34 protein-coding genes are annotated in these 46,014 nt (G+C 56.6%); 13 read left to right on the top strand and 21 right to left on the bottom strand.

The window, feature by feature from the left end; all coding sequences use genetic code 11:
* A partial coding sequence (locus tag VFU50_10505) for a hypothetical protein (GenBank protein HEU5233283.1) occupies window positions 1-254 on the bottom strand: 254 nt, incomplete at its 3' end.
* 418 nt (window positions 255-672) lie between these two features.
* Between VFU50_10505 and VFU50_10510 the strand changes: the two genes are divergently transcribed.
* The 5 genes from VFU50_10510 to VFU50_10530 all read left to right on the top strand — a co-directional run bounded on the left by VFU50_10510 (window position 673) and on the right by VFU50_10530 (window position 12,520).
* A complete protein-coding gene (locus tag VFU50_10510; protein ID HEU5233284.1) occupies window positions 673-4,194 on the top strand; it encodes a TonB-dependent receptor in 3,522 nt (1,173 codons plus the stop codon).
* A gap of 240 nt (window positions 4,195-4,434) precedes the next feature.
* Window positions 4,435-4,734, top strand: coding sequence for a PTS fructose transporter subunit IIB (locus tag VFU50_10515; protein HEU5233285.1), 300 nt, complete (start codon window positions 4,435-4,437; stop codon window positions 4,732-4,734).
* A 3-nt stretch (window positions 4,735-4,737) separates the two neighbouring features.
* Entirely contained in the window at window positions 4,738-7,278 is a 2,541-nt protein-coding gene (gene ptsP, locus VFU50_10520) for a phosphoenolpyruvate--protein phosphotransferase (GenBank protein ID HEU5233286.1), read from the top strand.
* Between the two features lie 228 nt (window positions 7,279-7,506).
* A complete protein-coding gene (locus tag VFU50_10525) occupies window positions 7,507-11,064 on the top strand; it encodes a glycoside hydrolase family 38 C-terminal domain-containing protein (protein HEU5233287.1) in 3,558 nt (1,185 codons plus the stop codon).
* Window positions 11,065-11,416: 352 nt separating this feature from the next.
* Window positions 11,417-12,520 (top strand): IS110 family transposase, encoded by a 1,104-nt coding sequence (locus VFU50_10530; GenBank protein HEU5233288.1) that lies wholly within the window; start codon window positions 11,417-11,419, stop codon window positions 12,518-12,520.
* Between the two features lie 45 nt (window positions 12,521-12,565).
* Here the strand turns inward: VFU50_10530 and VFU50_10535 are convergent, their stop codons facing one another.
* Together VFU50_10535 and VFU50_10540 are read right to left on the bottom strand one after the other, a co-directional pair.
* Window positions 12,566-12,730, bottom strand: coding sequence for a hypothetical protein (locus VFU50_10535; protein ID HEU5233289.1), 165 nt, complete (start codon window positions 12,728-12,730; stop codon window positions 12,566-12,568).
* Window positions 12,731-12,833: 103 nt separating this feature from the next.
* Entirely contained in the window at window positions 12,834-13,277 is a 444-nt protein-coding gene (locus VFU50_10540) for a GIY-YIG nuclease family protein (GenBank protein ID HEU5233290.1), read from the bottom strand.
* 100 nt (window positions 13,278-13,377) lie between these two features.
* On the opposite strand from VFU50_10540, the gene VFU50_10545 reads away from it, so the two are divergent.
* The 4 genes from VFU50_10545 (at window position 13,378) to rseP (ending at window position 18,122) form a co-directional block, all read left to right on the top strand.
* Window positions 13,378-14,211 carry an isoprenyl transferase gene (locus tag VFU50_10545; protein HEU5233291.1) on the top strand — a complete coding sequence of 278 codons (834 nt, stop codon included), beginning with the start codon at window positions 13,378-13,380 and terminating at the stop codon, window positions 14,209-14,211.
* Between the two features lie 204 nt (window positions 14,212-14,415).
* Entirely contained in the window at window positions 14,416-15,354 is a 939-nt protein-coding gene (locus VFU50_10550) for a phosphatidate cytidylyltransferase (protein HEU5233292.1), read from the top strand.
* 241 nt (window positions 15,355-15,595) lie between these two features.
* Window positions 15,596-16,768, top strand: a complete 1,173-nt coding sequence (gene dxr, locus VFU50_10555) for a 1-deoxy-D-xylulose-5-phosphate reductoisomerase (GenBank protein HEU5233293.1) — start codon at window positions 15,596-15,598, stop codon at window positions 16,766-16,768.
* Window positions 16,769-16,772: 4 nt separating this feature from the next.
* Entirely contained in the window at window positions 16,773-18,122 is a 1,350-nt protein-coding gene (gene rseP / locus VFU50_10560; GenBank protein HEU5233294.1) for an RIP metalloprotease RseP, read from the top strand.
* 46 nt (window positions 18,123-18,168) lie between these two features.
* Here rseP and VFU50_10565 read toward each other — a convergent pair whose 3' ends face one another.
* The 7 genes from VFU50_10565 to VFU50_10595 form a co-directional block, all read right to left on the bottom strand.
* Entirely contained in the window at window positions 18,169-18,375 is a 207-nt protein-coding gene (locus VFU50_10565; protein HEU5233295.1) for a hypothetical protein, read from the bottom strand.
* A 57-nt stretch (window positions 18,376-18,432) separates the two neighbouring features.
* Window positions 18,433-19,824 carry a DUF58 domain-containing protein gene (locus tag VFU50_10570; protein HEU5233296.1) on the bottom strand — a complete coding sequence of 464 codons (1,392 nt, stop codon included), beginning with the start codon at window positions 19,822-19,824 and terminating at the stop codon, window positions 18,433-18,435.
* Window positions 19,814-20,422, bottom strand: coding sequence for a DedA family protein (locus VFU50_10575; protein ID HEU5233297.1), 609 nt, complete (start codon window positions 20,420-20,422; stop codon window positions 19,814-19,816). Before VFU50_10575 ends, VFU50_10570 begins: the two co-directional genes overlap by 11 nt.
* 148 nt (window positions 20,423-20,570) lie before the next feature.
* Complete coding sequence (locus VFU50_10580) at window positions 20,571-21,455, bottom strand: alpha/beta hydrolase (protein ID HEU5233298.1); 885 nt, start codon at window positions 21,453-21,455, stop codon at window positions 20,571-20,573.
* Between the two features lie 158 nt (window positions 21,456-21,613).
* Window positions 21,614-22,948, bottom strand: coding sequence for an SPFH domain-containing protein (locus VFU50_10585; GenBank protein ID HEU5233299.1), 1,335 nt, complete (start codon window positions 22,946-22,948; stop codon window positions 21,614-21,616).
* 215 nt (window positions 22,949-23,163) lie between these two features.
* Window positions 23,164-23,370, bottom strand: a complete 207-nt coding sequence (locus VFU50_10590; protein HEU5233300.1) for a hypothetical protein — start codon at window positions 23,368-23,370, stop codon at window positions 23,164-23,166.
* Window positions 23,371-23,446: 76 nt separating this feature from the next.
* Window positions 23,447-24,049, bottom strand: coding sequence for a L,D-transpeptidase family protein (locus VFU50_10595; GenBank protein ID HEU5233301.1), 603 nt, complete (start codon window positions 24,047-24,049; stop codon window positions 23,447-23,449).
* 287 nt (window positions 24,050-24,336) lie between these two features.
* On the opposite strand from VFU50_10595, the gene VFU50_10600 reads away from it, so the two are divergent.
* On the top strand, window positions 24,337-24,534 hold the full coding sequence (locus tag VFU50_10600; protein ID HEU5233302.1) for a hypothetical protein: 198 nt from the start codon (window positions 24,337-24,339) through the stop codon (window positions 24,532-24,534).
* A gap of 141 nt (window positions 24,535-24,675) precedes the next feature.
* Here the strand turns inward: VFU50_10600 and VFU50_10605 are convergent, their stop codons facing one another.
* Window positions 24,676-25,758: a PP2C family protein-serine/threonine phosphatase gene (locus tag VFU50_10605; GenBank protein HEU5233303.1), complete on the bottom strand. Its 1,083-nt coding sequence runs from the start codon at window positions 25,756-25,758 to the stop codon at window positions 24,676-24,678.
* A 549-nt stretch (window positions 25,759-26,307) separates the two neighbouring features.
* On the opposite strand from VFU50_10605, the gene VFU50_10610 reads away from it, so the two are divergent.
* The gene (locus tag VFU50_10610; GenBank protein ID HEU5233304.1) at window positions 26,308-28,962 is read left to right on the top strand and encodes a DUF5695 domain-containing protein; all 2,655 of its coding nucleotides are present in this window, start codon (window positions 26,308-26,310) and stop codon (window positions 28,960-28,962) included.
* A gap of 16 nt (window positions 28,963-28,978) precedes the next feature.
* On the opposite strand, the gene VFU50_10615 is transcribed toward VFU50_10610, so the two are convergent.
* Window positions 28,979-29,968, bottom strand: a complete 990-nt coding sequence (locus tag VFU50_10615; GenBank protein ID HEU5233305.1) for a LacI family DNA-binding transcriptional regulator — start codon at window positions 29,966-29,968, stop codon at window positions 28,979-28,981.
* A gap of 109 nt (window positions 29,969-30,077) precedes the next feature.
* Complete coding sequence (locus VFU50_10620; protein HEU5233306.1) at window positions 30,078-31,472, bottom strand: sialidase family protein; 1,395 nt, start codon at window positions 31,470-31,472, stop codon at window positions 30,078-30,080.
* 89 nt (window positions 31,473-31,561) lie between these two features.
* Between VFU50_10620 and VFU50_10625 the strand changes: the two genes are divergently transcribed.
* Window positions 31,562-33,778: a TIM-barrel domain-containing protein gene (locus VFU50_10625; GenBank protein ID HEU5233307.1), complete on the top strand. Its 2,217-nt coding sequence runs from the start codon at window positions 31,562-31,564 to the stop codon at window positions 33,776-33,778.
* An 8-nt stretch (window positions 33,779-33,786) separates the two neighbouring features.
* Here the strand turns inward: VFU50_10625 and VFU50_10630 are convergent, their stop codons facing one another.
* Entirely contained in the window at window positions 33,787-34,845 is a 1,059-nt protein-coding gene (locus VFU50_10630) for a redoxin domain-containing protein (GenBank protein ID HEU5233308.1), read from the bottom strand.
* Window positions 34,846-35,052: 207 nt separating this feature from the next.
* Here VFU50_10630 and VFU50_10635 point away from each other — a divergent pair, with 207 nt between their 5' ends.
* Window positions 35,053-37,038: a glycoside hydrolase family 127 protein gene (locus VFU50_10635; GenBank protein HEU5233309.1), complete on the top strand. Its 1,986-nt coding sequence runs from the start codon at window positions 35,053-35,055 to the stop codon at window positions 37,036-37,038.
* A gap of 126 nt (window positions 37,039-37,164) precedes the next feature.
* Here the strand turns inward: VFU50_10635 and VFU50_10640 are convergent, their stop codons facing one another.
* The 7 genes from VFU50_10640 to VFU50_10670 form a co-directional block, all read right to left on the bottom strand.
* The gene (locus tag VFU50_10640; protein ID HEU5233310.1) at window positions 37,165-40,347 is read right to left on the bottom strand and encodes a hypothetical protein; all 3,183 of its coding nucleotides are present in this window, start codon (window positions 40,345-40,347) and stop codon (window positions 37,165-37,167) included.
* A gap of 48 nt (window positions 40,348-40,395) precedes the next feature.
* On the bottom strand, window positions 40,396-41,979 hold the full coding sequence (locus VFU50_10645; protein HEU5233311.1) for an aldehyde dehydrogenase (NADP(+)): 1,584 nt from the start codon (window positions 41,977-41,979) through the stop codon (window positions 40,396-40,398).
* Between the two features lie 11 nt (window positions 41,980-41,990).
* The gene (locus VFU50_10650) at window positions 41,991-42,920 is read right to left on the bottom strand and encodes a dihydrodipicolinate synthase family protein (protein ID HEU5233312.1); all 930 of its coding nucleotides are present in this window, start codon (window positions 42,918-42,920) and stop codon (window positions 41,991-41,993) included.
* A gap of 12 nt (window positions 42,921-42,932) precedes the next feature.
* Window positions 42,933-44,210: an FAD/NAD(P)-binding oxidoreductase gene (locus VFU50_10655; protein ID HEU5233313.1), complete on the bottom strand. Its 1,278-nt coding sequence runs from the start codon at window positions 44,208-44,210 to the stop codon at window positions 42,933-42,935.
* Entirely contained in the window at window positions 44,203-44,451 is a 249-nt protein-coding gene (locus VFU50_10660; GenBank protein HEU5233314.1) for a (2Fe-2S)-binding protein, read from the bottom strand. The genes VFU50_10655 and VFU50_10660 overlap by 8 nt, the downstream gene beginning before the upstream one ends.
* Complete coding sequence (locus VFU50_10665; GenBank protein ID HEU5233315.1) at window positions 44,444-45,568, bottom strand: FAD-dependent oxidoreductase; 1,125 nt, start codon at window positions 45,566-45,568, stop codon at window positions 44,444-44,446. The genes VFU50_10660 and VFU50_10665 overlap by 8 nt, the downstream gene beginning before the upstream one ends.
* Window positions 45,568-46,014: proline racemase family protein (locus VFU50_10670; protein ID HEU5233316.1), on the bottom strand; the 447-nt coding region annotated here is incomplete at its 5' end. The genes VFU50_10665 and VFU50_10670, both read right to left, overlap by 1 nt.

The raw sequence follows: 46,014 nt of genomic DNA on the forward strand, positions 1-46,014 counted from the left end.
GCTTTGCATGCCGGCAGCTCGACATCCGTTCCACTGCCTGGCGCTTCTCTTCTACCGTCCAACGTCGATATCGCCTCATCTACTCTCCATTCGCTGTAGATAGGGATTTTCTCTCCTGTCTCACTTTTGGGGGTCACTCCAAGAACAGCGATTAGTACAGGGATTTGGAGTTCTGCAGACAAAAAATCACTCAATTCTGCCCAGAATTTGAAAAATTTTCCTTGGGGCAGGGAATTAACAGGGATTCGTGTCATTTGCGCCGCAAGCTCTAGATTTCCAGGAGCTTAGGATGGTTTGCGGCAAGAGGTCACAAAAATATCAGGGATCTTGCAAGGATTTTTTCGTTCCAAATCGGAACTCGACCAGGCCGGACTGCGTTCGAGGAATCGGCGGCCAATTCGGGCTGGAGTTCCTGAATTCCAGCCAAAGATGGTCTTGACATGTTGTCTTCGAATATGCCGACGTTAAGAATTGTTACGTTTGTCCAACAAATGTGCGTTGTCTCCTATTTCATCCTGGCAGCTTGCTCGGCGATACTCCCAACCGTAAGCGAATGTAGAACCCGAAGTGTGTCGTGTAGCTGCGCGCACGAATCGGGTCATTAGGCCGGAAGCGGAAGACGAGCTGGCTTCCGGAGTCATACCAGAATTGCCCAACTGAGAGGGAACGAATATGTCAATTCACGTGCGTCGTTTTCTGCGCTTCGTCCTGTGTGTCGGATCGCTAACGTTCTTCAGTCTGCTCACCTTTGCGCAGTCTGACTTGGGAAGAATTTCCGGATTCATAAAAGATCCGTCAGGCGCCACGATTCCCAACGCCAAGGTCACAGTGGCAAACAAAAGCGGTCTGCAGCGCTCGACCGTCACCAACGAGTCGGGGTATTACACGGTTACCAACGTTCCGCCGGGCCTGTACACGGTGACTGCAGAAGCCACCGGGTTCCAGAAATTTCAAAGCGCTGATAACAAACTCGATCCCTCCAGCAACCTCGTAGTCGATGCAACGCTGTCCGTCGGCGCGACCACGCAAACGGTCGAGGTGTCAGCATCAGCGGTGCAACTGCAAACCGAATCGGCAACAGTGCAGAAACTCGTCAACCGTGAGCAGATTGACTCTCTAGAACTCAACGGTCGGAACCCGATTTTTATGGCCAACCTGGTTCCGGGCGTCCGCGGCACCAACATCGTTGGTCTTTCGATCGGTGTCGGAGGTCTTTCGACCAACATTAACGGTGCTCGCACACCTGAGAGTCTGGTCACTTACGATGGCGCACCCGCTATGCGCACGCGTTCCAATGGCGCTATTCTCGGCCAGCCTGATGTGGACTCAGTACAGGAAATTCAGGTCCTCACGGCCGATTATTCGGCAGAATATGGCCGTTCATCCGGCGGACAGATCCGCATTGTTTCTAAGAGCGGTACGCAGACGTTCCACGGCTCGGCCTTCGAATATGTACGTAACACCATCTTCAACGCGAACTCCTGGTCCCGCAATCAGAACCCGCTTACCCAATTCACGGCTCCGGATCATTACAACCAGTTTGGATACAACATCGGTGGGCCGGTCTATATACCGAACCATTTCAATTCCAACAAAGACAAGCTCTTCTTCTACTGGGGGCAGGAGTGGGTAAAACGTGTCTTTACCGACACGAGCTCCCAGACCGTACCAACGCTCGCCATGCGCGAGGGTGATTTCAGAGAACTTCTGACCAACCCCATCTTTGGGTACACAGCGACTACGGGAGTCATTAAGGACCCGACCACCGGTACGCAGTTCGTGGCCTCGTCCAATCCCGCCGACCCGAACTTCAGCCCTGCCTGCACCGGCGCTGCTACTTGTGCGAACGTGATTCCAGCATCGCGCGTCAGCCACAATGGCCTTGGCATTTTGAACTCCTGGCCGGTGCCGAACCTCACGGTACCGATTGGCAACAACAACTGGACTGCTTTCGCGAAGCACCCACAGAATCAACGCAAAGACACTCTTACCCTCGATTGGAATGCAACCGACAAACAGCGCCTCAGCTTCCATCGTTTCAATTATGCGTGGTTTGAGTACCAGCCATTGGACGGCGGAACGAACGAAACTCCGAAGTTCTTCGATCGGCCGAACTACACTTACTCGCTGAACCATACTTGGACAATCAGCCCGACCAAAGTCAATGAAGTCCTGTTGTCCTACAGTCAGGATGTCGTTCACATCCCCATCGATGCCGCGAACTTCCTGGATCGCACCAAGGGCGCAGCTCAGGGCCCGAATCTCTTCGGCGTCAATTACAACTACATCTTTAATGATGGATCGAAGTTGCTGCCGACTCGTATTCCGAGCGTCAATATGTCGAAGTTTTCCACTCTCAACGGCGGACCGTATCCGTCACACTCCGCCGGCCCGGTTGGTGACCTCTCCGACAGCTTTACCTGGGTAAAGGGAAATCACACCTGGAAGTTCGGTGGCTTGTACGAATACTCAGGTGAGAACGACAACGACGAAATCAACGTATCGGCTTGCTCGACCTGCACCAACAACCAGAATGGCCAATTCCAGTTCGTGGACAGCCGCGCAGGCGGAACGGGAGTAGCGGCTGCAAACGCAGCCCTCGGCCTGTTTGATCGCTATTCAGAAATCGGCCACCGCGCCTACACCGTCTTCCGCGGCAGCATGTGGGAAGCTTTCGCACAGGATACCTGGAAGGTCTCGCAGAACCTCACCCTGACTCCGGGCGTCCGCTATTCGGTGATCGTTCCCTACCATACCTGGTGGGGAAATCAGGCGGTGTTCGATCCGCAGTTCTACGACCCATCGCTCGCAGTCACGGTCGATCCCAATACGGGATTGATCCTTGGCACACCAACCCTGCAGCAGCTCTATAACGGGATGGTCATTCCCGGCAGCGGATTCCCCTCTGACGCCAAGAACCACATTCCTGAAGCCAATACCAGCCAGTGGAACTTCTTGTTCCGCGGAGTGTCGGATCACTACTCCGACATTCAATGGAATGACATTCAGCCACGGTTGGGTGCTGCTTACCAGTTGAATAACAAGACCGTTCTGCGTGCTGGAGCGGGCCGTTTCTACACCCGACTGGGAGTTAGTGACTCTATCTTTCTGGGAGGCAATCCGCCATTCCAGCCAATGGCAAGCTTGACGAACGGTCAAGTGGATGCTCTTGGGCCAAGCTCGGCCTCAGCCATTCCGCTCGTGGTTACCACTCAGAGCAAGGAGTTCCAAAATCCCGAAGCCTGGAACTGGAACGCTTCAGTGCAGCGCGAGTTGCCGTGGAACCTGATTGCCAATGTCGCTTATGTGGGCCGTCGCGGCTTGCATCTGCAGCGCGAGGCGAATATCAACCAACCTACGACCGCTACCATCGCAGCAAACCCGGGGGTTAAGAACATCGACGCACTCAGGCCTTACAAGGGCTTTGGATCTATACGCGAGACTGATAACGTCGCTAATTCTAAGTACAACTCCTTGCAGGCGAGTTTGAGCCGTCGTTTCGTGAACGGCCTGATGTTTGGTGTTTCCTACACGCTTTCCAAAAGCATGGACAACGGCTCCAACCAACGCGATGTCGTTCCTGACACCTACAACACGAGCATGATGTGGGGGCCGTCGGAGTTCGATACCCGCAATATCCTGATGATCAATTACCTGTATGAACTGCCGTTCTTCCGCAGCCAGTCCAGCCTCGTTGGGAAAGTACTCGGCGGATGGCAACTTAGCGGTATTACGCAGTTCCAAAGCGGCACGCCCTGCAGCGCTGCACAATCCAAGGACTACGCTGGCGTAGGACTGGATTCCAACTTTGGTTGCGGCGTCAACGGGCAGTATTTCTCGTGGGACGGCAAGCTCAGCACTCCACATACCTTCGGATCCTCCGGCCAATGGATCTGCTGCGCTTCCGACTTCACTGCGCCCGCTCCTGGAACCTTCGTGACGCAACAAGTTCGCGACATCATCTATCAGCCGGGATTCCAGAATTGGAACATGGGCCTGTTCAAGAAGTTCGCAGTGAATGAACGAGTCAACTTCCAATTCCGCGCTGAGGCCTTCAACGTCTGGAACCACCCGAACTGGGGCGGCACCAGCGGTGGCGGGCTACAGCTCGATCCAACCAGCAAGAGTTTCGGACAAGTGCTGACCAAAGGCAGCGAACGCAACCTTCAACTCTCGTTGCGCGCGGAGTTCTAGCGCGGCGGGAAACCTGCTGTCGTCCACCCGCCAGCTTTCATGGCCCTGGCGGGTGGATGCCGGCTCTTTCTTTAAGAACCGGGGCAGCTCTTACCATCAGCAGAATAGAAACTCAGAGGGATTGCGTTTGGTCGGCTTCCTCGAAGCCGGGAGAACGCAAATCACTTACGGCAGAAGTTCGGCTCTTCCCATTTCGGGGACGACTCGGTTCACTGCCGGAAATTCAAAAAGGGCCAAAGTATGAAGATCGTTGCTGTAACCGCGTGTCCTACGGGGATCGCGCACACCTACATGGCGGCCGAGCAGCTCGAGAAGACCGCCAAAACACTCGGGCACCAGATCAAAGTCGAAACCCAGGGCGCAATGGGAATCGAGAACGAACTGAAAGAGAGCGACATTCGCCAGGCGCAGGTCGCGATCTTTGCCGTCGACATCGAGATCGAAAACCGCGAACGCTTTGATCAAATCAAGGTCATTCGCGTTCCGGTGCAGGACGCCATTAAAGACCCGGTTGGTGTCTTTAAAAGAATTCAAGGCTAGTTCATGAGTCAGGGAGTCTGTAATCCGGTGGAGTTCAAGTTCGTTTGTCCGCTGCCGAATGGACTCCATGCCCGTCCGGCAAGCCAGTTGGCGGAATTCGCCGGCGGCTTTGCTTCAGAACTCTCCCTGACAAACTTAAGAACCGGCGCCGGAGCCAATCTCAAAAGCACGCTGGCGATTATCTCCGCCGATGTTCGCAGCGGCGATGAATGCTCGGTGCGCATCGTCGGGACAGATGAAGAATCGGCACGCGCAGCTCTGCGAGCATATATCGATCAGAGTCTTCCGTTCAGCGATCAACCTTTGAGTGCGCCTGATGAGAGCCGCAAACCGATCGCTCTGCCGCGAGCGCTTGCACACCTTACGATTTCTTATCACTCCGGTGTAGCAGTCAGCGCGGGAATCGGAAAAGGCAAAGCTGTCGTGATAGGCGGGATGCATCTTCCCGAAGCGTTGGAAGAAGAGCGCGCCGAAGATCCAAAACGGGAAGAGCGCAAGATCGAGCGTGCGCTGGCTGCGGTTCGCGAGCGCATTAAAGGCATGCTGTCGCGATCGATGTCACCGGCGGAAGCCGGCGTCCTGAAAGCTCATCTGGCGATTCTGGACGACATTTCACTTTCTGACAAGGTGAGCCAACTGATCGCCGAAGGACGCTCTGCAGGACAAGCCCTTATTGAAGCCGCCCAGCATTTCATCTCCACATTGCAGCAATCAACCAGTGCGTATATTCGCGATCGCGCTGTAGATCTTCAGGAGATTTGCCTGCGGGTGCTGGAAGAACTCTATGGTTCGCGGTTCACTGCTCCGGCACTGCAATTGAGCGAACCCAGCGTGGTGGTGGCGGAAACCCTCGCACCGCAACAGTTGCTCAGCTTTGATTCTCGCTGGCTGCACGGCATCGTGTTGGAGTATGCCGGAACCACTTCGCATACGGTGATCCTTGCTCGCTCTCTGGGAATTCCCACGGTCGTCGGCGTGAAGGATGCTCCTGTGCTCTTTTCTCAGGAACACGACGTGGTCGTGGATGCGAACCGCGGCTTGGTGATTCCCAACGGCACCGCTGCCATTCAGCGTTTTTACGATCGGGAGCGCCGCGTGCAAGAGGCGCGCCAGAATGCGCTGCTTCGCGACGGTTATGGTCGCGCCGCCACCCGCGACGGTCAGCGACTCGAGGTGGCGGCAAATGTTTCATCCGGAGAAGAAGCCATCGTCGCGTTCGCGAACGGCGCTGAGTCCATCGGACTGTTTCGCACCGAGATGCTTTTCATCGGCAGAGATGAGGCGCCGGACGAAGAAGAGCAATTCTCGATCTACCGTGAAGTCGCGCGCTCGGCAGGGAAGCGGCCGGTCATCATCCGCACCATCGACATTGGCGGCGACAAGCCTGTTCCAAATCTGAATCTTCCGGCTGAATCGAATCCCTATCTGGGATTCCGCGGCATGCGCATCTATCAGGAGCACCGCGATCTCTTTCGCGCGCAACTCCGCGCCTTGTTGCGCGCCTCGGCTTTCGGGCGAATCCAGATCATGGCGCCGATGGTCTCGACCATTGAGGAAGTGCTTTGGTTGAAGGCGCAGTTTGCCGAGTTGAAACAGGAGCTAAACGAGACGGGAATCTCTTTCGATGAAAACATCCCTTTGGGGATCATGATCGAAGTTCCGTCGATTGCCTTCATTCTCGACCAACTGTGCACCGAGCTTGATTTCTTCAGCATCGGAACCAACGATCTGAACCAATACTTTCTCGCCGTCGATCGCGACAATGCAAAAGTGGCCGCCCTTTCGCGCGTCCACCATCCCAGTTTTTTGCGCTTTTTGCGGCACATCGTCGATGGAGTTCACGAACACGGCAAATGGGTCGGAATGTGCGGCGAGATGGCAGGCGATCCCGCGAACCTGCCGATCCTGATCGGATTGGGACTCGACGAGATCAGCGCCGCCTCGCCGCAAATTCCCATATTGAAACAGAAGATTGCTGAACTCTCGGCTGCCGAATGCCGGCTCATCCTCGATCGCATGACGAGTGCGGCGCAGGTGAAAGACGTGGAGATGTTGCTCGCGGAAGCGCAATCGCAAGTCGTGGAGCAGGCGCTGCTCTCGACTGACCTCGTGATCGTTGGCTCTGACAGCGAAACGAAAGAAGAAGCGATTCGTGAGCTGGTCGACGCCTTGTACATGGCCGGACGCACGCAGGATCCCGATCGGTTGGAAGAAGTTGTCTGGCAGCGCGAGAGCGCGTACTCCACCGGCTTGGGCCATGGCTTCGCGATTCCGCACTGCCGCAGCGACGCAATCAATGCGAACTCGGTCGCCGTCTTGAAACTCAGCAAGCCAGTAGAATGGGCTGCGCTCGACGGCAAGCCGGTGAGCATGGTGATCCTGCTTGCGGTGCGCGAGTCCGATGCGAATAACAGTCACATGCAGGTGCTGGCGAAGCTGGCCAGACGGTTGATGAACGAATCGTTCCGGCAGGAACTCGGAAGATTAGAGCGGCCGCCGGAGATCATGGCGTTTTTGTCGCGCGAGCTGGAGTTGGGGAATTGAGCTCCGCAACGTCAGTACCGTTCGCGGTAGCGGATGGGTTGATCTGCAACGTCAGTACCGTCCGCGGTAGCGGATGGGTTCGTCTGATTTCGAAGAAAGCACCCATTCGCTACCGCGAACGGTACTGACCGATCTTAATCTGGCATTCAAATTATGGAGAAGCGACTAATGCAGACGATACAACGGCGGTGCATGCTGTTGTTCTTGTCAGTAACTTTCTGTTTCAGTATGGCGTTCGCGCAAAACGCCACGAAATCATCTTCAGCTCAGAATCAAAAAAAATCCGCGTCCGCGGCTGCGCCGCAAGTGAAAGCCCTGCCCCCTGCCTCGCCGGTTGATCTGAGTAAGCAACCGACGCTGTACGTCGTCGGCTACGCGCACCTCGATACCGAGTGGCGCTGGCAATATCCGCAGACCATCGATGAGTATCTGAGCAAGACGCTGCGGAATAACTTCTATCTTTCGGACACCTATCCGCACTACATCTTCAACTTTACCGGGGCGAATCGCTATCGCCTGATGAAGGAGTACTACCCGGAAGGCTTCGCGAAGCTGAAGAAGTATGTTGCCGCGGGCCGCTGGTTTCCGGCCGGATCTTCGATGGAAGAAGGCGACGTAAACTCCCCGAACGCCGAGTCGATCTTCCGCCAGATCCTTTATGGGAACAACTTCTTCCGCCGCGAGTTCGGCGAAGCCAGCAACGAGTACATGCTGCCCGACTGCTTCGGCTTCCCGGCTTCGCTGCCCAGCATTCTGCATCACGCGGGAATCAAAGGATTCTCGACCCAGAAGCTCTCAGCGGCATGGCAGCCGGCGCCGCACGTCGGCGGTCCGGACTCGCCGGAGAAGACACCCGAGGGCATTCCGTTTAACGTCGGCATCTGGGAAGGCACGGATGGCAGCACCATCATCGCTGCGCTCAATCCACTGAGCTATGGCAGCCAGGTTACGTACGATTTGAGCAAGACTCCGCCTCCGCCACCTCCTCCGGATCCCAATTTGACAGAGCGGCAAAACGCATTCCGCACGCGTCCGCAGGAAGACTGGGTGAAGCGCATTCAGATCAACGGCGATCTGACGGGCATAAAGGCTGACTACCACTACGTTGGCACCGGCGACATCGGCGGAGCTCCGAATGAGTATTCGGTGAAGCTGATGGAGGGAATTGTCACCAGATCGAAAGCAGTGATTCCCAATCCGCCGGCAAACCCCCGCGAGTGGGAAGCCGAGCAGGAGCCCGGGAAAGCGGAATCGCAGCCGGTGCAGGTGGGCAATGGTCCGATTCACGTCGTCTGGTCGAAGGCCGACCAGATGTTCATGGACATCCTCAAGTGCTGCAAGACCGACAAGATGCCGCGCTACAAAGGCGATCTTGAATTGATCAACCACTCCGCCGGCTCCCTTACATCCGAGGCTTACCAGAAACGCTGGATGCGCAAGAACGAGCTCCTCGGCGATGCCGCCGAGAAGGCTTCTCTCGCCGCAGCATGGCTTGGAGGCAAAGCGTATCCGCAGGATCGGCTCAACGCTGCATGGACGCTGGTGATGGGCGGACAGTTCCACGATCTGCTTCCCGGCACGGCGACTCCGAAAGCATTTGAATTCGCGTGGAACGACGACATCATCGCCATGAACCAGTTCGCCGGCGTGCTCAAGAGCGCGACCGAAACTGTGGCTTCGGCGTTGAATACACAAAGCCAGGGCACACCAGTTGTCGTTTACAACCCGCTCAACATCGAACGTGAGGATGTAGTTGAAGCGCACCTGAACTTCGACGGTGGCGTTCCCAAATCGGTTCGTGTAACCGGTCCCGATGGGAAGGAAACGCCGGCGCAGGTTTCCGAAGACGGCGAGGGTAAGGCCAAAGTCGTGTTCGTCGCGAAGGTCCCGTCAACCGGCTATGCGGTGTTCGACGTTCAGCCCTCCACTGAGGCCGCTCCCAATTCGGAACTGAAGGCTTCGGAATCTTCACTTGAGAACGCGCGCTACGTCGTAAAGCTGAATGGCGATGGCGACGTCTCCAGCGTCTTCGATAAGAAACTGAACAAGGAACTGCTCTCCGCTCCGATTCGTCTCGCGATTTCCACGGATAATCCCGAGCACTGGCCGGCGTGGAACATGGACTTCGAAGACGAGCAGCGCGCGCCGAAGGCGTACGTTGGTGGCTCGCCGAAAGTTACTGTCATCGAAAACGGTCCGGCTCGCGTTGCTCTTCAAATCGAACGCGAAACCGAAGGCTCGAACTTCGTGCAAACGATTCGACTGGCTGCGGGCGATGGCGGCAATCGCATCGAGTTCGCTAACAAAATCAACTGGGACACTAAGGAAGTCAACCTGAAGGCCACGTTCCCGTTCAGCGCCGCCAACAAAATGGCGACCTACAACTGGGATGTCGGCACGATTCAGCGTCCGAACGAGGAGCCCCGCCAATTTGAAGTCGCTTCGCATCAGTGGATCGATCTCACCGATCAGAGCGGCAGCTACGGCGCAACGGTTCTTACGGATTGCAAGAACGGTTCTGATAAGCCGAACGACAACACCATCCGCCTCACGCTCATTCGCACTCCGGGCACGCGCGGCGGATATCACGATCAGGGCACGCAGGACATCGGCCACCACGACATCCTCTTCGGAATCGCCGGACACGATGGCGACTGGCGCTCCAGCCAGACCGATTGGCAGGCGCAGCGCTTGAACGATCCGCTGGTTGCCTTCGAAGCCACCAAGCATCCTGGCTCGCTCGGCAAGCAGTTCTCGCTGGTGAAGGTAAACAACAGCCGCATTCGCGTGCTGGCGCTCAAGAAGGCCGAGCACAGCGACGAGATCGTCCTGCGCGCAGTCGAGCTCGACGGCAAGCCGCAGAACGATGTCCGTTTTACTTTCGCAGCGCCGGTAACTGCAGCGCGCGAAGTCAACGCGCAAGAGCAGCCGCTGGGCGCCGCGCATGTACAAGGCGGAGCACTCGTTACGTCATTTACCGCATACGAGCCGAAAACCTTCGCCCTGCGAATCGGCGCCGCTCCGAAGAAGGTTGCCGCTCCTCAGTTTGCTGCGGTGAAGCTGCCATATCAGGTGTCGGTCGCGACCTACGATCACCAACCCGCTGCCGGATGCTTCGACTGCTCCTACGATCGGCCGACGCAACCGCAAGGCAAAGCGCTGCCCGCGGAAATGCTGCCGGAAAAAATCGACTACGCGGGCGTGACCTTCACACTCGCGCCGTCAGCCAAAGCCGACGCGGTGATCGCCGAAGGCCAGCAGATCAAGCTGCCCGCAGGCAAATACAACCGCCTTTACATTCTCGCTGCCGCTTCGAACGGCGATCACAAAGCGGATTTCAAAGTGGGAGACAAAACCGCCAACCTGAACGTGCAGGAATGGACCGGCTTCGTTGGTCAGTGGGACGACCGCATCTGGAAAGAGGTCATCGAGAATCCGGCAGAGATCGGACCACCGACGTACAACCGTCATCCGCGCGTGGATGAATACGGCGAGATGATTGGGTTGCGTCCGGGCTTCATCAAGCGCGCCGACATCGGCTGGTACGCCTCGCATCGTCATGACGACGCTGCTCGCAACGAGGCGTATCAGTATTCGTATCTGTTCGTTTACCCAATCGATATTCCTGCGGGAGCAACTACGCTAACGCTGCCGCACAACCACAACATCAAAATCCTCGCTGCGACTGCAGTAAACCAGGCGCAACAAGCCTGGCCGGCGCAGCCGCTGTACGACGTGCTGGAAGGCGCAGAAGCGCAGAACCAAAGCCAGACGGCAATGAAGTAAACAGAACCGGCGGCGGTAGCCGCTGGGCCGGAGATGGCCGAATGGCTATCTCCAGGTGCACTTTGCCGCGCGCATTTTCGCAACGCTCGGCAGGTCGATCAGCCTGTCATCCTGAAGCGCGTTTTTTGCGCGAAGGATCTCCCGAGATGCGTCGTTCTGAAATGCCGCCGGTATGGCTCCTCGGCAAAAGTGCAGCTTGGCCGAAGAGCCAAGAAAGTTCACTTTACTTTGAACATTCCCGGAGATCCTTCGCGCAAAAGATGCGCTTTGATTACATAACCACGACGGCTCCAGACGCCAAGTAGACTGAGGTTGCTTAAAGACCAAGTCGCTCGGGCGAAAGGAGCCAGTCATGTGGATTATAGGCTGTGATTTTCATCCGAGTGGTCAGCAAGTGTACGCGGTGAACCAGGAAGGCGGCGAGGTAGTGGAGCAGTGGCTGCAGCATGGAGAGAGTGAGGAGGTGGACAAGTTTTATTCCAGCCTGCCGCCGGGCAGTGAAGTGGGGGTGGAGACGAGTGGGAACATGCGCTGGTTCGAGCGCAAGCTGGCCCAGTACGGGCACAAGCTGCGTATCGGAGACGCGGCCAAGATCCGGGGCAAGGACACGCGCAAGCAGAAACATGATCGGCGCGATGCTGAGCATATCTGCCAGCTGATGCTCAAAGATGATTTTCCGGAGCTGGAATGGGTACCGACGCTGGAAGAGCGCGATCTGCGGCAGTTGCTGCTGCACCGGCACAAGCTGGTGCGGATGCGAGCGCAGGTAAAGAACCAGTTGCAGCATATTGCGCTGAATCAGGGCCGGCAGAAGAAGTGGCAGCTATGGACCAAAACGGGACAAGAGCTGCTCCGGAAGCTGGAGCTGGAGCCATGGACAGCGCGGCGGCGGGACGATCTACTGAAGCTGCTGGAGTCGCTGAACGGATACTGCGAAGGGCTGGATGCGGCCGTAGAGCAGGCGGCCCAGCAACGAGCCGAAGCGCGTCTGCTGAGGACGCATCCGGGAATCGGGCCGGTGATCAGTTTGGCGGCGGTGCTCACGTTGGGCAATGTCGGGGAGCGGTTTGAGACCAGTCGCAAGTTGGTCAGCTACCTGGGATTGAATCCGGCGGAGGATTCCAGCGGCAAGCGCCGGCGGCTGGGCTCGATCAGCAAGCAGGGCAGCAGCTTTATGCGCTTGCTGCTGATCCAGGGAGCGCAGACGGCGGTGCGCGGGGACGCGGAATTAGCCAGGCAGTATCGTCGCCTGGCGGTGAAGAAGAACAAGGGCATCGCCAAGGTGATGGTGGCGCGCAAGCTGGCGGTGCGCGTGTTCTGGATGCTGAAGACGAACAAGACGTATCCGGAACTGGTTCGTATGCGGGGTAGCTCGAGTCATCCTGTGGTCGCAGGCAAAGAGACCGACGCTTTGAGTGAGCGCCCCGCCTCCTCATCAGGCCGAAGCAGAATCTAGGCCGGAGACGGTGAGGAGTTTGCACTAGGAATCATGGTCGGAGTATCAGACCGGATAGATGGTTGGTGGAACCAGACAAGGGTTTCCATCGAGGGATTCAAGCAAAGCACGAGTGACCTGGTCTTGAGCAAAAGCAACAACAAAACCAACGGCAACCCCTTCCTGATAAGGGAAAAGCGCCGGCGCAAAAACAACATCGCTCGTGCTCACGGGAGAGGTGTCGCCCGCAGAGTTCAAAATCAGATCTTGACAGAGCCGTCGTGGTTATAGACAGGATGACAAATCGTGTTTTGTCATCGTTCTGCTACAAGCATCACGATCCACCACTCGCGGCCATTGCCTTGGGGTTGTTCGCGCCGAGCATTTTGCGCAGCGTCTTGGGAATTTCAATCCTCTTGAACTTCGGCGTGGATTTGTTTGTCGCGCGTGGGATAGCAGCTATGAGAATTGCCTCCAATTCCAGCATTTTTGCTCCTGCATTTTTGACCGTCTTTTGAAGAGCGAAAGCCGAGAAATAATCCCAGTGCGGATAGTACCGATCAGTCACTTTATTGGCGTGATCGTGAAGACGCCTAAATAGGTCACCCGCCTTGCCCACGTAGTAAAGTTCGTCGCCTCTATAAAGGATGTACACGCCTGCCACGCGCAGGTCCTGGATACTCTTTATGTGAAGACGGCCACTTTCGTCTTTGAAACGAAAGACCTCACGCGGCCACATTCGGAAAAATTTGAAATCCTTCAACGCTATATTCGACATCCCACCCCTCCGGGCCGCGAATTCTAGCATGACCTCATAGGAACCTTCCCTCTCACTTTGCCACCCACCCTCCGACCGTGTTAACGTACTACTTTGCGGCATGAAGCACTTGCACCAAAACAGTGGCAGGGTTGAGGAGCTGTTAACCAAGGAGCGGGAGATCTACTCGCATCTCGATGCTTCGCGTTTGCCTCGGCATATTGCCATCATCATGGATGGCAACGGGCGATGGGCGAATCGGCGGCATTTGCCGCGGTTTGTGGGGCATCGGTCGGGGGTGCAGACGGTGCGGGGCGTGGTCGAGACGGCGGCTCGCATTGGGCTTCCCTTCCTTACGCTTTATGCGTTTTCGGCGGAGAACTGGAAGAAGCGTCCGGCGGCTGAAGTTGAGTTCCTCATGCAGCTTCTGCGGCAGTACCTGAAGCAGGAGGTGCCGCGGCTGAATCGGAACAATGTTCGGCTCACGTACATTGGGCGCATCTGGGAGCTGCCGGAGAATGTCCAGCAGCGGTTGAAGTGGGCTGAGGAAGAGACCGCCGGCAACACCGGCATGGTGCTCACGCTCGCGCTCAACTACGGCGCGCGCACAGAGCTTGTCGATGCCTTCCGCTCGATCATCGACGCGGCGCGCAACAACGGCGGCATCGATCATCTGCACATCGATGAAGAGCTGGTCGCGCGACATCTATATGGAAGCTTGCCGGATCCTGATCTGGTGATCCGCACCAGCGGCGAGCTGCGCGTGAGCAATTTCCTGCTTTGGCAGATTGCTTATGCGGAGATCTACGTGACCTCCAAACTGTGGCCCGACTTCGAGGGTACCGATCTGCTGCATGCCATCGCGGATTATCAGCGGCGTGAGCGCCGGTATGGCGGGTTGGGGTCGAATGGGAATGGCCATCATGCCCGTGAACTCGTCGGCGCGCGCAAGTAGCCTTTGACGGCACTATCCTTCCACGCGCGCGGGTGATGTAATCAGAACCGTCGGCGGTAGCCGATGGGGCAGCCGCTTGTTTTGCGGTTGCGCTTCACGAGAATTCCAGCAGCATCGAGACATTCGGAGCTGGCCTTGGCGGCCATCTCCGACCCATCGGCTACCGCCGACGGTTCCGTTGCGCAGTGCCGGCCACCATAGTCTATGCAGCGAGTGCTTACAGCTCTAATTCTGATTCCCATTGTGGTACTGGTGGTGTTTAAGGCGCCGTTTTGGCTTTATGCACTGGTGCTTGCTGTTTTGGCGATGCTTTGCACGCAGGAGTATTTGAAGATCGTCGAGGCGCATCAGCTTCGGCCGCTGCGGATTTTGACTTACTTGGCTGTGCTTGCTGTTTTGGGCGATTACTATCTGTCGATAGCGTTGCGCGGCCAGCGTCCATCGGGCGCTACGGGCTGGCAGATGACGCGCGATCCTTTCTTTCAGTACACGGTGCTGCTTGTCGTTGTTAGTTTGGCGCCGCTGATTCTGCTGGCTTGTGCGATGCACCTCGAAGATCTGCGGCAGGCGCTGCCTTCGGCTGCGGCTTCTTACATGGCCGTGCCTTACATCGGAATCACTTTGGGATTCCTGCTTTTCGCGCGGGGGTTGATTGCTGATGGCGCGTTTGCCGTCTTCTTCTTAATGCTGGTGGTTTGGACAGGCGATATCTTCGCTTACTACGTCGGGCGCGCGATCGGAAAACATAAGCTGGCGCCACGCATCAGTCCGGGAAAGTCTTGGGAGGGTGCTGGGGCGTCGATCATCGGAAGCATGATTGTCGGCACGCTGCTGCTGGTGTACAACACGCCTGTTGCTCAGGCGTTCACGAATTGGAAGTTGTTGGGTCATACCAGTGCCCTTTCGGGAATCGCGCAGCCGAAGCACAACGCGGTTTGGGTGGCCGTGCTCGCTTCGGCGTGTATCAATATCGCGGCACAGATTGGCGATCTGGTTGAGTCGATGATGAAGCGCGGCGCGGGGATGAAGGATTCGGGCGCGCTGCTTCCAGGCCACGGAGGCGCGCTGGATCGCGTGGACGCGCTGCTCCTGGCCTCTCCGATGCTGTGGTACTATTGCTCATTCGGCCTCATCCACTTTTAGGAAAACACCAGCGCTAAAGCGCAATCGTGGGAGGCGCTTTGGAGAAGTCCGCTGAAGCGGACTCCCCCGACTAAAGTCGGGGGCTACACCCGAAAAGAAGTCGAGACTCCCACCGAGAGCCGTACATAGTTTGTCGATCCCACGAAGCGTGAGTAACTCCTCTAAGCCAGCTCCTCCCCAGAGCTTTTCTCCCGATTCAGTCAGACGCATCGCCATACTCGGCTCTACCGGTTCGATTGGCGTGAGTACGCTGAAGATCGTTGAGGCATATCCAGAACGATTCAGCGTGGTCTCGCTTGCTGCGGGAAGAAACGTCGATGCAGCATTTGAGCAGTGCCGCCGGTGGAGTCCCAAAATGGTATCGATGGCCGACGAGGAGTCGGCGTCGAAGTTGGGCGCGCGAGTGCACTCGGCTGGACTCGCGACCGAGGTTCTCTCCGGTCCTGCTGGTGTAGTGAAGGTCGCCACGCATCCGGACGCCAACTTTGTGGTTAGCGCGATCGTTGGAGTCGCCGGGCTTGAAGCTACTTACGAAGCTGTGAAGGCCGGCAAGGCTGTTGGGCTGGCAAATAAAGAGTGTCTGGTCGCGGCAGGCGAGCTGATCACTGCCGAGGCTCGTCGTCAAGGCAAGCCGCTGCTGCCCATCGATAGCGAGCACAACGCGGTGCATCAGTGCATGCGCGGAGGACGTCTCCACGAGGTTAGCGCGGTCTGGCTGACGGCCTCCGGCGGGCCGTTTCTTCATACACCAAAGTCACAATTTGCTAGCATAACGGTGCAGCAGGCGCTGAATCATCCGACCTGGAAAATGGGCAAGCGCATTACTATCGACTCGGCCACGCTGATGAATAAAGGATTCGAGGTGATCGAGGCCTGTCGATTGTTCAACTTGCCGCCGGAGCGGGTGAAGGTGATTGTGCATCCGCAGTCGACCATTCACTCTTTGGTGGAATTCCACGACGGCAGCATTCTTGCTCAACTGTCGGTCACGGATATGCGGCTACCGATCCTGTACGCGCTTACCTATCCTGAACGGCTGGATTCAGAATTGAAGTTCGATCTCAACAGCCTGAAAAAGCTCGATTTTTGCCCACCAGATACAGAGAAGTTCCCTTGCCTGCGGCTGGCGTACGAGGCCGCGGAAGCTGGAGGGGCTAAGACGGTTGCCTTAAACGCCGCCGACGAAGTCGCAGTAGCGGCTTTTCTCGATGGCCTGATAGGATTTGAAGATATCCCCCGCACAATAAAGAAGGTGTTGGACGAAACTAGAGCCAGTCATCCTGAATCTATTAGGGAAGTGTTGCAAATGGATGCTGAGGCGCGTGGGCTGGCAGCCGATCTGGTAGGGACTGAAAGACCTCTGGTGGCCGCCGGCAGCGGTGTACACTCAAGCTCGGCAACCCGGAATAACTGATTAAATGCAATCTCTGATTAGCGTTGTTATCGCATTGGCGGCTATGGCTTTCGTACTGGGAGTCATGATCCTGGTGCACGAATTTGGTCACTATGCCGTCGCCAAGATGTGCGGCGTGCGCGTTGAAGTGTTCTCTCTCGGCTTTGGTAAGCGTCTGCTTGGATTCCGGCGCGGCGACACCGACTATCGCATCTCGGCTCTACCCTTGGGCGGGTATGTGAAGATGTCGGGCGAGAATCCGATGGAGGCTCGCACTGGGGATCCGGGCGAATTCATGTCGCATCCGCGGTGGCAGCGATTTCTGATCGCGATTGCCGGGCCGGCGATGAACGTCGTTCTCGCGCTGGGAATCGTCACCGGCGTGTACATGATTCATTACGAGCACGACTGGTACATCGATCAGCCTTCGCGTGTGGGCTGGGTCGAGGAAAACACTCCGGCGGCGAAAGCCGGGCTGAAGCCGGGCGATCTGATCACGGACATTGCCGGACAAAGCAACCCACTTTGGGAAGATACGCGGGCGAAGATCGCGATCAATCCTGGACAGCCGATTCCCCTGATCGTGAAACGCGGCGATCAGACCATCAACACGACTCTTACTCCCGACACGTACGGTCCCAGCCGAATTGGCGAAGCGGGGCTTGAACCTGCGGCGGGAGTGGTCATCGACTCGACGGAGAAAAACATGCCCGCCTACAAAGCCGGCATCCGCGAAGACGATGAGATTCTCGCCATCAACGGCATTGGCGTGCACTCTCCCGGCGAGCTGACTCATTTCCTCCAGGAAAACAAGAGCAAGCCGGTCGAAGTGACGGCAATGCGCGACGGCAAGGTGTCCAAGTACGACATTACTCCGGTGCTGGGCTCCGATGGCGAAGGGCACGAGAAGTACCTGGTCGGGATTACGGTTGGCGTTCGTCAGGCGGTGGACAAGCTTCCCTTCCCGAAGGCGCTGAGCCGCTCGGTTGAGCAGAACAAGAAATACGCGATGCTGCTGATCGAGCTGGTTGAGAAGATGGTGCAGAAGAAGGTCTCGGTCAAGATGATGAGCGGACCGATCGACATCGCTCGCGTCTCCGGCGAGGCCGCAAGAGAGCCGGGATGGACTCCGTTGCTTCTGCTGATGGCCGGCATCAGTCTCAATTTGGGAATCTTCAATCTCTTTCCAATTCCCATTTTGGATGGCGGGGTGATCCTGCTGCTATTCATCGAGGGCATTATTCGACGAGACATCAGCATTCAGATCAAAGAGCGCATCTATCAGGCTGCATTTGTCTTCCTGGTGCTGTTCGCCGCGATGGTGATCTTCAACGACATCACCAAGCTGCCGGGATTCTCGAATCTGCTCCGGTGAAGGTCGGTCCGCTTAGCAGAGGACGACGCGTGCAGAAATTCCCAATTTAGACCGCGAGCCGAACCTGTGCAGTATTGGCGCGTATCCAGCTTGCGACCGGCGTGCGCAGGGCGAAGTGCATGCGTACATCTTCGGCATCGAGCTCGCGCCAGTGTCCATCTTTGTTACGGAACTGAACCTGGCCATCGAGGATTCGGTATTCGTTATAAGTACCCGGAAATTCCAGGCGGAATGAAGGTAAGTAGTGCTCCATGGCTATTTCAGGGATAGATGCCAACTTGTGCCAATCCGGAACTGCTGCCGAAAATTCTTATCGAATTTTTCCCACGAAGATGAAGTATGAACCCGGCCAGAGCGGGGCGGGAATCGATCCTCTGGCTCGCGCCGTAATCACTACGTTGTAGGCGCCTTCCGTAATGAGTGTCTCTAACGGAAGCGCCTGCGCTTGCGGTTCTACTAAAGCCAGGTATTTCAGAAAACCGAGCACATCGCGGGTGCCTGAATATCCGGGAGCAGCAAAGCTGATTTCGGTGTCTCCTCCGCCGAAGTGCCAGGCCAGCGAGGCAGTAAGCTTTACTGCGGCTTCGTACTCTTCGTCACTCACGTCGGCCGGTCCGGGATTGTCGAAGATGATCTTCAGCTTGCGTTCATCCTCGCGGGTGAACTCACGAACCATCACGGTGTGCGAGCGAGCTGTGGCCTTCCAGTCGATGTGACGCGCTGCATCTCCGGGAACAAACTCACGGATCCGATATAGATCGTTGCTCCTGCCGGCCACGAAGATCTCGAACTCACCGCGAAGCGCCGGCAAAATCGTGAGTGTCTGCTCGCGCGCTTCTACTTCGGGCAGCACCACCAGCTCACGCTCAAAGGGCATGAGACGCGTCTTGATGATGAACGAGAATGGAAACCGTGTAGCTAAACCCAACGCATTCTGGACGTAGCTGCCACGGCGTGGAAATGTAAGCTCCACGGTTGCGGACTCGGCATGACGGCTGGGGAGATAAGGAAAGTAGACGGTGCCGCTGAAGATCGACGGCTTGAGTTTTTCTGGCGCGAGTTTTCTGAGCTGGTAGTCCGGAATTCGGAACCATTGGCGATTGCCGGAACGAAACGGCGGGAACCCAATTTCCGTGCGCTGCCAGCGCCAGCGATGCCGTTTATCGGGAATCTCTGGAACTACGCTGATCGAAAATGACGGCAGCCAGCCGTCGTTGCGTACGCTGACTGAACCAAGGAAAGCTTTATTGGCAAACACATGCTCGGGGAGCGTGAGCTTCAGATTCAGTCGGAACAGAACAAGACTTGAAGCAATACCTGAAACTAAAACCGCAGCCAACATGGCAGCGACCACTATGAACAAAAGATTGTTTCCGGTATTCAGGGCAGCGATGCCGATTACCAGAACGGCGACGAGATAGATGATTCCCTCGCGCGTGAGTTCATAGCGAACATTGAAGCGCATATGCTCGGCGGCAATGCGGCGCGTGAGGTACGGAATTGTTGCCAGACCAACAACGACCGCGGTGATCAGAGCCAGTGAAGCGGTGATCGCTGTCCCAAGAAGATTACCTTGATCGCGAAAGCTGGTAGAGAGCACCGCGAACGCGAAAGAGAACAATAACCCGAGCAGCGCGATGAGAAAGCGCACCCAGGCTTCTGCATCGACTTCGGCGAAGAACCGGTTGAATCTAGCGGGCACGCGCCGCTCTCTTTCGCTCGCGACGCCACAGGAAGAGCAACCCGATGATCGCCAGAATCGCGAAGACGAGCTGCAGATCGTCAAGCTCGCCCATGAACCACTCCCAGCGGCTGCCAAAGAAGTACCCCAGCGAAGCGACGACTGAAACCCAGAGCACCGCACCCAGAAAATTGAAGAGCACGAACTTTTTCCATGGCATCTTCAGTACACCGGCTAGGGGACCGGCGAGAATCCTGAGGCCGAAAACAAAGCGGGCGAAGAAGACGGTGAAGCTACCGTAGCGCAAAAAAAATCGCTCGCCGCGCGCGAGATGCTCTTCAGAGATACGAAAGATCCGCCGCTGGTGATCAAGCAGCGGACGACCGCCGCGACGTCCGATCCAATATCCAAGGTTGTCGCCCAAAGTGCAGGCGATCACTCCAACCACAATCACTCCCCAAAGGGTCAGCTTGTGTTCAGAAAAAGCCAGCGCTGCCGCAAACAGCAACGTCGTCTCGCCGGGTAAAGGGATGCCGGCGTTCTCCAGCAGGAGTACGAACGCGACCGTCCAGTAGCCATACTCAGCAAAATATTTACGCAGCAGATCGAGTAGGTGCATGCGTCCTGCCGAAGAATAGCAGAGGGGGAAGGAATCGGGTCATCGGGTCATCCGGTCATCGGGTCATCGGGTGAAGTGAACAGCAACGCCGTTTCCCTTCTTGTTCGCTGTGCTGAAAAAGCCGAGGCGATGCATCCTACATTAGCTTTCAGATCACCCGATGACCTGATGACCCGATTCCCAAATACTTCAGCACGATCCGGCTGAACTCTTCCGGGTTCTCCTCATAGGGTAGATGGCCTATTCCGGGCATCACGACCATCTTCGCTCCCAGGGCTTGCTGAAGTTGATGTCCGGACTCGAGTTCGACTACAGGGTCGTGATCTCCCCAGATGAGCAATGTCGGTATGTTGCGGAGTTCTGAGAGTTTTGGTCGGAGCGCTTCGACTTCGGTGATGAAGGTCTGCAGACTCGATCGAATGTGACCGGTTATTCCGCGTTCGCGCAGCGGCTGTCTGTAACCAGCGCCGATGCCTAGTGCAAGGATGCTGCTCTCGCCGCACATGCGTTTAATGGCATATTCCCATATTGGGACCGGAGCAAATGGAGCAAGGCGAATGAATATGCCGCCTGGTCGGCTGAGATAGAAGTTCACCACGCGGTGGTAGCCGCGAGCAAACGGATTTGCGGGCGAAACCAGAATCAACCGGCGGATGCGGTGTGCAGCCGTCGCGGCAAGTTCCATCGCGACGGCTCCGCCGTGGGAACTACCTAAGAGATCAGCCGACTCAATACCCTCGCGAGCGAATAGTTGGAGGATTCGAGTTGCTGTCGGTCGCAATGAAGCGTCGGCCCCGGCCACGCGCAGATCCGGAATAAACAGGCGAAAGTCGCGCGAGAGATCTGGGGAGACCAGTCGGAAAGAAAAGGACGAAGCCACAATGCCGTGCAAGAGTACGAGAGGAGCGCCAGTTCCCTGCGCCAGATAACGCAATTTTCCACCGGAGACATCAGCCCAACGCTCCTCCGCTTCAGGAGATGCCGTGTCTGATGCATCGCGAGCTGACGACGATTGTGTTCTGTTTGCAGGCACAACTCAATTTTATTGAAAGAACCAGGTGCAACGGGCTGAGCGAGTCCAGACGAGAATGGGCTCCTGATGCGACGATCAGGAGCCCATTCCGCTCTACAGATCCTGCTCTACAGATCCTATTAATCAATTAACTCCTGAATGCGGATCATCGGGTTGCGTCATCTGCCGCCCGGATGGCTCGACGGTGCCGGTGGATCGTCTCCCTGCTGTTGGAACACCTGCGGCGCCTTAAGAACGTCGTTCGCAAAGAAGAACTTCCCGTCAGCCGGCACCATCATCACTTGAATTTTGTCGGAAAGCTTCTCCGCGACAATTTTGTTGATCAGCAGCGGATTCTGCTTCAGGGCCATCGCCTCGCCCTGCAGGCGCTCCTTATCCGCAGCCGCAACCACGCGAATACGATTCGCTTCGGCCGACGCCAGCAACTGTTGCCGTTCCTGCTCCGCCTTACTGTCGATGACCTTCGCTTGCGCTTCAGCCTCTGCATTCTGAATCGTCGCCTGCTTGCGTGCTTCGGCTTCGAGCTTGGTCTGCTCGATCTGCTTTTGCTTCAGCGGCAGCGTGTACTGCATAGCGTCGGACTCTGCTTTCGCCTGCAGTACTCTGACCTGCGCTCCGGCTTCCGCCTGCTTTACTGTCCGAACCTTCTGAGCCTCAGCCTGATATTGCGCAATCTGTACCTGCTTCTTCTCGATCTCGGTCTGCACTGTGAGCCCTTCGTCTTCCTGCTCTTTCTCGATTAGACCTTCGAGTCCGCGCGCATAGTCGGTTGGCAAAACGATGTCACGAAGCATCACTTCTTCGACCGTGATGCCGTCGCGCTTGAGCTTCTGCGCGATCTGCTCTGCTGCAGCTTTGCGAATCTCTTCCCGCTTGCGTGCAAAGACATCGCGAATCGTGTAGTTGGGCACGATCTCGCGGAAAACCGTCGCCACGACGGGAGGCACGACTTCAGTATCTATGTCCGACGGGAGATTGTTGTGGATATAAGCCAGGCGATTGGGATCGAGCTTATAGCGGACTGTAATCGCGAGCCCAATCGTCAGGCCTTCCGTCGCCGTCACATTTAACGTCTCGTGGCGCTTGGCCTTCTCGCCTTCGAGGCTCTGATCAACGTTGCCGGTCGTGAGCATGTGCGTCCGCGTGTCATAGATCGCCAGAGTTTCAAAAGGGGATTTGAAGTGGATTCCAGGATAAAGCGTGGTCGGCTCAGTTCCGGAAATCTGGCTGACAAGAATTGCCGCGTGTCCCGCCGGAACAATGTCGAAGGTAGTGGCCAGCAGCAGGAGCACGAGACCGGCTCCGCTGATGTATCCCGCCAGGCGGACGCGCAGCTTGAGTTCAGGTTCGCTGAGTTTTTCTGTTCCACTCTCGGCAGCTTCGATTTGCCGACGAGCACGGATGTAGTTGTAAACGTCGAGGCCGAGAACGACAGCCGCTGCTACCAGCAGCGCGTCTCCGGCAGTAATGAGCAAGAACTTCAACAGCAACATTGGGATTCTCCTTCAAAACTCTCAACCGAACCGGCGGCGAGATACCGGGTCCCCAGCAAACGCCGGCTTGCGATTGCTGCGGTGCTGGTAGCCGGTGGGTCCGAGCTGGCCGCATGGCCAGCTCCGAGTGCCGCGAGACCGCAAGCACTCTGGAAAAGCGCAGCCGCAGGTGCGCGGCTGCCCCACCGGCTACCGCCGGCGGTTCTGTAGCGGCGTCACACCCTTTGCAGCCGCGGACGTTGTCCGGCCAGCAACCTCGTGCTGGCTTGCGGCTGCGCCGCAACCCGCGCTGCCTCGGCGCGTTTCACGCCTGCATCCATCGCGCGGATGGTCCACGTGATTAGCGCCTCTCCGATAAAAAGTGCGATCAGCACCGATCCGGTAAATACGCCTGCGATTGCCATCATTCCTGTGAGTTCCATTGCCTTGTCCTCCGATCCGCTGAAGTCGCCATCCATCACCTAGGTACTGCTCCCGCCGCTACCGCAGCGGGTTCTGTTACTGCTGTGCCGGCTCTCCGCTCATTGCCGCTATGGTTGAACTTGCGTTGCTCTCAACGGCGCTTGTCGCCGAAGCAGTCACGACATTTTCTGTCGTCATCTCGGTTGGCGCCGAGCCGAAGATCGATTCCGTTTCGGGATCAGCCGCCGCGCGAATCTCGACCTGATCGCCCACCTGTACATCTGCAAAGAGCTCTTCGAGATCTTTGCGGTGCATGCGAATGCATCCGTGCGAAGCTGCTTTACCGATCGAGTTCTCGACGTTAGTTCCGTGAATTCCATATCCCTTCGTGCTCAGACCAATCCAGCGCGTCCCCAGCGGATTGTTCGCGCCCGCGGGAATCACCTTGCCGGGGTGGTAGTAAGTTGGGGACACCAGGCGGTTTTTCACTTCAAAGGTTCCGAATGGGCTGGGGCTGTTCGCCGCCCCTACTGCTACGGGATAAACTTTTTTCACCTGTCCGTTTTCAATCAGAGCCAGCTTGCGATGAGGAATGCTGACCACGATGCGGCGTCGATGCTCCGGGCGCACCGGGGACGCCGATACGCTTTGAGCAGCTGCGTGTCGTCCGGCCATCGCAGCAAGAACAAAGGTGACCAAAACTCGTGCTATTGGCCTTTCTGCCGCGTGAAGTCGTTTTCTCTGTGCCTGCACCGTTTTTCTCCTTGCTTTACACTGGAAGAAGTTGCAGGTCAGCGGCCGCGAGACCCGGCCTTAATAATCAACGACTTAGAGCGTTCGAAGGCTTGAGTCGTGGAGCAATGGGGACACTAGGCGTGTCTGTCAAGACACAGAGGCGGCTTGCAGAAGCACGTTACGAACCCAGTAGCCAACGACAACGCACGTTGCGCGATACGGTAGTAGGAAGCTAATCCTTGGAGGTGGTCATGCCAGTCAGTCAGACTTTTAAGAAACGGGAACGAGAGCGCGCGCGCCGCGAACGTCAGGCGGAAAAAGCCAGAAAGAAGGCGGAGCGCAAGCTTGAACCGAAGCCCTCTACCGACGGCATAACGACAGGATCGAGTGCTGCCGAACTATTCGATGAGAACGGTGAACCCCGCCAACTGGATTTCCACGATTTCTAACCTACTTACGCTCGGCAACGAAGTTAGCAGCGAAAGTTAGGTCTCTCTCCGTTGCGCATAGGAGAGGCCAAACGAAAATGATCCAGTCCAGACGCGGCATACCGCGTCTGGACCGACCAGGCAGAGCGGCATATTTCTGATTCAGCTTCGTTTGATAATGAAGACTGTTTTGTCGTCGATGCGATCCTCTTCTCCGATTTGCCGGAGATGGTCATCGTCTCTGGTTGCGTGCGCTAGCAAAGCATTGCAGATGTCTCTCGCCGATTCCCAATAATGATCACGCATGACTGACTCGAGGTGCCGGAGCTCTTCTTCTTCGTTCCCGTCGTAAACACCATCCGTGTACAGAAACAGGATGTCTCCTGGACTCATGAGCGTGATCTCAGCCACGTCGGATGAACTCGCTCCTCTGGGCCGGATCTGCATCGAAAAATACCGGTTGCGATCGGGATGGTCCTCCGGGATCTGCAGACCTAATGGAAGAAATTGCAGCATTCGGTCCTTAGGGATTTCTACGAACCTGCGGAATTCGGCGGAGAAGACGAGCGGCGGTGGGTGTCCGAAATTCACGAATCGGAAATACCCATATGGATGCACTTCTCCGTACAACATAGTCGCGATCTCGCGCGCGTAGTCCTTCTCGGTTCTGCCAAGCGCATTTCGAGCCGTGACCGAGTGCGCGAGCCGCAGGTTGATATTTTCAAACAGCGCCGGAGTGGTTTTTCCGTGTTGATCGAGTTCAGCGAGCATGAACGCATGAAACGTGTCGTGAACGGTCGAAGCAATTTTGGCGGAAATCAGCCCGTGGCCCTGCGCATCGACCAGTAGAACGCCAGCCATGTTGTAGAGCTCGCGCAGATTTTCAGAAATCCTGATTTCTTCAGAGCTGCGGGCGCGCCGGTACTCGATTTCCATTTCGGGCTTATAATCCGACCGCGACTTCAACCATTGCACGTGGTCGTCCACTGAATTGCGGCACATTGTTCCGGGTGGAAGCGGCTCAAGAAATTCATTGGCGCGCTTCTGCGCCTGCTGAATTCGCGTGTCGAGATCGTATCGCTGCTGGAAATTTATATATTCAAATAGATCGCCGCCGACTGTCCCCACTGGAACGGAATTCCCATACATCTCGATTCCCAGGAGATGCGGAATTGCTCCCTCAACCGGCATGAGCCGCTTGCGCAGATATTCATCGATGCCTTCATCGGCGTAGGGTCCGGCCATGACAAGACTCTGCACTGTAGAACGTGATCAGCGCAAGTTGTGGAGAATCCTGATACCTGCATTTCGAGAAGTAGAACCAGCCTTGCAGCCTCAGCAGATCAAGGTGACTCTGTTCCTATACATCGGCCCTGGCGTGAATCGGAACGGGACTGGAGGATCGGTATTTAGCGCTGCGCTGGCTCATGTGTGGGAAAGACGTTGATGTCGATGGGCGCGGCTGCTGCCTGCTTCCAGACATTGGTTGACATTGGATATTTTATCCATACAATGTTGCCCACGTTGACAATGACCATGCAGTGAGCTTTGAACGAGACGGCCCGGACTCCGACCTAATCCTTGCGTTGCTACCGCTGCTGCACGCTGCTGCATTCGTCCTGCTTCCCTGCTCGTCCAATTTGAATCGAGAGCCTGATGAACAATTCGCGTTGGAGAAAAGCAATTTGGTGTTCCTTTTTTCTGATTAGTGCATTTGCAGCGCTGAGCTACGTCGCTGCTCAACAGCGCACGCCGCCCCCACCCACTCCTGGACCGATGTTGAGCGACGGGACGATGAGCTTGCAGACTCCCGAGCTCGAATTGAGCCTGGTGCGCTCGTCGCAAACCGTAGCTGCTCTGCATCCGACGCAGGACAAGAGCTTTGATTTCACTCCTGGTGACCTGCTGGTTCAGCGTTCGCACGACGGCTACTACCATTTGGGCGACATTGATCTGCGCTTGCGCGAGGGCACCTCCGGTGAATGGAAAAGCTACTCGACCGCTCTCGCGCGGGCGCCGGTCACTGCGCTTCCCGCTTCGGGAAATGTTCTGGCGGCCGCCGACCTTTCTCCAACTTTGCCGGCGGATATTCCTCTCGAGATCACGCGAAGCTGGCAGGTCGAAGATGGGAAGCTGGTTCTGCGGTTTGCTTTGAAAAATAAGTCTTCGCAGCCTGTTCAGATCGGATCGCTAGGCATTCCGATGGTGTTCGATAACGTACTGAATAACCGAACCCTCGAGCAGGCACACGCCATCTGCTCCTTCTACGACCCGTACGTTGGAATGGACGCCGGATATCTACAGGTCACGCGCCTGAATGGCCATGGGCCAGCCCTTCTCGTGATTCCTGACGGCCAAACACCGTTTGAAGCCTATAGTCCCATTTTGGGACCGCATAGAACTCGGGGATCGAGTGAGCCGCCGGCTCCCCAGATTTTTACTGATCCCACTCCGCGCGGAATGACCTTCGAGGGCTTCTATGACTGGATGGTTCACACCGTTGCTTTTGCCGAGAATGAATGGAAAAAAGCGCAGCAGTGGAATCCGCCTACAGAGTTGACGCTCGCACCAGGAGAATCGAAGACCTACGGTCTTAAATTCTTAGTGTCCGACTCCATTCGTGACATGGAATCCACGCTAGCGGCCAATGGTCGGCCGGTCGCGGTGGGAATTCCAGGATATGTGGTACCCACCGACCTCGATGTCCGGCTGTTCCTCAAATACGGCCAGCCCGTGCGTTCTATTTCGGTCGAGCCTGCTGGAGCACTGACCTGGCACAACGATGCTCCGGCAAACAATGGATGGAAGGCGTACACGCTGAGAGGACACACGTGGGGCCGGGCGCGGCTGGTCGTAACGTACGAAGATGGCCTCGTTCAGGCGATTCATTATGACGTCATCAAGCCTGAGCGTGAGGCGGTCGCGGACCTGGGTCGCTTCCTCACTACCAGGCAATGGTTTGACGCTCCGAATGATCCCTTTCATCGCGCTCCGTCGGCCATCAGTTACGATCGCGAGGCCAATCAAATCGTCAAGCAAGACAGCCGCGTGTGGATCGCGGGCTTGAGTGATGAAGCCGGCGCGGGTTCGTGGCTCGCGCTGGTGATGAAGGAATTTGGCCAGCCGGACAAGCAGGAGCTTGCGAAAGTTCAGCAGTTCGTCGACGGCGTGCTCTGGGGACATCTGCAATACAGCGACGGCGAGAAACAGTACGGAGTACGCAAAAGCCTCTTCTACTACCAGCCTGACGAACTCCCGCCAAGCTACTACCGCGACGATCTGAACTGGCACGGTTGGACGAGCTGGAGCAAGAAAGCTTCCGAGCAGGTGGATCGTTCGTTCGATTACCCGCACGTAGCGGCGGCGTATTGGGTCATGTATCGGCTGGCTCGCGATCGCCAGGGCTTAGTCACTAACCATGACTGGCGCTGGTATCTGTCGCACGCCTATGAGACCTCCATGGCGATGACGAAATTTGCCGCCGGCTATGCCCGGTTTGGGCAGATGGAGGGCGACATCTTCGTGAAGATTCTCGACGATCTTCGCCGCGAAGGTATGACGACGGAGGCTCAGAGTCTCGAAGCGAAGATGCGCGAACGCGCTGATCGCTGGAAGCAGGAGCCGTATCCGTTTGGCAGCGAGATGCCGTGGGATTCAACCGGCCAGGAAGAGGTCGATGCCTGGACTAAATTCTTTGGCTTCGAGGAAAAAGCGGAAGTCACGCTCGATGCCATTTTGGGATACATGCCCACTCTACCCCATTGGGGATACAACGGCAGCGCACGCCGTTTCTGGGATTTCCTCTATGCAGGAAAGTATCCACGCTTAGAGCGGCAGCTTCATCATTATGGCTCCGGACTCAATGCCATTCCTGTGCTCGCAGCCTATCGCGAGCATCCCGATGACTTTTATCTGCTGCGCGTCGGATACGGAGGCACGATGGGCGCTCTCACCAACATCGATCAGGACGGCTTTGCGTCGTGCGCATTTCATGCATTCCCGGACATGCTCAAGTTTGATCCCTATTCGGGAGACTACGGTCCGAACTTCTTTGGTCACGCGCTGAACACGGCGACTTATATCGTCGATCATCCCGATTTTGGCTGGGTAGCATTCGGGGCAAACTTAACAGCCCAGAATGGGATTGTAAAAGCCAAGCCGCTCGATTCATTCCGCAACCGGATCTATCTCGCGCCAGTCGGACTGTGGTTGACGTTGGATTCGGGAGAGTTCTCCGAGGTGGAATTCGATTGGCGCACCCACAAAGTCCGAGTTGGCCTGGCTCCTCGCAGCGACGGGACAGCAAAGGCGCTGCTGCGCATCGACCAACCCGCCAAGCCGGACTCAGCCAAGGAATACCAACTCGCAAAGTCGTTCCCCAGTGAGCGCGGCGCATACGCAGTTCCGCTTGGAGCCTCGATTACGTGGGTAGAGCTGCGAGAGAAATGAGCAAACCGCGGCAACACTAAACTGAAGTTGGGCCGGTTGATTCGCGAACCACCAGCTCAGGATCGATGAGCAGTTCGCGAGCGTTCGACTTCGTCTCTTCTGAGACGAGCCTTTCAAAGGCGATGTGACCAATACGGTCTCGGGGAATGTGTACCGACGTGAGCGACGGTGAACTGAATTCAGCGAGGCGGATATTGTCAAAGCCTGTGACAGAGATCTCCTGGGGCACGCGAACGCCGTGCTCGCGCAGATAACGCAAGACTCCAACCGCCATGAAGTCGTTTACACAGACGATCGCTGTCGGCCGCTCGGAAGAACTCATAAGCTCATGCGCAGCGTGACGACCACCTTCGAGGCCGTCGTCAGCGGCAACGGTTTGTACGGCCTGACAGCCGAATTCGCGAACGGTTTCCAAAAACGACTGACGACGATCGCCGATTGGCCGCAGCGTCGAGTGGTGACCGGCAAACGCCATTCGTCGATGTCCTATGCTGTGCAGATACTGCACAATCCGGTGCATCCCTTTGCGGTAATCGACTCGCACATTCGTGATGTTCTCAGCGGTCGAGCCAACATCGTAGAAGACAGTGGGAATGTGACTGTCGATGATCAGGCGAATGAGATCGCCGTGCATCTCCGAAACAATCGCCGCGAGGCCGGCGACGCGCCATCCGATCATTAGCCGAATGCTCGCGAGCAACTGCTCGGGACTGTAGTCAGTGTTGGCAACAACGACTTCATAGCCGCGCGCATGAGCGTCTGATTGCAGGGTGCGGAAGATGTCGAGGAAGAAGGGATTGTCCATGTTGGACACAATGATCCCTAAAGTCCGACTACTTCCACGAGCCAGCGAACGAGCGTGCAGGTTGGGATGATACTTGAGCTCCGTTGCGGCCTTCATCACGCGGGCGCGCGTCGTGTTCTTCACAACTGACAGGTTGTTTAGAACGCGGGAAACCGTGGCGACGGAAACACCCGCCTTTTTTGCCACAGCCTGCAAACTCATATTTCCCGTATTCGGTTTGATGGTCTTGAACCTGCCCGGCACTCGGATTGTAAGTGCGCTTTCCTCTCGTGCTCAAGCGGTTCTGTTAAGAAACGTACATCCAGAGGATTCAGTGCGCATTACTGAAATCCGCCACTCCAACTTTGACCAAAGTGTTGCGCGGACGCCTGGCTTCCGCCGCGCGCGCGGTCGGATCGGTCGCCGTGGGTGCGGGCTTCTCCGTCCAGACTCCATACACGCGACCGTTGAGGGCCGCGATTCCCGTGTAGTCGCCCATGAAGGCTTCGTAGGCTCGGAACGGCTCAGTGGTCCACGCGTAATTCTTGAAGGAACGACCTCCATCGCTGGATCGTGCGAGGGTCACGGTCTGTTGCTCGTTGTTCTTGGAATTGCGGCGGTCATAGAAAATGACGTATGCATCGCTCGTCGCGGGATCAACTGAGAGCCACTGAAAATACTGATCGGCGCCGTCGTGTTGCGCGTCATCGTTCACGCGCACGGGTGCGGACCAGGATCGGCCTTCGTCGTCAGAGGTTGCGCAGAAAACGTCGACATCGCCATTGCGGTAATCGCTCCAGGTCACGTACAGCCGACCATGCTTTCCTGCCTTCGGCGCGAGTGCGATTTGGGGAAAGCCATTTGCGCGTGCCACATCCTGAACCTTGAACATGATCGGCGCGGTCTGGACGATCTTTCGCGGCTTATCGAAGCTCTGACCACCATTATGGGAAATGGCAAGCATCATGTCATTGCCGTCGTTCCATACGACGTACAGCGTTCCATCCGGCGCTACTACACCGTCGAAACCCTCAAGCGCGCCATTGTCGTCGCGCGGCAACCCGCGATGCGTGTCGATCTCGATGGGCTTCGACCAGGTCTCGCCGCCGTCAGTGGAACGCGTCAATAGGATTTCCGAGTCCTGCAGCGTCCAACGAGTCCAGCCGATGTACAGATTTCCAGCGTATTTGCTTTGTGTGGTATCCGAGACGATGTACGGCTTGTCTTCCCACGGAGGATTCTGCTCGGTGCTGTCGTGCGCGATGACGGCAATATCGTTCGCTTCCCAGGTCTTGCCGCCATCGAGCGATCTGCGCAGGTAAAGTCCATTGCGGGAGGAGTTGTGTCCCCAATAGTTGTAGGTGCCGAGCTTGTCGAAAGCCATGTAGGAGATGATGGCGTGACCGCGCGTATCAAACACGACCGACACGTCTCCGGAAACCCTGTAGCGCGTTGACTCTACGCCGGTGGCGAGTTGCCAATGATTGCCGCCGTCAGTGGAGTAGGCGGCATGCGCGTTGTCCTGGAAGACAGCGACTACCTGCTCAGGATGTTTGGGATTGATCGCGACGCCCGGCTCCGTGAAATATCCCGGTTCCGGGGTCAGCGCTGAGACGGATGATTCCGGCGCAGTCGGAAGTTCTTGAGCATAAGAAGTCGCCAGTAGCAGGCAAGCGAACAACGAGAAAACAAGAAGCTTCGACAGGGCACGTCCGAGAGCGGTCATAGTTCTCCAATATCCTTTATTGCTGCCAAATCGCCGTTTGCAGGCGAAGCGGCATTGTATACAATATCCATATCAGCAGCACAGACACTGTGAGCTCAAAAAACCTGCCTCGCCGAAACGCGCTGAAGTTGTTGGGCGGTGCAATTGCCGCAAGCTGCCTCGATTTGCCTACTCTGCTCCTCGCTCAAGAGCACATTCAGATCGCCGGCCGGGAAGCACGGATTTCCATCTCGACAATCAGTCCCCACACTGCTCGTATTCAGATCGCTGAATCTGGCTCTGCTCCCGGAGCGCAGATCGATGATGGTGCAGTTCTCGAAGCCCAGCTGCGATCATCCACGCCCCGCAAGAGTGTGACAGGCCCTCGCGTCTCAATCCAACGTAATCCGCTAACGATTAAGGTGTCGGACACCGACGGCAAACCTGTACAGGAATTGCGAGTTGACGAAGAGAGCGGCGCAGTAACTTTTCTGCTCGGCGATGGTCCTATTTTGGGAATGGGCGAGGGGGGTCCTCAGTTCGACCGTCGCGGGAATCTCGATCCCATGCGGAGCGGTCAGGGCGGATATCACCTTCGTACTTACGGCGGGCGCGTCCCCATCCAGTGGATGATCGGGACCTCGGGTTGGGCTATGTTCGTACACCAGCCGCTCGCCACCTTCGATCTCACCGATTCCGAAGGCAAGCTCACAGCGAATGATCCGAAAGCTGCGTTACCGATCGACACTTTCGTTGTTAGCGTAAAGGAACCGGCGCAGGCAATGGCGGAATACGCGCGCATTACGGGACATCCGGAGATGCCGCCGCTGTGGTCGCTCGGTTATCAGCAATCGCATCGCACCATCACCAGTCGCGACGAGATCCTTTCTATTGCGCGCACCTTCCGCGAAAAGAAGCTGCCGTGCGATGCGCTGATCTATCTCGGAACCGGCTTCTGTCCATCAGGATGGAATACGGAAAACGGATCATTCCAATTCAATCGGCGGGCTTTTCCTGATCCCAAAGAGATACTCGACGAATTCCATCGTTTGAATTTTCGCGTGGTGCTGCACGCAGTGATCCTCACACGCACGCTGCGCGGGAGTGTCCATGACACTTGTAGCCTGCCGCGATTTGATGAAACGGAAGTGAGCTGCTACTGGGACGCGCATCGCAAAGATTTTGCTCTAGGCGTGGATGGGTGGTGGCCAGATGAAGGCGACCCTCTCGACGCAGCTTCGCGGCTCACGCGCAATCGCATGTACTACGAAGGGCCGCAGCTTGATCATCCAAATCAGCGGCCTTACGCGCTGCACCGCAATGGCTATGCGGGAATGCAGCGCTACGCACCTTTTCTTTGGTCGGGCGACGTGTACTCTACGTGGGAGACACTGCGTAACCATATTCCGATTAGTATCAATACGGGACTCTCGGGAATCCCATTTTGGGGCACCGACACCGGTGGTTTCGTTCCGACGAAAGAATTTAACGGCGAGCTTTTCGTTCGCTGGTTTCAGTTCAGCGCGTTCTGTCCGCTGTTCAGGGGACATGGGCGCGATTGGAAGCTGCGTTTGCCATGGCAATGGAATACCGGAGAGCTTGGGCCAAATGAAATCAGTAACTACGGCGAAGCTGCGAATCCCGATCCCAGCGAGCTGCATAATCCCGATGTCGAGCCGATCTGCCGCAAGTATCTGGAGCTACGCTATCGACTGCTTCCCTATCTCTACACTGCCGTGCGCGAAAGTCACGAAACTGGACTGCCGATCATCCGCGCGCTGTGGCTGCATTATCCGAACGATCCCAAGGCCGTCAATCGAGCGGACGAATATCTGTGGGGACGCGACATTCTCGTCGCACCGGTAACGGAAAAAGGCGCAACCACAAAGACAGTTTATCTGCCAGAAGGCGATTGGTATGACTTCTGGACCGAAGAGAAGGTCACAGGCGGCCGGGAAGTAAATCGTCCGGTAGACTTGGCGACCATACCTCTATACGTTCGGGCAGGAGCGATTCTTCCGTTTGGCCCGATCAAGCAATTCACGAGCGAGAAGTCCGAGGAGCCGCTGGCGTTTGTCGTCTATCCCGGAGCGGGGTCTTCCGGCACGATCTACGAAGATGACGGCAACAGCTTCGATTACCATCGCGGCGAATGGATGAAGATTGGAGCGCGATGGGACGGACAACAAAAGCGGCTGTCAGTTCGCCTTCTTCCCGGCTCGCGTATGCTCCCGCCGTTGCGGCGGAAGATGGAAGTCCGTCTGGTTCCCGAAAAGGGAACGCATGCATTCGATTTCAGCGGTCATCCGATCACGGTTTCGATCTAATGAATGATTTACTTAGCATCGAAGTTCTGCTGGCAATCGTTGCCGTAGGTAAACGAATGCAGCGTGAAGCCCTTTCCTTCAGGGGCAAGCGTCAGCAGATGCGATGCCAAAGCCGGATTCTTAATTACGTAGTACATTCTCGGCTCACTCACTTCGATATAAGAACCTTGCGCGTCGGTTTTCACGTCAGCCCCCGAGGCATAGCCCAAAGGCGTGCCATCCTGCGAGACATCAACTCGCACTGGTTTCTTGGGATCGTCCACACTCATGACGGCGTAAACCGAGCGCGCGTGATACCTGAGCATCGCTTTGTTGTCGTGCTTATCGGCAGAGGTAACGCCATCGTGATCGGTACGCCAACTGCCGTCGAGGATCACGCGCCCGTCGTCGGGCTCCTGGTTGGCTTTGAAGTGCACGACATATCCGTCCTCGTACTTCTCGCGATTCTCGAGCGCTCCGCGGCCAAACCAGTCACCGACGTAAGTTTCTTCCGTCACTCGCCCGCACTGCGGCGCGAAAGTGTTCTCGTCAGGATCAAGCGGAATCTTTGCGACCTCGGGATGCTGCGGCAGCAGCAGTTCGCGAATCTTGACTTCCATCGGAGCGTTGTTGCCCTCGCCTTCGATGTGCATCACGATGTCGCCGCTGGGATCGATGAGATGCCGATTCGGCCACGATTCGGATTTGTAGGCTTTCCAGATGGAACCATTCACGTCGGCAACGATCGGCCATGGCAATTGGAATCGCTGCGCAGCGCGGCGAACGTTTTCTGGCTTGTATCCCATCGCGAACTCGCCGAAATGCACACCGATGATCTCGAAACCGTACGGATGGTATTTCGCGTACCAACGCTTCAGCACGGCAAAATCGCGGATGCAGTTAATACAGGTGTATTCCCAGAAGTCGATCAGCACCACGCGTCCGCGATATGCCTTGATCGAATGCGGCACCTTCGCGTCTTTATCGAGCCAAACTGCGTCGAACGAAAAATCAGGAGCTCGTTCTGTGTAGGCGCAAGCTGTTATCGAAAAAAGGAGCACAAACAAAAATGAGAGGAGTCGCTGCATACTTTCCTCGCAGACTTTCGTCGATTCTATGCAACCGCTTTCATTGCACAAATTGAAGACAACTAACGTTATTTTACGATTGCGCAGTATCGCGAGATGCGTACAATCTGTAAACGATTACAGCGCAATCTACGAAGTTTTTGGAAGCTTGGCTTCCCACTTAATCGGCCTGCGGATCCCCGAACCCGCAGCACGGAGCAATTCGTAATGACACTTACCAACGTTTCCCGTAGAAAGTTCATGGCCGGAGCTGCTGCCGTTGCCGGCGCGGCGGTTCTTCCTTCTTCAGCAAACAACCTGTTCGCGCAAGATCCCGTGGTCAATTCCATCGACAGCACGGGCAAACCGGTGAACCGGGAACGGGTGCCTTGGGCGGCAGTTCCCTTTCCCATGAAGCAGGTTCGTCTGCTCGAAGGAACTTGCTCCCGCGTGCAAGAGAAGAATCGCCAATATCTGCATTCACTACCGAATGACCGGCTGGCGTACTCGTTCAACATCACTGCCGGCCTCCCTTCGTCTGCTGAACCATTCGGCGGCTGGGAAAAACCAGATTCCGAGTTGCGCGGACACTTCAACGGCGGCCATTATCTCTCAGCCGTGGCTCTGATGTACGCGAGCACGGGCGATGAGGATCTCAAGAAGAAGGGCAACGCGCTCGTCTCTGATTTGCGCAAATGCCAGGTCGCTAACAAGAACGGATATCTCAGCGCATTTCCCGACGAGTTCTTCGACCGTCTGCGCGATCGCGTTCGCGTCTGGGCACCGTTCTACACCATCCACAAAATCATGGCCGGAATGCTCGACATGTATGTGCACACCGGCAACACCGAAGCGCTTCAAGTCGCCGAAGACATGGCCGGGTGGGTAGGAATGTGGACGGGTCCGCTCAGCTACGAGCACATGCAGCGCGTGCTTGGCACCGAGTACGGCGGCATGGGAGAGGTGCTCTGCAATCTTTATGCGGTTACGGGAAAGTATCAGTACCTCGGCGCTGCGCATCGTTTCGATAAGAAAGCCTTCTTCGAACCGCTGGAGAACCATCGCGACGAACTGAAGGGATTGCACGTGAACACGCACATCCCGCAAGTGATTGCAGCGGCTCGTTCATACGAACTCACGCACGATTCGAAGTATCACGACATCGCCCAGTATTTCTGGGATGAAGTCGTCAGCGAGCGCTCTTACTGCAACGGTGGGACCAGCAACGGCGAGGGCTGGCAAACCGATCCTGGCAAACTCTCGACTCAGCTTGGTCCGAGCACTACTGAAGATTGCTGCGCCTACAACATGCTGAAGCTCACGCGGCATCTGTTCGGCTGGTCGCCTGAGGCGCGCTATATGGATTACTACGAACGTGTCGTCTTCAATCACCGTCTTGGCACCATGGATCCTGAAACGGGAACCACGATGTATTACTACCCAATCGGCGTAGACCTCTGGAAGACGTATGCGACGCCAACCGACTCATTCTGGTGCTGCAACGGAACCGGAGTCGAGGAATTCGGGAAGCTCAACGACACGATCTACTTCCATGATGACAACTCAATCTACGTAAATCTCTATGTACCGTCTGAAGTGAGTTGGCCAGAGAAAAAGCTGAAATTGCGGCAGGACACTGATTTTCCGCGGCAGCAAGGCACAAAGCTCACCATCACGGCACAGCAGCCGACTGATGTTGCCATACGTTTACGCATCCCATATTGGGCCAATGGTGGAAGTGTGAAAATCAATGGGCGTCCTCTGCCGGTCTTTTCCAGCCAAAGCAGCTATCTGACGCTGCGTGGTCCGTGGAAGAACAATGACACTATCGAGCTCAGTCTCCCCATGGATATTCACGGTTCGCAGATGCCGGATGACCACACGGTTCAGGCCCCGATGTACGGACCTCTGGTGCTCGCCGCGAAACACGAAGAAGCGCCTCGCGATCGTTGGTACGGCGATACCGGCCCATTCGAACATCGCGAGCGCGGATCAGGCCCGCGTCCCATTCCGGAACTACCGGGAGCAAAGGGCAAGGTAGACGATCCAGCAAGTTGGATTCGCGCAGGAAACCAGCCGCTGACCTTCGAAGCTGCGGGAGAGTCTGGAGCGCAAGCCCTGGTGCCGATCAACGATATCGTGCACGAACGCTATGACGTGTACTGGAAGATAACTGCTACCGGGGGCGAGAGACCCCGTACATCGACAACGTAATTGAACTACTGAAGTCAGTACCGTTCCCGGTAGGGAATGGGTCAGAGATAAAGGCTCCTCTACACCATTCGTTGCCGCGAACGCTACTGACGAGGCGAGTCCAGGCTCTTCTATCTCGGCGTCGTCCTAATCATTCCCAGCCGGAGTTGTGCTGGTCGCTTTGCTTGGAGCCGAAACCCCAAGAGGCACTGCCCCATGTTCAAGAAGCGCCCTATTGAATGCCGGAAGGTGCTGCTCCATTAAATCCTTGTACTCTGTTTGAACGCCGGTGAGTTCCTGCTCGATTTCGTTGAGCAGGCCGATGCTGGTGTCAGTTGGTGCGAAGTCCTCGCCACCGGCCACGTCGCCGGCTCCCACACCTACCTCTCCATCAAGCCACAGCAGGTTGTAGTAGATCTTGTACGCCTCGACGTAGTACTTATCGTCGCTCGTGGTAAGTGCTTTGGAGACGAGCTTGTACTCGACATTCTGCATGCGGTGATCCATGTCTTGGACCGATTTCACCATATCTTGATTCTTACTTTCGGCATACATCCGTTCCAAATCCCCCAACTGCTTGCGCGACCATTCAAGGTTGTTAATCATGTCGGCAGTCTTGGTCACGTCGTCGCGAATGCGCAACTGCAGCTTAACCGAGCGCTGGATGTCTTCATCCGATGTTGTGATCTTCGGATCGCGTAGCACTTCGAGCGGCTGAGTGAATGATTCGCCATCAACTGTCAATTTGACTGTGTACTTTCCTGGAGCGACGAGTGGGCCCGCGGGGTTCGTTTCCATACCCCAGTGTGTGATCGGCCGCCAATCGTGTCCACGAAAGCGCGGTTCTTCCCAGATGTGTGGATTCTCCGGTGGCGTGGTGCGCAGCCGCACCGCAGTCGGACCTTCGTAGTGCAGATCCCAAAAGCTGCGATTCAGCCCAGCGTGTGCCGGAGGCTCCAGCGAGCGCACTACCTCGCCGGAAGAATCAACGATCTCGATTTGCACACGGCCTTTCGGTGCAGCCTTCAGCTCGAAATCAATGAGCGCTCGCGGATTACGCGAGAACCTGTAAGCAGCTCGATTGGCGAAGAGTCTAACCGCAGCATCGTTGGAGTTTCCGGCCTTCTGCTCGAGAGAACTAATGTCATCAAGGATGTAGAGGCCTCGACCATAGGTTGAGACCACCAGATCATGAAATCTTTTTTGAACGATAATCCAGGAAACCGTTGCGTGCGGCAGTCCTGCCTGTAGATTCGTCCAGTGCTCACCATCGTCCGATGAATAATAGAGCGCATTGCCGGTTCCGGCGAAGAGCAGTCCTTTCTTGTTGGGATCCTCGGCGACTGTGCGCACGTACGAAAGCGGGCCTTTCGGGATTCCTCCCGAAATGAGAGTCCAAGACTTGCCGAAGTTCGTAGTCTTGTAAATAAATGGATCGCGATTGTCCATCAAGTGATAGTCAACCGCGACATAAGCCGTGCCCGGGTCGAAAAAGGAAGGTTGAATGCTGGTGACGGTTCCCCACGCTGGCATCGGCATGCTGCTCGTGACGTCGTTCCAGTGGCTGCCATCCCGCGTGTACCAGACTTTGCCGTCATTGGTTCCCGCCCAGATCAGGTTCTTTTCTACGGTTGAAGGAGCAATTGCGAAAACGACTTCTCCGTAAAACTGACCGAGATTGTCGCCAACAATGCCGCCCGAAGATACGATGCGGCTAGGATCCTGAGTTGAGAGGTCAGGGCTGATCACGCTCCAACTTTGTCCTGCGTTGGTGGTCTTGAAAATCACCTGGCAGCCGTAATAGACAGTGTTGTGATCGAAGGGATCAATCGCCAAAGGCGGAGTCCAGTGACAGCGGTACTTGCTCTCGTTCGGCGCTGAATCCAGAGTATGCCGCCACGGACTTACCGAACGCGCTTCCTTGATACGCGCATCGTAACGCGTAACTTCATCTCCGTAACAGGATGCCCATACGATGTTCGTATCGGTTGGATCAGGGATGGTGAACCCAGACTCGCAGCCGCCAAGACGGTGCTCCCAACCAACATCGCCGTTGAATCCAAATCCCGAGGACGTGCTCGGGCCGCGCATCGTGCCATCGTCCTGCATGTTGCTGTAAACGTAATAGGGGACCTGGTCATCCACGGCGACGTGATACATCTGTCCTATCGGCAGAGTTACTCGCTGGAACCCGCGTCCGTGTACCTGAGTGATGATCAGGCCGGCGTCGTTGGTAATCACAAAACGATCGGCATTTTGGGGATCGATCCAGATGTCGTGATTGTCGCCGCCCCAAGGGACCGTCTCAAAAGTTTCGCCTCCATCGAGCGAGCGATGAAAGCTGCTGTTGGAAATCAGCACCTCATTCTCGTCGCTGGGTGAAACCGCAATGCGGATGTAATAGCCGGCACGGCCGATTAATGATCGGTCCCAATTTGAAACTCGCCAGCTCCGACCAGCATCGTCTGAGCGCCAAACCGATCCTTGGTCAGCAGTTTGAATCAGCGCATACACGCGGTTGGAGTCGGTCGGCGCGACCGCAACATCGATTTTCCCCACCGGGGAATGCGGTAGTCCGTGGCCTTCGATTTTCTCCCACTTACTGCCGCCATCACGGGAAACATAGATGCCGCTGCCCGGTCCGCCGCTGAATTCGCCATACGTATGCATCACCACTTGCCATGTGCCCGCGAAGAGAACTCGTGGGTTTTGCGGATCCATCGACAGCCCTGAGCACCCCGTGTTCTCGTCAACAAAGAGCACACGATCCCAATGTTCTCCGCCATCCGTCGTTCGATACACGCCGCGCTCCTGCTGTGGCCCGGTCAGTCGGCCTTCGGCGCAGACGAAGACGGTGTTCGCATCGGAAGGATTGATGATGATGCGAGCAATGCGCCCAGTCTGATCGAGTCCCATGTGTTTCCACGATTTTCCCGCATCGACAGACTTGTACACCCCATCGCCGCCGACATCACTATCGCGAATCGCCCAAGGCTCGCCCGTTCCGGCCCACACAGTAGATTTGTCGGAACGCGCGACAGCAAGCGCTCCGATTGCAGCTACAGGCTCGTCTTCAAAGATGGGTTCCCAACGATTGCCGCCATCAATTGACTTCCAAATTCCGCCGGATGCCGCTCCGGCATAGTACGTACTTGGATCTCCAGCAATACCCGTAATGGCAGCAATGCGATTACCCACAACGGGACCAATGAATCGAAAGCGAAAGCCTGCTTCGCCGCCGCCGCCGCGTCGACGTTGGGCGGCCATAGTGGCTGCGAGCAAAGTGATGACGAGAACGACAAACAGCATTTTCAGGAAGGACTTCGACATCGTCACCATATGATTCCACTTCCTTTCAATACGATGAGTAGCGCCGGATTATGAACTGAGAGTCTCGCGCGAGAGTGCCCCGTTGACAGTTCGCCAAATTCCGAGCGGATTCCCATTCTGCAACTCCTGAGGAAGTGCTGCATCGGGAAAATTCTGGAAGCATACCGGTCTCGCGAAGCGCAAAATTGCCAGGGTGCCGACCGACGTAAACCGCGAGTCGGAGGTGGAAGGATATGGTCCGCCATGCACCATTGCATGACTCACCTCCACACCGGTCGGATATCCGTTGAAAACGAGGCGGCCGACTTTGTGCTCGAGAATTTCGACCAGGTCGGCGTAGTCGCGCAAGTCCTGCTCGGTGCCGTGAATCGTTGCGGTTAGATGTCCTTCGAGTCCTTCGGCAAAGCGGAGCAACTTCTCACGCCGCTGATATCGCACGATCAGTGTGGACGGTCCGAAGAGTTCGTCGGCAAGATCATGCTCCGACAACACGTCATCCATCTCGGCTTCGAATAGAGTCGTGGCAGCGCGGAATCCAGCATCTTTCGGTCGGGATGATGAGATCTGACGTAATTTCGTCCGTTGCGCCAATCCCTGTTCGTACGATTTGCATATACCCGCGGTGAGCAGAACGTGGTCAGAAGCTGCGCTGGTAAGTTCTCTCAGCTTGGCGGATAGCCGCTCTGATCCTTGATTTGGGCCGAGAAGAACCAAGCCTGGCTTCGTGCAAAACTGCCCGGCTCCGAGGGTGAAAGAGCCGTATAGTCCAGTCGCAATCTGCTCTGCTCTTTCAGCTGCGGCGTGTGGCAGCACGAACACAGGATTGGTGCTGCTCATCTCAGCGAAGAAAGGGATGGGATCAGGTCGAGCCGCAGCCAGGTTCATCAGCGCACGACCACCGGTGCGGGAGCCAGTAAACCCTCCCGCTTTGATCGCAGGATGCTGGACCAGCTTGCTTCCCACCTCGGTACCGGAATCGAACAGCAGCGAAAAAGTTCCTTCGGGAGCGCCACCAGCATGACAAGCTTCGATGATTGCTCGACCCACCATCTCGCTTGCTCCAGGATGGGCGGGATGGGCCTTGGCCACGACTGGATTTCCAGCAGCGAGAGCAGATGCTGTATCACCTCCCGCAACCGAAAACGCCAGCGGAAAATTGCTCGCGCCGAAGACTGCCACAGGTCCAATGGGACGCAGCATGGAGCGAATGTCCGCTTTCGGCAGAGGCTTCCGATTTGGATCTGCCAGGTCGATTCGCGCATTTACCCAAGAGCCTTCCTCGACGACTGAAGCAAAGAGACGAAGTTGATTGCAGGTGCGAGCAAGTTCTCCTTTAAGGCGATCCTGACCTAATGCAGTCTCAAGAGCTGTGCGATCGATGAGTTCCTGTCCAAGAGCTTCGATCGCACTGGCGACCTGCTTCAGCAGACTTGCCTTCTGCTTCCCTGTCCATCGGCGATAGCTTCGAAAGGCTGACTTGGCGAGTCTTGCTGCTCGGTCGACATCCGCGGCATCGGTTCGGTGGAAATCAGGAGGAACGGTTTGGCCGGTCAGAGGATTCATCGCCCGAAAGGGAGTCCCATTTCGGGAGGCAGCTTCAAAGCCGATGAGCGATTCTCCGCGAAGGTCCATGTTGTCTCTTCTCAGCGCTGCAGCGCTGCAGCGGCGCTCGATCCTGCGGTGACTTTGGGTCGATTGGCGAGCGCCTGCTTCACAATTGCGCGGGTCTCCTCCAACTCCTTTCCGACTAGCTGAAGGCGCGGCGGACGCACTCGACTGTTTCCCATGCCGACGATCTCTTGCACCAGCTTGATGAGCTGAACAAATTTGGGAACTGTATCCATGCGCAGCAGCGGCAGGAACCAGTAATAGAGTTCGAGCGCTTTTTCGCGATCGCCTTTCGTCGCGTACTCGAAAAGATCCACCGACTCACGTGGAAGTGCATTTACTAACCCCGCGATCCAGCCGACGGCGCCTACACCAAGTGCCTCTACGATCGCGTCATCAACTCCGACAAAGACTTGCATTCCGCCATTCAGCAAGGCCCGAATGGCACTCACGCGACGAACATCGGCGCTGGATTCTTTTACAGCATGCAGATTCGAATGCTCGGCAGCAAGCTGAGCAATCTGCTCAGGTAAGAAATCCGTGCCGTAGGCAATCGGATTGTTGTAGAGCATCGTCGAGAGCGGAGTTGCCCGCAGGACCGCGGAGATATGCGCCATCATCTCGCGCGCATCACCTTGATATACATATGGCGGCAACACCATTAATGCGTCGCATCCCAGGTCGGCTGCCCCTTTTGCCAATGCAACCGATTCCGCCGTGCTGAGGGAAGAGATCGACGCAACGACCGGAGCGCGCCCGCGAACTGCGTTGATGCACGTGCGCACAACCGCGAGCTTCTCATCGAAACTCAAGGTGGCACCCTCGCCGAGAGAACCTAAGGCGACAATTCCCGTGCAGCCGTTGTCGATCAGCCAGCGGCAGTGCTCAGCCAAAAAGCCATGATCAACCCGCAGAGATTCATCAAAGCAGGTGGTGATTGCCGGCATCACGCCGCGCCATTTCATTGTGTTCGCTCCTTAAACCCTGACTTCAGGCCCACTCTCTTCAGTTGCCATAAGGCTCTCGACTCGCGCCTCGATTATCGGTGGACGCACCGATTCGGCACTCCAGCCAAATAGAAATTCTGTCGCAGCGCCGCAGATGCGGCCTTGACACGGCCCCATGCCGCAACGCGTATACAACTTTGCTTCGCGCCAACTTCGACATCGCGCCAGCCGGTCGAAGCGCACATCCTCACAGCGACATATGAACGTGTCTTCGCGCGCGAGCTTCTTCAGTTCTTCGCGCAACTCAAATGCATTCTCCACCGCATTCGCGAATTCACGATGACGTGTTCGTGCTCGGAAAAGCCTCCGGGCCTTTTGCGGCTGTCCTGCGGCCACGGATCCTGCAATCTGGCCTTCGACAATGGCGAGATCAACGCCGCCGATTCCTGTCGGCTCTCCAGCGCAGTAGACGTTTGCGATGGAGGTCTGCTGCAGTTCGTTCACCGGTACAGCTCCAGCGTTGATCTCGCAGCCCAGCAAGCTGGCGAGTTCCAGATTAGGTACCAGATGAAAACCGCACGCAAGATAGTCACATTCGATCTCGAACTTTTTTGCTCCCTGCTGGAGAACAACGCTGCGCAGACAATCGTCACCCTTCGCTTCTACCGCCCAACAGCCAAATCGAAACGGAATGCCGGCCAAACTGCCGAATATTCCAAGCGCCTGCGCCAGTTTTCGTGGATATCGCCACAGAGTACTTCCGAAGGCGACGACGGATTTGCCTGGAGCCTGCTCGGCAATCAGTTCTACTTTCGCGCCATGGCGCTTCAGATACACAGCAACGGGCAAAAGCAACGGCCCTGTACCGGCGACAATGACGTGCTTGTCCCGAATTGGAACCCCTGCTTTTGCCAACGCCTGCAGGCCGCCTGCTCCCATCACGTTTGGCAGCGTCCACCCCGGAAAGGGCAGGAACCGTTCGCGCGCACCGGTGCAGAGGATCAGGCGTGCGTAGTTGATCTCCCGCATCCCGTCGGCGCTCTCGGCAACCAGAACTCCTGGACGCACCTGGTCAAAAATGCGAAAACCGCGCAAGATCTCGACACTCAAGCTCTTTAAGCGCTGATTCCATTTGCGTGCCGCACGGACCGATGGATTCGCTTCTTCTCCTCGCCAGATCTGTCCACCCAGTGCGGGGTTGTCGTCGAGGAGCAGAACACTCGCGCCGCACTCGGCAGCGCTCACAGCTGCGGCGATGCCCGCCGGTCCTCCGCCGGCAACGACAATGTCCCAACTCTGCCTATTCATCGGTGTTTATCTGCATTCCGTGCCTACATAGCATCTGGCAGCTCTTGACGTGGCGCACGCCGTCAACTGTCACTCGACATTCGAAGCACACTCCCATGCCGCATAGCGGGCCGCGCGGCTCTCCTGAAACCGAGCGGCGGAAACTCGAATTCCCTGCAATGAAGACAGCCGCTGCAACTGTCGTTCCGGCAGGCACCGTCAACTCTCTCCCATTAAGGGAAATCGCGAAAGCATCAGGCATACACGTGCTCCCGCGAGTGGCGCGACGGCAGGTATGGCTCAAAGGGAATCGCCGGCTTGCGTCCGAGAATCTGATCGACCAGCAGCTTTGCGGTTCCGAGCGAAGTGGTAATTCCGAGTCCTTCGTGGCCAGTCGCAAACCACATGTTCGGCTTTTTTACGGATGGACCAATCAGCGGCAACTTGTCGGGAGTAGCCGCGCGAAACCCGGTCCAGCAGCGCACGACCGCTTTTTGTGCCAAATCGGGCATGTACTCGCAGGCACGCGCCAGCATTGCGCGAATCATCTGGCGATCGATCGCGGTGTCCTCGGCGCCATACTGGCGCGAGGAACCGATCAGGATCTGTCCGGTTGCGCGTGGCTGCACGTTGAAAGCAACAGAGTCGGCCGTGACTGAGTGCGCGCTTTTCAGATAGCCGAGTTCCACAAGCTGATGGCGAACATAGCCAGGGTAGCGATCAGTGATAGCCAGATGTCCCTTGCGCTTCTTAATTTCGAGACTCGCATCGAGTTCCGGCGCCCAGGCGCCGGTCGCAACCACCGTGATTCCCGGATTGAAACTGCTGCCGTCGCGCAGACTGAATCCGACTTCGCTCACTGCGCTCACTCTTCCCTGAATCACAGTGGCTCCGCAACTTTGCGCTAGCGACCACAACCAGCGCGCGGCAGTAGGTGGATAGAGCACTCCGTCTTCGGGAACGAGCAGTCCGCCGGCCAAGCCTTTGCGCAGATTAGGCTCAGCCTCCGCGAGAGCTCGAGCATCCAGGATTTCGCAGGGCACACGACGTGCGCTGTAGTAAGCCTGTTTGCGACGAACTTCGATCATCTCTTCTTCATCTGCAGCCACCCAGATGGTTCCAGTGGTTTCAAACTCAACATCTTCAGGAAGCTCGTCCTTGAGATGCAGCCACAACTGCTGCGAGTAGCGAGTCAGAGCAAACTGCGCGTCGGAGTCATCCATGGCGACGATGTGTCCCATGCCTGCGGCCGTTGCGCCTCCGCCGACAATTCCTTCCTCTATGATCGCCGTCTTCAGTCCCGCCCGCGCGCACTCCAGCGCACACGCTGCGCCGACGATGCCAGCGCCGACGATCACGACATCGAAATTCTGCGACATCAATGACTCGCAACCATCTCGTGAGCGGTTCCCGGTGCGGGAATGCCGTAGCAAAAAGGATCGCGCTCATCGAGCACCAAATATCCTTCGCCATTCACGAATGCCGATCCGGTGATGCTCGGAATCACTTCACCGTTCTGCACCGTGATTGAAGCCTCAAACAAACTGCCGATGATGCTTTCCTGTCTCCACTTCTGTCCCGGCTGAAGTTTGCCCTCGGCATAAAGACACGCAACCTTAGCGCTCGTTCCCGTCCCACAAGGGGAACGATCGTAGGCTTTTCCCGGACACAGAACGAAGTTCTTGCTGTCCGCGTCGGTACGATCAGCCGACTCGAAAACCTCTACATGATCGATCTCCGCTCCATCTCTGCCGGTAATTCCATTCGCGGTGAGAGTCTGTCGAACAGCCCAGGTAAAGTCGATAAGCTGTTCGAGGTTATTCAT

It is taken from the genome of Terriglobales bacterium (assembly GCA_035764005.1).
Taxonomy (GTDB): Bacteria; Acidobacteriota; Terriglobia; order Terriglobales; family Acidobacteriaceae; genus Gp1-AA112.

Bases quoted from the DNA above. Each gene is read 5' to 3' on its own strand.
- VFU50_10510 (HEU5233284.1), top strand. From the start codon at position 673: ATGTCAATTCACGTGCGTCGTTTTCTGCGCTTCGTCCTGTGTGTCGGA.
- VFU50_10515 (HEU5233285.1), top strand. From the start codon at position 4,435: ATGAAGATCGTTGCTGTAACCGCGTGTCCTACGGGGATCGCGCACACC.
- ptsP (HEU5233286.1), top strand. From the start codon at position 4,738: ATGAGTCAGGGAGTCTGTAATCCGGTGGAGTTCAAGTTCGTTTGTCCG.
- VFU50_10525 (HEU5233287.1), top strand. From the start codon at position 7,507: ATGGCGTTCGCGCAAAACGCCACGAAATCATCTTCAGCTCAGAATCAA.
- VFU50_10530 (HEU5233288.1), top strand. From the start codon at position 11,417: ATGTGGATTATAGGCTGTGATTTTCATCCGAGTGGTCAGCAAGTGTAC.
- VFU50_10540 (HEU5233290.1), bottom strand. From the start codon at position 13,277: ATGTCGAATATAGCGTTGAAGGATTTCAAATTTTTCCGAATGTGGCCG.
- VFU50_10545 (HEU5233291.1), top strand. From the start codon at position 13,378: ATGAAGCACTTGCACCAAAACAGTGGCAGGGTTGAGGAGCTGTTAACC.
- VFU50_10550 (HEU5233292.1), top strand. From the start codon at position 14,416: ATGCAGCGAGTGCTTACAGCTCTAATTCTGATTCCCATTGTGGTACTG.
- rseP (HEU5233294.1), top strand. From the start codon at position 16,773: ATGCAATCTCTGATTAGCGTTGTTATCGCATTGGCGGCTATGGCTTTC.
- VFU50_10565 (HEU5233295.1), bottom strand. From the start codon at position 18,375: ATGGAGCACTACTTACCTTCATTCCGCCTGGAATTTCCGGGTACTTAT.
- VFU50_10575 (HEU5233297.1), bottom strand. From the start codon at position 20,422: ATGCACCTACTCGATCTGCTGCGTAAATATTTTGCTGAGTATGGCTAC.
- VFU50_10585 (HEU5233299.1), bottom strand. From the start codon at position 22,948: ATGTTGCTGTTGAAGTTCTTGCTCATTACTGCCGGAGACGCGCTGCTG.
- VFU50_10590 (HEU5233300.1), bottom strand. From the start codon at position 23,370: ATGGAACTCACAGGAATGATGGCAATCGCAGGCGTATTTACCGGATCG.
- VFU50_10600 (HEU5233302.1), top strand. From the start codon at position 24,337: ATGCCAGTCAGTCAGACTTTTAAGAAACGGGAACGAGAGCGCGCGCGC.
- VFU50_10605 (HEU5233303.1), bottom strand. From the start codon at position 25,758: ATGGCCGGACCCTACGCCGATGAAGGCATCGATGAATATCTGCGCAAG.
- VFU50_10610 (HEU5233304.1), top strand. From the start codon at position 26,308: ATGAGCTTGCAGACTCCCGAGCTCGAATTGAGCCTGGTGCGCTCGTCG.
- VFU50_10615 (HEU5233305.1), bottom strand. From the start codon at position 29,968: ATGAGTTTGCAGGCTGTGGCAAAAAAGGCGGGTGTTTCCGTCGCCACG.
- VFU50_10620 (HEU5233306.1), bottom strand. From the start codon at position 31,472: ATGACCGCTCTCGGACGTGCCCTGTCGAAGCTTCTTGTTTTCTCGTTG.
- VFU50_10630 (HEU5233308.1), bottom strand. From the start codon at position 34,845: ATGCAGCGACTCCTCTCATTTTTGTTTGTGCTCCTTTTTTCGATAACA.
- VFU50_10635 (HEU5233309.1), top strand. From the start codon at position 35,053: ATGACACTTACCAACGTTTCCCGTAGAAAGTTCATGGCCGGAGCTGCT.
- VFU50_10640 (HEU5233310.1), bottom strand. From the start codon at position 40,347: ATGTCGAAGTCCTTCCTGAAAATGCTGTTTGTCGTTCTCGTCATCACT.
- VFU50_10645 (HEU5233311.1), bottom strand. From the start codon at position 41,979: ATGGACCTTCGCGGAGAATCGCTCATCGGCTTTGAAGCTGCCTCCCGA.
- VFU50_10650 (HEU5233312.1), bottom strand. From the start codon at position 42,920: ATGAAATGGCGCGGCGTGATGCCGGCAATCACCACCTGCTTTGATGAA.
- VFU50_10655 (HEU5233313.1), bottom strand. From the start codon at position 44,210: ATGAATAGGCAGAGTTGGGACATTGTCGTTGCCGGCGGAGGACCGGCG.
- VFU50_10660 (HEU5233314.1), bottom strand. From the start codon at position 44,451: ATGCCTGATGCTTTCGCGATTTCCCTTAATGGGAGAGAGTTGACGGTG.
- VFU50_10665 (HEU5233315.1), bottom strand. From the start codon at position 45,568: ATGTCGCAGAATTTCGATGTCGTGATCGTCGGCGCTGGCATCGTCGGC.